Below are 56,048 nucleotides of genomic sequence, written 5' to 3'. Positions count from 1 at the left end.
GTTCGGGTTGATGATGATGGCATCGACGCCATCGGAGATGAAGTTGCGGACATGGGCGACCTGGCCCGGCACGTCCACATTGGCGCTCTGCACGAGCACCTCCACGTCGACGCCCTTTTCCTTCCAGGCGGCGGCGGCGGCCTTCGCCTCGTCGATCATCTGGGTGCGCCATTCGCTGCCGACCCAGCCGTTGGACAGGCCGATCTTGTAGCTCTCGGCATGGGCGGCGGCGAGCGAGGCGGCGAGGGCGGCCGCGGTCGCAAGGGCGATACTGGTGTTTCTGATCATCACTTCCTCCCGAAGCGAAGCGGTGGCCCCGAAGAGCGCCCGGCAGGATGCGCCGGAAGAGCCTTATTGTTGCGGGACGAACCCGGCTTCGCGCACAAAGGCTTCAGAAGACGTAAGACCGACCCTTTTGGGCCGGACGTCCTCTGGCCGGCATCGTAAGGGCGTTCTGCAATCGATTTCAACAGCAATTTTGAGCCGCCCGGTGCGACGGGTTTGCCCGCGCGCGATGCGGGAAGAGGGTGTAAGATGGTGCTGCTAGGATTGCAGGAGCCCCGGCGACATTGAGCCGGCATTGAGCCAGCCCGGTTTGAACAAAAACACAGGGGAGCGTTGGCACTCGTGAAGAGAAAACGCCTGAAATGGAATTTCCTGATCTCAATCGCCTTCGGCGCCATCGCGATCCTGATTTACACTGTTGGCCGGAATCTTCCGATGGCCAAGTATATTTTTAATGTTTCTGGATTTCTTGCCGGCGTTTTCTTGTTTATTTTTACGATATTTCCGATACCGGCGACATTGGCTTTCAATATGTTCAAATCCGGCGAGCGAGAGAGGAAGGCAATGGAAAGGCCTCCTGTGTCTTGGTTCTTGCTTCGAGAGGATGAGTGAGGCGGAGGGTGTTGTCGAGCGACGCGCTCCCTCGTCACTTCGCCGGGGCGGCCGGGTTCTGTCTACCGCCCTTTGTGCCTTTCCCGACAATTGGCGCAATCGACAATGACAATTATTCTCAATCGGACAATGACGGTTTCCGCTAACGCTGGCTGAAAGCGCGGAAAAACAATTCATAACCAAAGAATTGGAGCGGCGCTGCCGGCCTTCGGCAAAGTGGCACGCGGCCTGCTTTGTATCCTTTGAGCCGGGTGCGAGCCCGGACCGCTTTGCCAATGCATCAACGGGGGCAGGTAATCACCAACATGGCGAAAATCGGATTGTTTTTCGGGACCGATACCGGGAATACGCGCAAGATCGCAAAGATGATCAAGAAGGGCTTCGACGATGAGTTGATGGCAAAGCCGCTCAACGTCAATCGCACCGAGGTCGATGATTTCCTGAGCTACGACTATTTGATCCTCGGCACGCCGACCCTCGCCGAGGGGCTGCTGCCGGGCCTCGGCGCGGACTGCCAGGCGGAGAGCTGGGAAGAGTTCCTGCCGCAGATCGAGGACGCCGATTTCACCGGCAAGACGGTCGCCATCTACGGCCTCGGCGACCAGGTCGGATACCCGCACGAATTCGTCAACGCCATCTACTTCCTGCACGAGTTCTTCCAGGACCGCGGGGCAAAGCTCGTCGGCCGCTGGCCGGTCGACGGCTACGAGTACGACATCTCGCTGGCGGAGGATGACGGCGAGTTCCTCGGCCTCGTCCTCGACCAGGACAACCAGGCCGGCCAAACCGACGAGCGGCTTGCCGCCTGGCTGAAGCTGATCGCGGGCGACTTCGGATTGCCTGTCTAGAGATTTCGCTGCAACCCCAAACGGAGATCCGCCATGAGCAAGCCCTGCAAGAACAGATCCCTCGTCAGCAGCGACATCTGCCGGATCAAATACTGCGCCGAATGCGGCGCGGTGCACCTCGACCTCGGCAACATGACCCTGCACCTGACGACCGAGCAGTTCGACCGGCTGGCCGGGGCCTTCGGCGAGGCGGTGGTGCAGAAGCAGGCCATCGACCGGGCCGAGGGCAACCGGCCGGCGCAAACGGCGAGCAATTCCCGGTGCGTCCACTGAAGGGATCGGGCCGTGCGGCCGTCGGAGCGAGCGTGACCCTCGGCAAGGCGATGGCGATCACGCCATCCCCCTTGCAGTCCCAAAGCGCAGTAAGAAGCTTCAGAAACGCCTCACGGCCGGATCGATCCGGAAATCGGGCTTCCTATTTCCGAACGAGGTAGAAAACCTTGTTCTCCAGCCCGTTTTTGCCCTCGAAAATCACCGTTTCATCCTGGATGGTGAATCCCGACTGCTCGATCCATTCGCGCAACAGGACCATGCTGTGCGGCCCGTTCGGCGGCAAGCCTTCGCCGACCGGCTTGCTGTGCGCGTTCAACAGGTTTCGCTCCACGCGAGCGCGGTCTTTGCCCTCGAACGTGCTTTCGTCGATGAATGTCACGCCGAAGATCATCGCCTGCCTGCTGGCGGCGGCAATGTTCTTGAAGGCCATTTCGGCGTTTGGACGGGCCATCCAGTTGAGAAAGCGCATGCACACGCCGACATCGCATTCAAACTCCGGCGGCTGCGGTTTCAATGCATCGCCGGTCGCGAACGTTCCGTCGTGGTAATCGAGTTCCTCAGCGAATTCGCGGGCCCGGTCCAGCATCGCATCCGAAACGTCGATGCCGGTCAGTTTCATTTCCAACGCCTTGTACGCGCTGATAAAGCGTCCGGTCCCGACGGGCAGGTCGAGGACCGAGGCAGTCTTGTGCTTTTCGAGGTATTTCCTGACCGCAGCGTCTTCTTTCCACCACCGTTCGGTCTTCGCGCGCGCCTTGTCGTATTCGGAAACGACCGATCCGTAGTACCGGTCCTCGATTTTCGCAGTCGTCATGCCGAAAAGGCTCCCTTCGGTGGTCAGACATCTGGCCCTTTCGGCCATCAGTTCGAGAAATGCCTGTGCAGTTCTTAGTCGACCATCGAAAGAGGACGAATTTTGCAGCCGAGTCAATATGCGTCTCAGAAGTGGTACGATGCCGAAGCTGAGCGCGACCGTCTTGATGTGCGCGCATCGCTCGACCAGCGCCCGATCGAACATGGGCTCGCCGGCGTCAATGCGCTCCGAATTCACGCCATTCATATATTGGTCGACGATATCGCGCTCTGCCGCCTTAAGTGCGTCGGCCGTCTCGACACTGGTTTTGACGATGAGGGCCGGATAGAGAATTCGCGCAAGATCGTCCCCAACGCGTCCGGCGCAGACCCGCGCCCAATCGAAAGCAACGATGCTGGACCCGTCTTCCGTCCGCCGGATGTTTTCGTCGTTGGCGTCGCCATGACAGATCGTCGGGTACCCTTCGTCGTACATGGCGTTGATGGCATCAGCCTGGCCTTGAAAAGCCTGGAAATCGGGAAGCAGATCCGGACGGGATACGAGCGCCAGCAGGTCTTCAAGATCGCGGGTCGACCGATTCTTGAGGACGTTTCCCACGCCGCTACTGCGGGGAAGCCACCAGTTTTCCTCGCATTGAACCGCATGGTTGAGAAAGGCGGCCGCCTTGCCGAAGGCGAATGCGGCCGTCGACTTGTCTTCGATCCCCAACACCTTCGTGCCGTCGAGGAACTCGATGTCCAGCTCCATGCAATGGCCTTCGACGAGGCGGGCGCCGAACAATTTGGGCACGACAATATTTCTGCGAGGGAGGTTGTCGGCGATGGTCAGGTAGAACAGCGCTTCATTGAGCGTATTCCCAGCCAGGCCATCGGCCTCGCAGTTGATGACCTTTCGCACCGTGCTTCCGTCGCGCGACAGCAGCAGCGACAGGGTGCTGTCGGAGTTCGTTATAAACTGGGGGTGGTTTTCCGTCGGGAACGCTCTCTCACTGACGCCAGCGAACCTTTTCGCCGTTTGCTCACGAATGAAGCCGAGTTTCTGCTCTTTCATAGCCGAAATTCTGTATTTTTATCAGTGAATTACTCCGTCATAAAAAATTCATACACAATTAGCTGGCTCACAGCAAGAGCGAGTCGTTCGCAATCTAGTGCCTCGGGCAAGGAAGAGACCCGGATCCGGAGATGACAGCGCTGTGGGGAAAGGTCTCGTTGGGTCTGGTGCGCGGCCCTGCCAACGGACCCTCGCGCCTGCGGCGGCGGCCGTGCTGACCGGCGATTAACCGCGCGTTTTGCGGCTTTCGCGCCTGCGCGCGCGACCGCGCACGGGACCGCACAGCCGGCGCCGTCCGGACCTCACGGAGCCCATCATCGCACACCGCCGCTGCACGCATGGCGCGAAAACCTGCGGCCCATCAAAAAAAGGGGAGGCCCACCGGTCCGATTATCTCACGAGGCCAGAAACGCGCAGATATCGGTCCCGGGCGGCAGCCCGCGCCGGTCTGCCTCCACGTCGACCCAACTGAGGTCCTTCAGGCCGTGGCCGGTGGCAATCGCGAGGACGCGTTCGTCGCGGCTTATGAGGCCGCGGTCGATGAGGCTCGGAATGGCTGCGACGGGGACGGCCGCGCTCGGCTCCACCAGGATGCCCTCGGTTCTGGCGAGTTTCCGCACGCCTGTGCGGACCGTGTCGTCGTCGATGGCTGAGGCCGCGCCGTTGTGCCGGCGAATCCAGGCGAGCGTGTAGTCGCCGTCGTGCTCATAGCCCTCCAGTGTGTCGTTGAGGGCCGATGCGATGGTCGTCTGGTGGTCCCAGGGCTCGATCGCGCCGCCCGTCTCGAAGGCGCGCACGATCGGCGCGCAGGCGGCGGACTGGACGGCGATGGGCCGCGGAATGCGCGTGATCGCCCCGGACGCCTTGAGTCGCTCATATCCCTTCATGATGCCACCGAGCACCGGGCCGCTGGAGACCGGCAGCAGCACGACGTCGGGGTCGAGCCGCGCCGTCTCGTAGGCGAGCGTCGCATAGGCGTCGACGCCGTAGGGATTGTGATAGCTGGTGGTCAGGTTGACCCAGCCGCGCGTCCGGGCAAGCTCGTCCGCGAGGCGGCAGCAGTCGGACGTCTTGCCGTCGATGGTGACGAGGCGTGCACCCGCCGCTGCGATCTGCCGGAGTTTTGCTTCCGGCGCGCTCGCCGGCACGAAGACGACGAGCGGCAGGCCGGCCCGGGCCGCGTAGGCGGCGCCTGAGGCGCCGGCATTGCCGCTGGAGGAGAGCACGAGGCCGGGCCGGCCATAGTTGAGGGCGAGCGACGTCGCCAGCGCCACCGCCCGATCCTTGAACGATGCGGTCGGCATGATCGAATCGTTCTTGATCCAGAGGTCTTTGAGGCCGAGGTCTGCGGCGAGCCGGGGGGCGGCAAGGAGCGGCGACTGCCCCTCGCCGAGGCTGATACGGTTTTCCGGCCGGCAATGCGGCAGGTGGTTCGCCCAACGCCAGAGGCCGACGGCTTCCGTGACGTCCGGCTCCGGCTCCCGCGGCGCGATGTTGAGGTCGAGGATTTCGCCGCAGGACGGGCAGAGGGACGGGACCTCCGCGATATCCGTGTCCCGCCCGCAGGCCGTGCAGCGCAGAAAGTCCGTCTCCGTCGTCATTGCCGGTCGCTCCCCGTTATCCGCCGAGCACCGCGGGCGGTCGCGGCGCGGCTTCCGCGCATTTGAGGTCCCGGATGACGGTGCTGAAAGCCTCGACCACCGCCTCGCGGATCCGCGCGCCCTTTTCCGCGGTCGCGAAGGAAGGATCGCCGACCGTGCCGGTGCCGTTCGACTTGTCGTACATGGTGCGGAACAGCCCGGCGCCGGCGGTGTGCATCATGTCCTCCTCCGCCCAGGCGAAGGTCGGCGCGCACTGCATGCCGCTGATGGCCTCGTGCCGCACGCTGTCCGGATGCGCCTCCATCATCAGCGAGGTCTCGAATTCGCAGGCATGGTTGACGCCGCCGCGCGCGCTTTCCTGGATCGGGACGAGCGCCGCGTATGCCAGGGTCCACCAGGTGGCCATGACGACCAGGCAATCGCGGTGCGCAGCGCCCATCTTGTCCGTCAGCACGCGCCCGATCGCCTGGTTCCCGCCGTGGCTGTTGAAGATCACGATGCGCGTAAAGCCGTGCGCAATCACCGATTCCAGGAGCTCGGACGCATAGATGAGGAAGGCCTCCGGCGTCACCGTCAGGGTGCCGGCGAAATCCATGTGGTGTTCCGAGCAGGCGACCTTGATCTGCGGCAGGATCAGCATGTCCTCGCCGACGACCGCGTCGGTGGCGGCGAGGAGGTGCTGGCCGATATCGCAGTCGACGGAGAGCGGCAGATGCGGGCCGTGCTGTTCGACGGCAGCGATCGGCAGCACGACGACCGTCCGCCGGTCGATGGCCGAAAAGTCGGTGGTGGCGAGCCGCTCCCAGATCATTGCGGATACCACCAGTGCCCGTTGATGACGACGCCTTCCGCGACAAGCCGCTCGTCGACGGTCAGGATCTCGCCGACGACGTCTTCGAGGTGGTGCTCGCCGGGCTGCAGCGACAGGATGGAGGCATCGCCCGCGGCACCGGTCGCAAGGGTCCCGAGTTCAGGCCGTTTCAGCGCCTCTGCCGGCCTGGCGGTCGCCCGCGCGACGACCTCGTTAAGCGGCATGCCGAGGCCGAGGAATTTCGTCATGGTGGTGAGCTGGTCGTAGGCCGGGCCCTTCAGGCAGAAGGCGTGCACGTCCGAGGAGATGGTGTCGGGCGGGAAGCCGGCGGCGAGCATCGCCCGCGCGGTCTTGTAGGCGAACGAGCCCATGCCGTGGCCGATGTCGAAATAGACGCCGCGCTCGCGCGCCGCCAGGACCTCGTCCTTGACCCGTCCGTCGCCCATCACCGGCGTGTTGGGGAACGGGCGGAAACAATGGGTCAGCACGTCGCCCTTGCGCAGCTTGGCGACCACCGCCTCGTAGGACGGGGGCGGCTCGTCAATGTGGCACATGACGGGCAGTCCGGTCTCGTCGGACAGGCCCAGCGCCACGTCGAGCGGCGCGATGCCCTGCGGGCCGCTGGCGTGGCGGCCGACGCGCACCTTGATGCCGACGATGACGTCGCGGTTGGCCTTGATCACCTCGCGCGCGTGGCCTGGCGCCATCAGCCGGAACTCGTGGCTCTCGCCGACCATGATCTGGGGATCGAAGCCGTAGATGCCGGCGAAGGAGACGTGCAGATAGACCAGGATGCGGGTCTGGCTCGGCTCGATGACGTGCTTGCGGAAGCCGGGGAAATTGCCCGGCCCGGCGCTGCCCGTGTCGACGCAGGTCGTCACCGCACTGGTGCGCGCGAACGCCTCCGCGTCGATGCCGAGCGAGGTGCCGCCCCAATAGACGTGGGTGTGCAGGTCGATAATGCCCGGCGTGACGATCTTGCCGGAAACGTCGCGGACGTCCCGGGCGTCCGATGCCAGGTCGTCTGCGACGGCGGCCACCTTGCCGCCGGAAAAGCCGACATCGGCGATCCGGTCGATCCCCTGCGAGGGGTCGACCACGCGGCCGCCGGTGAGGACGAGATCAAGTGTCATCTGTGTATCCAGAACTGCATGTCGTTGATGGGTGATGCCCCTTGCGGCGCGGCCGGTGCCGGCTATTCGGGCTTGTAGGCGACGGCTTCCACCTCGATCTTGATCTCGGCCATGAGGCGCGATTCCACCGTGGTGCGGGCCGGCGGCTCGCTCGGGAAGTAGCTGCCATAGACCTTGTTGAAGGCGGCGAAGTTGCGCGCGTCTTCCAGCCAGACGGTGGTCTTGACGACGTCGGAAAGCTCCGCGCCGGCAAGCGCCAGCGCCGCCTTGACGTTTTCCATCACCTGCTTCGTCTGCGCCTCGATGCCGCCGGCGACGATGCTGCCGCTGGCATCGGCCGGGACCTGGCCGGACACGAAAACGAAGTCGCCGGCGCGGACGGCGGGCGACAGCGGCACGGCCGCGTTTCCGAACACTTTTTTGGGCATTTCGGGGGTCTCCAAGTGGGGTATGTGGTGCGACAAATGAACGTAAGTTTCTTTCATTTAGGATGCAAGCCCGATAAAAAGCGCGCATTTCAGTCGATCGTCAACAAAAATTCATGTTGTTTTTTTTCATTTTTTCGGTCAAGCTTTTTTGGAACCAGGGGCCATGGCAGAAAAGTCGGGGCAGCAGCGTGACCACGGGCGACATCGTCAATCGATTGCGGATATGTGCCGCCGACGGCAGCAAGGCCGAAAAGCGCCTTGCCGAGATCATCCTCGCCGACATCTCCTACGCCTCACAGGCGCCGATCGCGGATATCGCCCTGCGCGCCGGCGTCAGCGAGCCGACGGTCACCCGCTTCTGCCGCGCCCTCGGCTGCGAGGGGGTGCGTGACTTCAAGTTCCAGCTCGCCCAGGTGCTCGCGATCGGCGGGCTCTATCTGTTTCCCGAGCCCTTGGTGCGCGACGAGCGCGACGCCCGCGTCCTCGACGCCGTCACGGACGGCGCGACGGCGGCAATGCAGCGCGTGCGCGATGTCATCGACATGAGCGTCGTCAATGCGGTGGCGGAAATGGCCGTCAACGCCAAGCATATCTGCGCCTACGGGTCGGGCGGCGTGTCCTCCATGGGCGCGGTGGAGATGCAGAACCGGCTGTTCCGGCTCGGGCTGTCCATCGTCAGCCACACCGACGGGCAGATGCAGCGCATGTCGGCGGCGGTCTGCGACAAGCACTCCCTCGTCTTTGCGATTTCCGCCTCGGGCCAGGCCAATTCGGTGATCGAATCCGTCGGCATCGCCCGCCAATATGGCGCGCGCACGGTCGCCATCACCAGTCCCGAGTCGGACCTGGCGAAGGAGGCGGATGTCGCCCTTCCGTTCATCATCGCCCCGGACACGCAGCTCTTCAAACCGACATCCGGCCGCTACGCGCTGCTGTTCATCATCGACCTGATCGCCATGACGACCGCCGAACTGATCGGCCCGAGCGTGCTGGAAGGGCTGCGCCGGATCCGCATCAGCCTGTCCGGCCTCAACATGAGCGATCCCGGCCGGCCGGTAGGCGACTAGGAGATATCTGACGTGACACTGGACGACATCGAGACGCCGGCTGTCCTGATCTACCGCGACCGCGTGGAGGAAAATCTGCGCCGGGCGCAGGACTATGCCGATGCCCACGGCCTGACGCTTCGGCCGCACATCAAGACCCACAAGCTGCCCAGCCTGGCCGCGCGCCAGGTCGAGCTCGGGGCCTGCGGCATCACCTGCCAGAAGCTCGGCGAGGCCGAGGTCATGGCCGATGCGGGCCTGACGGACATCCTCCTTACCTTCAACATCCTCGGCGCCGCCAAGCTGAAGCGCCTGAAGGCGCTGAACGAGCGCGTCACGCTCGCCGTCGTCGCCGACAGTGCCGAGGCCGTCGCCGGCTATGCCGAGACCTTCGCCGGCGCGGCAAAGCCGCTCACGGTGCTCGTCGAATGCGACACCGGCATGGGCCGCTGCGGCGTCCAGAGCGCGGAAGAGGCCCTGACGCTCGCCCGCCGGATCGATGCGGCCGAGGGCCTGCGTTTCGGCGGCCTGATGACCTATCCGCCCGCCGGCAGGCCGCGTGAGGCTGCGGACTGGCTGGCGAACGCCCGCCGCCTTCTGGAAGACGCCGGCCTCGATGTGCCGGCGGTCACCAGCGGCGGCACACCCGACATCTGGCAGGCCCACGAAGCGGCGACCGCCATCACCGAATACCGGCCCGGCACCTACATCTACATGGACCGCTCCCTCGTCGCGCGCGGTGTCTGCGACTGGGACGCCTGCGCGCTGCGGGTGCTTACCACCGTGGTCTCGGCGCCGACGGCGGACCGGGTCGTCCTCGATGCCGGCTCCAAGACGTTGTCGAGCGACACGCTCGGCCTTAACGGCTTCGGATACCTGCCGGCCTATCCCGAGGCGCGGATCGCCGCCCTCAGCGAGGAGCACGGCGTCGTCGATGTCTCGGCCTGCGGCGCGCGGCCGGCGATCGGCGAGCGCCTCGAGGTCATTCCCAATCACGCCTGCGTGGTCACCAACCTTTTCGACGCCGTGCATGTCGTCGCCGGCGACGGGACCGTGGAACGGGTCCTTGTGGCCGCCCGCGGTCGCGTCGACTGACCTGAAGGACCAAGGGGAGCGCCATGATCAGACAAGCGGCAGCCAAGCTCAGTGACTGGGTCAACCGGGGGGTGGAAGTCGTTCTCATCGCCCTGATGGCGGCCCTCGTCCTCGACGTGTGGATCGGGGTGATCGACCGCTACTACTTCCACTGGCAGTTCAACTGGCCCGAACCGCTCGCCCGCTACCTGATGATTTGGACGGTGATGCTGGCGATCTCCACCGGCATCGTGCGCCGCGAGCATATCGGCCTGACCATGTTCACGGACCTGATGCCGGAGAAGGTGCGGCGCGGCGTGCTGATGCTCTCCGACCTCATCACGCTCATGCTTTTCATCTACCTGTTCTGGTTCGGCGTCGGCTTCGCCCAGTCCGGCCAGACGCGTCAGGCGATGATCTTCGGCATGACGCTCGCACCGGCCTACACGGCCATTCCGGCAGCGGCCGGACTGGCGGCGATCCAGATGGCGCTGGTCATGGTGCGCGACCTCGGGCGCTATCACCTCGACGATAAACTGGAGGCTTGAAGCCAATGATCGTGGCAATCGCCTTCGGCCTTCTGCTCATCATCGGCACGCCGATCGGCTTTTCGATCGGCATCGCCGGTCTCGTCGGCATCGTGCAGATGGGCGGCCCGCAGTTCCTCGCCATGGGGCCGAGCCGGATGTTCAACAGCCTGGACATCTTTCCGTTCCTGGCGATGCCGTTCTTCATCCTCGCCGGCGAGATCATGAACCATGTCGGCATCACCCAGCAGCTGATGCGGTTCGCCCATGTGCTGGTCGGCCATTTCCGCGGCGGGCTGGCCCACGCCAACATGGTCGCCTCGGTGCTGTTCGCCGGCCTGACCGGAGCGGCGACGGCCGATGCTGCCGCCTTCGGCAAGACCCTAGTTCCGGAAATGGTGCGCCAGGGCTACCGGCGCGACTATGCCTGTGCGGTGACCGCCGCCGGCTCCATCATCGGCCCGACGATCCCGCCGTCGGGCATCATGGTCGTCTATGGCTCGCTGATGGGCGTGTCGATCGGCGGCCTGTTCGCCGCCGGCATCCTGCCGGGCCTCGTCATCTGCGCGGTCTGCATGGCGGTGATCGCGCTTGGAGCCAAGCGCAACAAACTGCCGGAGCCGGAGACCCGGGCGACATTCGGCGAATTGATGCGCTCGTTCTTTAAATCACTCGCCGCGCTCATCATGCCCCTGATCATTCTCGGCGGCATCCTCGGCGGGATTGTAACGCCGACCGAGGCGGCCTCCGTCGCGGTCGCCTACGCGCTGGCGCTCGGCGTCTTCGTCTACCGCAACATCTCCTTCAAGGTGCTGTGCCGGCTGCTGCTGCGCACCGCGATCGTCAGCGGCGTCATCTTCGTCATCATCGGCTTTGCCTCCACGCTCGGCTGGTGGATGAGCTTCAACCGCGTGCCCCAGGCCATTGCCGAGGCGATGCTCGCGGTCTCGGAAAACCGCTACATACTCATTCTCCTGATCATCGGCCTGTTGATGCTGATCGGGACCATCATGGACGTGACGGCGATCCTGATCATCCTGGCGCCGGTGCTGTTGCAGATCGCCCTGCAGATCGGCCTGGAGCCGATCCACGCCGGCATCATCTTCATCATCGCGCTCAACATCTCGCTGATGACGCCGCCGGTCGGCGCCTGCCTGTTCGTGCTGTCCTCGGTGACCGGCGAGAAGCTGGAACACATCGCGATGAAACTGTGGCCGTTCCTCGTCGCCGAGGTCGCGGTCCTAATCCTCTTCGCCTTCTGGGAAGACATGGCGCTGCTGATACCGCGTTTGCTCGGCTTCGCATGACGCGGACCCCCAATAAGAAGCCTGATCACCATCGAGCCCGCCAAGGGCCATCAACAGAGAATGGAGTTGTGTAAATGAAGAAGTTCATCGCGAGCGGCCTCGCCGCCGCATTGATGCTCGGGGCAGCGGCCGCGGCCGAGGCAGAAACGCTCAAGCTGGCGCACGACAACAAGGGCGGCGATCCGTTCGACAATCCCGGCCATGCCTGCGCGCAAGTGTTCTCCAGCATCGTCACCAGCGACACCAATGGCGGCATTTCCGTCGAGGTCTATCCGGCCAACCAGCTCGGCTCCCTCACCGAGCAGGTGCAGATGGTGCGTAGCGACGTCATCCAGGCGACCATCGCCTCCACCGGCGCGATCGCGTCCTACTATCCCAAGATCGACATCCTCAACATGCCGTTCGCCTTCACCGACAACGCCGCGACCTACGAGGTCTTCGACGGCGCGTTCGGCAAGGCGCTGAAGGCGGACATCGAAACCGAGCTCGGCGACGTGGTCGTCCTCGGCTATCCCGACACCGGCGGGTTCTTCGCCGTCACCAACTCCAAGAAGCCGATCAAGGACCTGGCCGACTTCAAGGGCATCCGCCTGCGCACCATGACCGTGCCGGCGCACCAGGTCATCATCAATGCGCTCGGCGCCGAGGCCTATCCGCTGGCCTGGGGCGAGGTCTATTCGGCCATGCAGACGGGCGTGATCGACGGCCAGATGAACCCGGTACCGATCATCTCCTTCGCCAATTTCGGCGAGGTGCAAGACTACATGACGCTCACCAACCATCTGTTCTCGCCCTACATCCTGATGGTCTCCAAGACCTTCTGGGACAAGCAGGACGACCACAACAAGGACATCCTGCGCTACGCGGCGCAGTCCTGCGTGGCCGCCTCGCGTGGCCTGTCGCGCATCATCGAGGCGTCCGACCGCGGCGTCGCCGGCCTCAATTCCTCGCTGGAGATCACCGCCCTGACGCCGGAGCAGCGCGCCGAGATGCGCTCCGTGACCCAGCCGGCCTTCGAACAGCACATCGAAAAGACCTTCGGCGACAAGGCCGACGCGCTCCTCGACCTCTTCAAGGAGGAAGTCACCAAGGCCAACGAGTCTGCCTATCTGGAATAGCAGCGCCTGCCGGCCGACCGCGAGCCGACTGGCGAAAACTGGAACCCGGCAGTGGCACTCACTGCCGGGTTTTTTTGTCTGTGATGGCGCCGCGGCAAGGCGGTCGGCATGGCCGGGCAGGGCGGCGAGGGGGGCGGCATGACGATGGGGGGAAAGCTGGCTGGGGCGGCAGGATTCGAACCTGCGAATGGCGGCACCAAAAGCCGCTGCCTTACCACTTGGCCACGCCCCAACGGATCGCGCTGTCGCGATTGCCGGAGCGCCTCTCATAGCGATTTCCGGCACGCCCTGCAACATGGGCCGAGCCCAGCGCGCCGGCAAGCTTTCGCGGTCATTCTGACGCGTTTGTGACGGGTATGGCGGATGCCGGTCATTCGCCCTTGCGGGGCCGCATTTCGATCGTTATAAGACGGCTCCGCAGGCATCGGAGTGTAGCGCAGCCTGGTAGCGCACCTCGTTCGGGACGAGGGGGTCGCAGGTTCAAATCCTGCCACTCCGACCATTTCTCCCCAAAATCATTCCCGTTAAATCACCGGTTTCAATCGCCGGTCGCTCGCGCGCGTCTTTGTCCCCGCGCCGCTTGACGGCACCCGTCCGGCGCGCGAAAGAAGTCCTCTAATCGAAGTCGGGGGACAAGGCGATGACCGGGCCGCATGACGACAGGGCTTTTCTGACCGGACTGTTCGAGGCGGCCGTTGACGCTGCCGACCCGTTCCGGGTGCTGGCGCGCCACCTGCCCAAGCCGCCGAAGGGCCGCACCGTCGTCATCGGTGCCGGCAAGGGCTCGGCGCAGATGGCAAAAGCGCTGGAAGAGGTCTGGGACGGCCCGCTCTCCGGCCTCGTCGTCACCCGCTACGGCTTCGGCGCGCCCTGCGCGTCCATCGAGATCGTCGAGGCGGCCCATCCGGTGCCGGACGAATCGGGCCTTGCCGGCGCCGAACGCCTGCTTCAGACGGTCTCCGGCCTCACCGCCGACGACCTCGTCATCGCCCTGATCAGCGGCGGCGGCTCGGCCCTCCTGCCGGCTCCGCCGGAGGGACTCACCCTTGCCGACGAGATCGGCATCAACCAGGCGCTCCTGCGCTCCGGCGCGCCGATCTCGGCCATGAACGCCATCCGCAAGCAGTTCTCGCGCATCAAGGGCGGCCGGCTCGCCGCGGCCGCAGCGCCGGCCCGGGTCGCGACGCTCATCGTCTCCGACATTCCCGGCGACGTCGCCTCGCTGGTCGCCTCCGGCCCGACCATCCCCGACGGCCTGTCGCGCACCGATGCCATCAATGCCGTCGAGGAATTCGGCATCAGCCTGCCGCCGGCCGCGCTCGACTTCCTGCGCTCCGGCAAGGAGACGGCGCCGCAGCCGAACGATCCGCGCTTTGCCGCCAACAGCCAGGCGATCATCGCCTCCTCGGCGATCTCCCTGGAGGCTGCCGCCGTCAAGGCCCAGCGGGTCGGCATGGAGGCGGTGATCCTGTCCGATGCGATCGAGGGAGAGGCGCGCGAGGCCGGCCGCTTCCACGCCGCGCTCGCCCGCGAGGTGGCCACGAAGGACCGCCCGTTCAGGAAACCGGTGGTGATCCTTTCCGGCGGCGAGACCTCGGTGACGATCGCCGGCGGCGGCAAGGGCGGCCGCAACACGGAGTTCCTGCTCTCCTTCGCCCGCGTCGTCGACGGCCTTGAGGGCATCTCCGCGCTCGCCGCCGACACCGACGGCATCGACGGTTCGGAGGACAATGCCGGCGCCTTTGCCGATGGCGGCACGGCCTCGCGCATGCGCACCCGCGGCCTCGACCCGGTCCGCCTGCTCCTCGACAACGACGCCTGGTCCGCCTTCAACGGCATCGGCGACCTCTTCGTGCCCGGCCCGACCGGCACCAACGTCAACGATTTCCGGGCCATCCTCGTGCGCTGAGGGCCGCCCGCCAACGTTTTCGCCCGTCTATTGCGTCCGGCGCCCGCGCTTGCCGCCGCCGACCACACGGCCTTTTCGGAACCTTGTCATGACCGCTGCCTCCCGCCCGTTCGCGGCCGCCCTTTGGATGCTCGGCGCCATCGCCTCGTTTTCGGCAATGGCCGTCGCTGGCCGGGAGATCTCCGCCGAGCTCGACACTTTCGAATTGATGGCCTACCGCTCGGTGATCGGCCTCGTCATCGTCGTCGCGGCGATCGCCGTCACCGGGCGGTTCGGCGAGGTCAAGACGCAGCGCGCCGGGCTCCATCTCCTGCGCAACATCTTCCACTTCTCGGCCCAGAACCTGTGGTTCTTCGGCATCGCCACCATTCCGCTCGCCCAGCTCGTGGCGCTGGAGTTCACCAACCCGATCTGGGTCGCCGTGCTGGCGCCGTTCATCCTTTTGGAGCCGCTGACGCGCTGGCGGGTGCTGGCCGCCGTCTGCGGTTTCTTCGGCGTCCTGATTATCGCCCGGCCGGGCGTGGTGCCGCTGGAATGGGGCCATGCGGCGGGCCTTGCCTGTGCGCTCGGCTTTGCCCTCAACACCATGCTCACCAAGCGCCTGTCGCGCACCGATACAACGCTCTGCATCCTGTTCTGGATGACGGCGAGCCAGAGCGTGATGGGGTTCGCCTGCGCGCTGCCGGGCGGCATGTCGATGTTCTCGCTCGGCATTGCGCACTGGGTCGTCGTCGTCGGCATCTGCGGGCTCTCCGCCCACTATTGCCTGACGATGGCGCTCTCCTGCGCCCCGGCCTCCGTCGTCGCGCCGATCGAGTTCGCGCGGCTGCCGGTCATCGCCATCCTCGGGCTCCTCATCTATGGCGAGCCGCTGGAGGTCTGGGTGTTCGTCGGCGGCGCCGTCATCGTCGCCGGCAACCTCGTCAACGTCTTTGCCGAGCAGCGCCGGGCGCGCCCCGCCGCTAGCTGAGGTCGTTCTCTGCGGAAATGCGGCTGCGCCGGGCGAGTGTCAGCTCCCGGTGGGCGATGTAGACGTTGGCGGCGACGATGATCATCCCGCCGAGCCAGATCGCGCCCTTCGGCCACTCGTCGAAGACGAGCCAGGCGGCGAGCACGGCGAGCGGCAGGCGCAGGAAGCTGATGCCGGCAACGAAGCTCGCCTCCGCCGTCTTGAACGCCCGCGTCATGCACTGGTGGGTCAGCGTCGTGGTGATGCCGATGGCGATCAGCAGCATCCATTCCGTACCGTTCGGCGTCTGCCAGTTGGCTATGGCGAAGGGGGTCACCAGCGGCATCACGAAGAGGCTGGTGTAGAAGATGATGACGTTCGGATGGTCGCTCTGGGCCAGTTGCCGGATCATCACGCTGCCGGCCGCCATGGTCATCGCCGCCGCGAGCGGCAGCGCGTGGTAGGCCGTGACGGTGGAAAAGCCCGGCTGCAGGATGATGAGCACGCCGACGATGCCGACGGCGACGGCGGAAAGCCGGTGCAGCCGCACCCGCTCGCCGATGAAGAGGGCGGCCAGGATCGTCGTGAAGACCGGCGCGGTGAAGTTCAGCGCCACCGCCTCACCGGTCGGCAGGTGGGCGAGCGCCCCGAACCACATCGACATGGTGAAGAACGCGAACACGGCCCGCGCCATCAGCAGCTTCGGGCGGTGCGGAACGACGCCGAGCGGCCGCGGCCAGAACAGCAGCGGCGCCATCAGGACGACGGAGATGAGGTTGCGGAAAAAGACGATGACGAAGGTGTCGAGCGTCTCGCCGGCGGCGCGGATCAGGACCGCGCTGACGGCGAGCGTGACGGCGGAAGCGCTCATCCAAAGGGTGGCGCGCAGGGTGGGGGAGGAAAGGGGGCCGACCTCGGCCGGAACGGTGGACGTCATTGACCCGTTTTAGGGCCGCAAGGGGCATAAGGGAATGCCCTATGTGAGGTCGTGGAGGAGGGCGTCCCAGGAGGCGACGGTACTGGAATGCCGCCGGTTGCACGCGGCGCGCGAATCGCAAGTAATGGCGCCATTGACGGCAAGCTTTCACCGTTCGTTAACCATTTTTAACGTCAACTGGTGGCGGTTAATTTGAGGCATGGGGGCGATCATGGCCAACGGCAACCTCTACCGCGAAATCCTATTGGAAATGTACCGCGACTATCCGGCCCGCACGCTGCCGATCTGGGTCCGCGACGGCCTGGTCGAGGAAGGGTTTGCCGAGCAAACGGCGCGCGGCGCGGTGCTCCTGACCGCCGACGGCGAGGCCCTGTCCCAGAAGATCGCGGCAGCCGAGGCGGAAAAGAACCGCACCCACTGACCGCTCACGGCGCGGCGCAGAGCCGCGTCCGCGCAGCCGCAAATTCCGCTGTCATCCGGGCGACGATCTCGCCCGCCGGCGCGATCGTCCTGACGGCGCCGATGCCCTGGCCGGCGCCCCAGATCGTCTTCCACGCCTTCGGCCTGTCGCCGCCCGCCGCCTCGCGGCTCGCAAAATCCATGGTCGTCACGTCGCCGTCCGGCAGGTCGTCGGGATCGAAGCCCGCATTGCGCACCGACGGCTTCAGATAGTTGCCGTGCACCCCTGAGAAATAGTTCGAATAGACGATGTCCGGCGAGGCGCTCTCGACGATCATCCGCTTGTAGGCGGGATCGGCCTCGGCTTCCTCGGAGGCGATGAAGGCCGAGCCGATATAGGCAAGGTCGGCGCCCATCGCCTGCGCCGCGAGGACCGCGCCGCCGGTCGCGATGGCGCCGGACAGGAGCAGCGGCCCGTCGAACCAGGCGCGGATCTCCTGGATAAGCGCAAAAGGCGACGTTGTGCCGGCATGACCGCCCGCGCCGGCGGCGACCGCGATCAGCCCGTCGGCCCCCTTCTCGATCGCCTTTCTCGCGAACCGGTCGTTGATGACGTCGTGCAGCACGATGCCGCCATAGGAATGGACCGCCTCGGTGACCTCTTCGCGGGCGCCGAGCGAGGTGATGACGATCGGCACCTTGTGTGCCACGCAGACCTCGAGGTCATGCATCAGCCGGTCATTGGAGCGGTGGACGATCTGGTTGACGGCAAAGGGCGCGGCGGGCGTGTCCGGGTTGGCCTGGTTGTGGGCGTCCAGCGCCTCGGCGATCTCCGTCAGCCAATCGGACAGGAGCTCCTTCGGCCGGGCGTTGAGCGCCGGAAAGGAGCCGACGATGCCGGCCCGGCACTGGGCGATCACCAGCTTCGGCCGCGAGATCAGGAACATCGGCGCGCCGACGGCGGGAAGGGCAAGACCTTGGAGGATTGGGGGCAGGGCCATCGGGTACTCGCAGCGGCTTTGACGGGACGGGCGTCCGGGAACGGGCGCCGACTATAGCCGCCAAAGGCGAAATCCTTGAAGACCTCGCGCGCATTTCCCGCAAGGTTTGCTATGGTCGGGCGACACGACCGCAAAACGCGGCACACAGGAGGGGAAGCACGAGATGCCGGAATGGACGCGGCGCTTCGACCAACGCGCCGGCGAGCACGCCCATGATTCGCGGCTCGACGCGGCTGCCTTTCACCGCAACCGCGATCCGATCCTCGCCGTTGCCCGCAAGGTGCTGCCGCTCGGCGAGCCGGGGCACGTCCTGGAAATCGCCAGCGGCACCGGACAGCATGCCGTCGCCTTCGCCGAGACCTTTCCGGATCTCGTCTGGTGGCCGACAGACGCCGAGCCCGCCCATGTGGAGAGCATCGAGGCCTGGCGCCGCCATTCCGGCCTTGCCAACATCCGGCCCGCACGCGTGCTCGATGCCGCCGCAACGGACTGGACGCTGGAGGGCGACGCCCAGCCGCCGCTCGGCGAGCTTGCGGCGATCGTTGCCATCAACATCACCCACATCGCGCCGTTTGCTGTGACCCTCGGCATCCTGTCGGCCGCGGGGCGCTACCTGAAGCCGGGCGGCGCGCTGCTCTTTTACGGGCCTTTTACGCGCGGCGGGCTCCACACCGCCGACAGCAACGCCCGCTTCGATGCCTCGCTGAAGGCGCAGGACCCGTCCTGGGGCCTGCGCGACATCGCCGAGATCGAGGCGCCGGCGGCGCGCGGCGGCCTGTTCCTTGCCGCCATCCACGAAATGCCGGCCAATAATTTCATTCTGGAATTCGATCGGCCCTGATCATCGATGGGGGGGGGTGGTGGACATCAAACGGGTCGCTCTTCTCGGCACCGGTATCATGGGCGCACCTATGGCCCGCAATATCGCGGCCGCCGGCTTCGAGGTCGCGGTCTGGAACCGCAGCGCGGAAAAAGCCGAGGCGCTGGCCGGTGTCGCCCGCGTGGCGGCAAGCGTCGCCGAGGCAGTCGCCGACGCCGATGCTGTCATCACCATGGTCGCCGACGGCGGCGCCGTCACGGAGCTTTATTTCGGAGACGGGGCGGCGGCTGAGGCGGTGCGGCCGGCAACGTTCTTCATCGACATGTCGTCGATCGTGCCTGCCGTCGCTCGCGACCACGCCGAACGCCTCGGGCAGATGGGCCACGCCCATATCGATGCGCCCGTCTCCGGAGGCGAGGCCGGTGCGATTGCCGCCTCGCTGGTCATCATGGCTGGCGGGACGGAACGGGATTTCGCCCGGGCAAGGCCGCTGTTCGAGGCCATGGGACGGCCGACGCGGGTCGGCGGCCACGGTGCCGGCCAGGCGGCAAAGCTCGTCAACCAGGCGATCGTCGGCGTCACCATCGGCGCGGTATCGGAGGGTCTGCTACTGGCAAGAAAGACGGGCTGCGACCCGGCGGCGGTGCGCGAGGCGCTGATGGGCGGCTTTGCCACCTCGCGCATCCTGGAACTCCACGGGCAGCGCATGCTGGACCGCAACTGGACGCCCGGCGGCGCGGTGCGCATGCAGCTCAAGGATCTGGAAAACGCGGTCGCCGCGGCGAAGGCGGCGGGTCTCGGCCTGCCGCTGACGGAGGCGGCGCGCGACGCCTATCGCGACCTTGCCGAAAGGCCGGGCGGCGGCGACCTCGACCACAGCGCCTATCTTCTCTGGCTTGAGGAGAGGAACGGGCTTTCGCGGTGACGCCGCGTCCTACGCCCGCCGGCTCGCCAGCAGGGGGCCGGCGTTGGCGTCCTGCAGCAGGCGATGGAAGTCCGCGGCCGGCAGCGCCTTGCCGAACAGGAAGCCCTGGCCGACATTGCAGCCGATCTTCTTCAGCCGGGCATATTGCGGCTGCGTCTCGATGCCTTCGGCCGTCACCGACAGCCCGAGGGTCCGGCTCAGCGAGATGATCGCCTTGACGACGCTCATGCTGCGCACGTCCTCAAGGCAGCGGCCGACGAAGCTGTGGTCGATCTTGACCCGGTCGATCGACAGGTTCGCAAGGCGCGACAGGCTGGAATAGCCGGTGCCGAAGTCGTCGAGCGCGATGCGGATGCCGAGCGCCTGCAACTGTTCGATGACGGCAAGCGTCGTCGCCTCGTTGTGGACGAAGACGCTTTCGGTGATTTCCAGCTCCAGCCGTGCGGGCGGAAGGCCGGTCTCGTTGAGGATGGCGAGGATGTTGAGCCCGAGCGAAGGGTCCTCGAACTGCACGGCCGACAGGTTGAAGGACAGGAAGAGCGGCGCATCCCAGGAGACGACGTCGCGGCAGGCCTGCCGGAAAAGATCGTAGGACAGCCCGTCGATGACGCCCATGGACTCCGCGAGCGGGATGAACTCGCCCGGCGGCACGAAGGAGCCGTCGTCCCGCTCCCAGCGCGCCAGGGCCTCGCAGCCGATCACCCGTCCGTCGGAAAGGTCGATCAGCGGCTGGTAGTGCGGCCGGATCCGGCCGCGCCGCATCGCCTCGGCAAGCGCCTTCTCGCCCTCTTCGGTGCGATGGAGCTCCGTCAGGAAGGAGGAATTGAAGACGATCGCGCCGTCGCCGAGCGTCGTCTTCGCCCGGTACATGGCGATGTCGGCGAGCCGGACCAGATCGTCCACATTGTCGGTGTGGCAGGGATAGCCGGCAATGCCGATCGCCGTGCCGACCCGGTAGGGATGGCCGTCGATATAGGCCGGCACGGCGAACGCCTTGAGGACCGCATCGGCGACCTCGGCCGCCTGGTCCCGGTTCTTGCCGGGCAGGAGGGCCATGAACTCGTCGCCGCCATAGCGGGCGACGGTGCCGTTCGGGATCGTCTCGACGAGCCGCTCGGCGACGGTCTCCAGGAGCCGATCGCCGACGTCGTGGCCGCGCAGGTCGTTGATGCGCTTGAAGCCGTTGAGGTCGATCAGCAACAGGGCGAAGGGCCGCCGGTTCGGCGGCTCGCTCAACTCGCGAAACCGCTCTTCCAGGAAACGCCGGTTGGGAAGCCCGGTCAGGGCATCGTGGCACGCCGACCATTTGGCGTCGGCCTCCGCCCTCATCCGGCGCCCATATTCATGTCTGAGGTCGGAGAGCCGCCGGGCCGAGTAGATGAACCCGGCAAGGCCGAGCGCGATGAAGGCGACGACGAGTTCGTCGAGCTCCCAGGCCTCATGGCTTTCGATGAATGCCACGATGGACTCGAAGATATCGAGGCGATGCCCGGCCACCCACAGCCCGACCGCGCCGGCGCCCAGGACAAGGGCGTCGATCACCGCTCGCTGTTTCAGTGCTCTCGTTCCGCGTGGCATTGCTGAAGACTCGGCCCAATTTGTTTGGGCATGTTATGGAATATTAGTTACATGAAGGTTATCTGTTTTTGGTTTACATCTAATAATAAATGCGATTTATTCGCTGAATTCGTGTCTTTTCTACGTTGTAAATCGATAAAATTGTAATTGTTCCGTGTCGGATCGTGCATTTCGGCGCGGTTGTACGCGTTAAACATGCCGTTGCCGGCTCGAAACCCGTCTCGGTGGTGGTGTTTTGCTGTGGAGCGGATGCGGTGATCACCTGTCATACAAAATGCGTATAATGTAAGATACGGATTGAAATTTGATTTCAGAAAAAGTAGGAATGAAAATATTTTCAATTTATTCAACTTCGGAGTAACATTTTGGGTAGGTCCTCCAGGACGGAAGGAACGGCTTCCGACCCTCCGCGTGCCGAACAGTCCGGCGTCGGTGCGGATATCCGCCTGCTACGCAAGAGCCGCAAGGTACCCCTGACCGAACTCGCTGCGGAGCTGAAGCGCTCCGTCGGCTGGCTCAGCCAGGTGGAGCGGGGCCTCGGCAGCGCCTCCATCGCCGATCTGAGGATCATCTCGCGGTTCTTCTCCGTGCCGATCAGCTTCTTCTTCCGCAACGAGGATGCCCCTCCGGAGGAGCGCGGCCTCATCGTGCGCGCCGGCGCCCGCCAGCAGCTCGGCACCTCCGAGACCGGCCTCACCGAGGAGCTGCTGTCGCCGGACCTTTCCGGCGACTTTGAGATGCTGCGCTCGGTCTTCGCGCCCGGCACGGAAAGCGGTCCGCTGCCGGCCCGCCCGACCAATGACGGCGGCATCGTCGTTGCCGGCGAACTGGAACTGAGCATCGGCGAGCGCACCTTCCGGCTCGGCGCCGGCGATAGCTTCCAGTATCGCGACCGTCCGACCCGCTGGCGCAACCCCGGCAAGCGGGAAACGGTCATCTTCTGGGTCTGCTCGCCGCCGGTCTATTGACCCGGCAGGGTCCGCCATCCCAGTCTGGTCTCCCCTTCAAGGAGTCTCCCATGGCCGACCTGCCGCAAAAGGCCCGCGCCGTCATCATCGGGGGCGGCGTCTCCGGCTGCTCGATCGCCTATCACCTGGCAAAGCTCGGCTGGCAGGACGTGGTGCTGCTGGAGCGCAAGAAGCTGACCTCGGGCACGACGTGGCATGCCGCCGGCCTCATCGGCCAGCTCCGCGCCTCGCCGAACCTGACCCGGCTCGCCAAATACTCCGCCGACCTCTACGAGCGCCTGGAAGAAGAGACCGGCATCGCCACCGGCATGCGGCGCAACGGTTCGATCACCGTCGCGCTGACCGAGGAGCGCCGCGAGGAATTGCTGCGCCAGGCGGCCTTCGCCCGCGCCTTCGGGGTCGAGGCCGACGAGATCTCGCCCGAACGCCTCGCCGAACTCTATCCCCACCTCAACGCCGAGGGCGCCACCGCGGCGATCCACCTTCCCGGCGACGGCCAGTGCGATCCCGCCAATGTGGCGATGGCCCTGGCGAAAGGCGCCCGCAACAACGGTGTGAAGGTCTTCGAAGATGTCGCCGTCGCCGAAGTCCTCAGCAACGGCAAACGCGTCGTCGGCGTCACCTGCGAGAAAGACGGCGAACCGCATCACATCGCGGCGGACGTCGTCGTCAACTGCGCGGGCATGTGGGCGCGCGATCTTGCTGCAGGCTCCGGCGTCACCCTGCCGCTGCACGCCTGCGAGCACTTCTATCTGGTCACCGAGTCCATCGACGGCCTGCCGCCGCTTCCGGTGCTGCGCGTGCCGGACGAGCACGCCTACTACAAGGAGGACGCCGGAAAGATGCTGGTCGGCGCCTTCGAGCCGGTCGCCAAGCCCTGGGGCATGGACGGCATCCCGGCCGATTTCTGCTTCGACCAGTTGCCGGAGGACTTCGACCACTTCGAGCCGATCCTCGATATGGCCGTTTCCCGCCTGCCGATGCTCGCCGAGGCCGGCATCCACACATTCTTCAACGGCCCGGAAAGCTTCACGCCCGACGACCGCTACTATCTCGGCGAGGCGCCGGAACTCGCCGGCTATTTCGTCGCCGCCGGCTACAACTCCATCGGCATTGCGTCCTCCGGCGGCGCCGGTATGGCGCTCGCCCACTGGATCGACGACGGCACGCCGCCCTTCGATTTGTGGGACGTCGACATTCGCCGCGCCCAGCCGTTCCAGGCCAATCGCGCCTACCTCAAGGAACGCGTGACAGAGACCCTCGGTCTCCTCTTCGCCGACCACTTCCCCTATCGCCAGCCGGCGACCGCAAGGGGCCTGCGCCGCTCGCCGCTGCACGAGCACCTGAAGGCGCGCGGTGCCGCCTTCGGCGAGATGGCCGGCTGGGAGCGCGCCAACTGGTTCGCTGGGGAGGGCGAGACACCCGAATACCGCTATTCCTGGAAGCGCCAGAACTGGTTCGCCAACAGCGCCCGCGAGCACAGCGCCGTGCGCGAGGCCGCCGGCCTTTTCGACATGACCTCCTTCGGCAAGATCCGGGTGGAGGGCCGCGACGCCTGCCGCTTCCTCGACCGGATCTGTGCCGGCATTATCGACGTGGAACCGGGCCGCATCGTCTACACCCAGATGCTGAACCCGCGCGGCGGGATCGAATGCGACCTGACCGTTACAAGGCTCTCAGAGACTGCCTTCCTCCTCATCGTTCCCGGAGCCACTATCATCCGCGATCTCGCCTGGTTGCGCCGGCACCTTGATGGCGACGCCCATGTGGTGATCACCGACATGACGTCATCGGAGGCCGTGCTGGCGTTGATGGGGCCGAACGCGCGCAAGGTGATGAAGGTCGTCTCGCCGAACGATTTCTCCAACGCGGCCCATCCCTTCGGGACGATGCGGGAGATCGAGATCGGCATGGCGATGGCCCGCGCCCACCGCATCACCTATGTCGGCGAACTCGGCTGGGAGATCTATGTCTCCACCGACCAGGCGGCCCATGTCTTCGAGGTTCTGGAGGAGGCGGGGAGGGCGCACGGCTTGACGCTCTGCGGTATGCATGCCCTCGACAGTTGCCGGCTGGAAAAGGCGTTCCGCCATTTCGGCCACGACATCACCGACGAGGACCATGTGCTGGAAGCTGGCCTCGGCTTCGCCGTGAAGACGGAAAAGGGCGACTTCATCGGCCGCGACGCGGTGCTGAAAAAGCGGGAGGAGGGGCTGTCACGCCGGCTGGTGCAGTTCCGGCTCAAAGATCCCGAGCCGCTCCTCTACCACAACGAGCCGATCCTTCGGGACGGCGTGGTGGTCGGCCACCTGACCTCCGGCGCCTACGGCCACCACCTCGGCGCCGCCATCGGCCTCGGCTACGTGCCGTGCAAGGGCGAGAGCGCCGCCGACGTCCTTGGCTCATCTTACGAGATCGACATCGCCGGCACCCGGGTGGGTGCAGAGGCGTCGTTGAAGCCGCTCTACGACCCGAAGATGGAGCGGGTGAGGGCGTAGACCGCGCCTCCGGACTGGATTGCTTCGCTCCGCTCGCAATGACGATTTTCTAAATTATTTCAACGTCATTGCGAGGAGGCCGTCAGGCCGACGCGGCAATCCATTTGCTGCTCGCTCGGGCGAACGCGCCCTACGCCGCCTCAAAATCCAGCGCGACGCCGTTGATGCAGTGGCGCTTGCCGGTCGGCGGCGGGCCGTCATCAAAAATGTGGCCGAGATGGCCGCCGCAGCGTCGGCAATGGACTTCGGTGCGCGTCATGAACAGGGAGTTGTCCTCCTTCGTGCCAACCGCGCCGTCGATGGCCGCATAAAAGCTTGGCCAGCCGGTTCCGCTGTCGAACTTGGTCTCGGACGAATAGAGCGGCAGCGCGCAGCCGGCACAGACATAGGTGCCTTCGCGCTTTTCCTTGAGAAGGTCGCTGGTGTAGGCGCGCTCCGTATCTTCTTCGCGAAGGACGGCGAATTCCGCCTCGGTCAGCTCCGCGCGCCATTCCTCCGGCGTCTTCGTGATCTCGAAGTTCCCCTCCACACCCTTTTCCTCGGCGAAGGACCCGCCGAGATAGGCAAAACTGCCGGCCGCTGCCGCGACGACGGCGCCGCCGACAATCAGAAACTCGCGGCGTTTCATGAGCAAATACCTCCGTTGAACGTCTTTGGCCTTAAATAGGATGCGTGACCCTCATGTGGAAACGCTGAAGCGCCTCAACACTGAAGCACGTTTCGGTGAGATTGGGAGCCGCGGCCCCGCGCGCCGGCAGAAATCGGGGCGGGGCCGCAGTCCTGGCGCCTTACGAGGCCGGCAGAAGCACGTGGTCGATGACGTGGATGACGCCGTTCGACTGTTCGACGTCGGCGATCGTGACGGTGGCGACATTGCCCTGGCCGTCCTTGATCATGATCTTGCCGTCCTTGGTCATGGCGGTGAACTCGCAGCCGCCCACGGTCTTGACCGGATGCATGCCGCCATCGTCGGCGACCATCTTCTTGATGGCGTCGGACATGGCGTCCGCGGCGACCACATGGCAGGTCAGGATCTTGGTGAGCTGGTCCTTGTTCTCGGGCTTCAGGAGCGTCTCGACGGTGCCGTCCGGCAGCATCTCGAAGGCCTCATCGGTCGGCGCAAAGACGGTGAACGGGCCCTTGCCCTGCAGCGTCTCGACGAGACCGGCGGCCTTGACGGCGGCGACCAGCGTCTCGTGGTCCTTGGAGTTGACCGCGTTCTCCACGATGTTCTTGTTCGCGTACATCGGCGCGCCGCCGACCATCGGGTTGTCGGCGAGCGCGGCACCGGCGGTGAGCGAAAGTGCCAGACCGGCAGCGGCGAAAATCGAGGTGGTCTTGGAAGTCATGTAGTGGCTCCTTGGTTTGACGTCCTCGTTCGTGGGACAGGCCAAGCAACGGAGCGCTTTTCAAAAAAGTTTCGGGGAATACGGAAAAATATCTATGGGGCCGATCACACCCGATCAGATCGGCGTGATCGCCCCGGTGGCAACGACCGGTCCCGTGGGAGCGCCGGTGGGCGAGCCGCCTGCCGGCTCGTCGCTGACGGCGAGCGTCGCGCCGGAAAGCCGTCCGGCAAGCTCGCCGGGGATGGTGAGCCGGCCGGCCGGATCGCGCGGCACCAGGCCGAGCGAGATCGGGGCGTTACCCCCTTCGATCAGCCACAGCTCGAAATCGTGCCCGCCCGCGGGTGCCCCGGTCGTGCGGTGAAGGCGCAGGACGCCCTCTTCGCCGTCATAGAGCGCGACCAGGTGGAACGCCTTGTCCTCGGCGGTGAGTTCGGAAACATAGGTCGGGCCGGCCTCGCGCGGTCCGGGCTGCGTCAGGAACAACGCCGCGACAACCACCAGGGCGGCGAGCGACACGGCGCTGAGGCCCTGCCAGAGGAGAAGGGTTCTTCTGGCAATGCCGGGCTTCTGTGCCGGTGCGCCGAACAGCCGATCCTCGATCCGCGACAGCGTCTCGGCCGGCGGTGCGACCGGCACCACCTCGTCGGCGACCGGCGCGAACCGCTCCTCCCAGGCGCGCAAGTCGGCCTGGAGGTCCGGCTCGTCCTGGAGCCGGCGGGAAAGGGCGGCGCGCTCCTCGGCCGGCAGCACGCCGAGCGCGTATTCGGCAATCGCCGCGTCGTCCTTCCGCCGTTTGTCGTCGCCAGCACTCATCGTTCCAGGCAGTCTCTCAGTTTCATCAGGCTGCGCCTGAGCCGCGTTCGCATGGTGTTGAGCGGCACATCCTGGCGCTCGGCCAGTTCCCGGTAGCTGTCGCCGTCGAGATAGGCGCTGCGCACGGCCTCCGCCGCAGCATGGTCCAGTTCGTCGAGGCAGTCCTCGATCGCCCGGCGGGTCGAGCGGCGTTCCGACACCTGCTCCGGCGTCGGCCCGTCGTCGGCCGCGTCCGGCACGTCGTCGATATCGACCGCTTCCGGCTTCGCCGCCCTGAGGATGTCGATGACATGGTTGCGGGCGACCGCCACCAGCCAGGAAATCGGGCTGTAGCCGGATGGGGCGTATTTCGAAGCGTTGGACCAGATCTTGACATAGACCTCCTGCAGCGCGTCTTCGGCCCGGGCCTTGTCTTTCAGCAAACGGAGGCAAACGCCGAAAAGTTTCGCCGAGGTGTGCACGTAGAGCAGGCGAAAGGCGTCCCGGTCGCCGAGCGCGGTCCGCGAAAGCAGCTCCTCGATGTCTTCAGCCTGGGGCAAATGATCTCCGGCGCCGCCTCGCTCCGGGCTCTTCGCAAACCCGTCCATCGGACCAAGACTATGCCGGTCCGTCGTCGCCGATCAAGGTCGTCTAGGATTGCGCGCTGACCGGCGCCTTCGTGGTCGGCGGTTCCGGATCGATGTCGCTGCGCACGCGCCCGACCGCGGAAAAGCCGAGCCGGTGGACGGCGCGGTTGACGGCGAAGGTCGCCGCCGTCAGGCGTTCGGAGGCCTTGACCCGCCGCTTGGCAATGCTCTTGGCGGTGTGCAGGGTCGCCGGCAGCCAGCCGCTCGCGGTCATGGCGTGCGAGGTCTGCATCATCTCCACATGGATGTCGCACACATCCAGCTTGTAGCCTTCGTCGCCGAGCGAGAAGTCGAAAATCTCCAGCTTCTCCTCGATCGCCGCCTTCATCACCTTGTGAATCAGGATACGGCCCGGCGAATAGCGCGCGCAGGGACCCGGCCCGTAGGCGAGCTGGAAGATGGAGATCGTCTTGCCGTCGACGAGGCCGATCGCCGCCGCGGCCATCTTGCCGCCGACCTCCAGCGCGTAGAACCGGACGAACTCCGGCGCGCTCGTCAGCACATGGGCAAGGAACATGTCGCTGGTGGTGTCGTCGAACGGGTTGAAGGCGCCGCGCTCCAGGATCTGCGCCACCTTCCAGTCAAGGAGTTCGCCGACCGCGCCGTGGATTTCGGTGGCGCCGGAAAGCCTGCGGAAGGCGATCTCGCCGCAGCGCTTGATGCGCTTTTCCTTGTCGCGCAGGCGCCGCCGCGACTTGGTGCTGTGCATGCGCTCGTAGAAGCTCTCCCAGTCGCCGCCGATGCGAAGCGCATAGGCCTTGGAGGTGAAGGGCCGGGCATCATAGCGCGCGAAGGGGTTGTCGAAGTCGCCGAGGTTTAGCGGCTGCCGCTCAAGCAGCAGATAATCGGCGCCGTCGGCGATCTCCGCGACGGTTCGCCAGATCGCCGCGACGTCGCCATCCGTCAGCGCTTCGGCCAGTTCCGGGGCGATCAGCGGCATGGCGTAGTCGCACCAGTCGCCGGCGAGCCAGGTGAGGCGCCGTGCGCCGAGTTCCCGGTCGACGGCGAGCGGCAACAGGATTCGCGGATTGTCGCCCTCAAAGCCTACGAGGATCAGCGGCTCGGTGCCGTCGCGCCGCCCGAAGGTCTCCATCCAGCTGTTCAGCCATTCGAAGCGCTGGTAGGGCGTGCGGATCGCGCGCTTCTGGAAGTCGCACCAGAGCGCGGCGCAGTCGGCGAGCGAATGATACGCCGTCCAGCTCAAGGTGCTGCGGGCAAGCGTCGTCTGGTGCATCGTCCACGGATCCTGGCGCAGGCGGAGCGCGCCGACGGTTGAAGGTGGACCTTTATACGGTGGCTGCCGTGAAAGTCCGGTTAATTTGCCGCAATTTTCGGCAGTGGCGGTAACGGGCGGTTGACCGAGGCGGCGCGGAACGGCGGATTTCAGCGCGCGACATTGTTGGCAACGGTGAGGCCGGCAAAGGCGTCGCCGCCGCCGTCCACGAGGTCGTCGCTCGCCCGATCGGCCCAGCGAAAGCCGATGATGGCGCCGTCCGCGGTCTCTTCCAGAATGTTGTTGGCAACGACCGCCGGCCCGACCCCGTCGACGACGGAAACGGCGATGCCGACCTTGGCATTGCGCACGATATTGCCGGTCGCTGTGACATTGCGCATGTGCGGGCCCCAGCCCAGCGCCAGGCCAAAGAGCGGCACGTTCTCCACCACATTGTTTGCGATGGTGGTGTCGCCCTCAGCAGCAATCCCGCTGCCGAAGCCCGGCGGCTCGGACGTGTAGGGGCCGATGGTCGACATGTTGCGCACGAGGTTGCCGGAGACGGTGGCGAGCCGGCCGCCCTCGCGGAAATTGACGACGGAGATGCCGTTGGCGCCGCCGTCGACGATGTTGTCGGAGATGACGGCGCCCTCGAAGGCGAATTCCGAATAGATCGCCGTCTCGCCGGACTTCAGGCAGCTATTGGCGGTGATCTGGACGTTCGAGCCGGCATTGGAGCGGATCGCGGAAAACGCGCAATTGGCCACCCGGTTGTTGGCGACCATCACATTGTGGGCGCGAAAGACGTTGATGCCGTTGCCATTCTGGCCGGTGCCGCCGTCCCGGGCGTAGATTTCTTCGACGCGGTTGCCGGTGACGAGCGTGCCGTCGTCGCCCTCGGTCCAGCGATGGACGAGGATGCCGCCATTGGCGCAGTTGGTAACGACGTTGTCGCGGATCGCAAGGCCCTTGGCCTCCATGGTCTGGATCGCGGCCTGGCCGGCGCCGGAGACCGTGGAGCGCTCGATGCGCCCGCCGCAGCGATGCAGCGAGATGCCGTTCATGGCGCTGCCGGAAATCGAGCAGTTGGCGATCGTCACCCGCTCCACGTCGATGAAGTGGACGAGGCCCGGCGCGTAGTCTTCCAGCAGCCGGTTGGAGCCGTCGATGACGATGCCCTCCAGGGACAGCCGCTCGGCCTTCTCGCCGAGGAGGAAATGCCCGCCGCCCTGGTAGACGAGCTGCGTCTCGTCGGGAATGCCGACGATCTGCGCGCCGTCCGGTAGGGTGAGGTTGGAGACCTGGTAGCGGCCCGGCGGGATGAACAGCGGCCGGTGCTCGCGCGTCGCCTGGTCGATCGCCATCTGCAGGATGCGGCTCTGGTCGTCGACGGCGCCGGGTCGTGCGCCGAAATGGGACGCATCGAGCGAGCCGCGCAGTTCGGCGACTTCGATGTTGGCCCGCGCCGGCGCGGCGGGGGCAAGGGCAGCGGCGGCAAATCCGCCGCCGGCAGTCAGAAACGATCGGCGGTCCAGCATGAAGCGTCCTGCAAACGGGCTCTGTGTCTGCAAGGACCTCAGCAAGCCCCGTGCCTGCGCTCCCGTTTCGTTTTGAAACGCAAAGGTGAACGGAGGGAATCCTGAGCCGGATCACCGTTTCGGCGTCGATAAGCCGCAGAAAAACCAAGTGTTTCCGCGCATGAACCGCATCGAAAACAGCGCCGCAGCACCCATATGAGGATGAAGAAAAGAAAAAACGTGGAGGGAGAGATGATCTCGCTGGAAGACTGCATCGCCCTCAGCGGTCTCGACGAAGACGAGATCCTGGCGATTGCCGAACACGAACACATCCCGGAAATCGCCGCCGCCGCCCTCGGCAACTACCTGATGCACAGGGACCGCGGGGTGGAGGCGGTGCGCAACATGATCGCCGACGACATCCGCGACGCCCTTGCCCGCGGCGACGACCGCCACGCCTGGCACCTGGTCATGGCGCTGCGCCACTTCCTCAGCGAGAACGCGGTGGTGCTGGAGGATCCGATCCTGTCGGGGCGGTAGGGTCAGGTGTTTGACGGGACACAGCGATAGGGCTTCGTCGTCATCGCGAGGAGGCCGTACGGCCGACGCGGCGATCCAGAGCCGCTTGCTCGGAGCGCGTAGCGCTGGATTGCCACGCTCGCTTCGCTCACTGGCAATGACGGCGGCGGTTTTTTCTACTTCCTTCGCCACATGTTCAGCCGTCACCCCAGGCGCAGACCCGGGGCCTATTGCCCCTGTCAACGCGGTATGGCGGTTGCAGGCCGGACCGGGCATGAGCGCGCATCGATGGCGCGAAAGGCTCCGCGGCGGGCTACTGTGTGGAGAGGGGCAATGGGTCCCGGGTCTCCGCTTCGCTCCGCCCGGGATGACGGGTGAGTGAGGTGCGACGTTCATCGAGCCCGGAGGGCCCGCAAGGCCGACGCGGCGATCCAGGTCCGCTTGCCCGGAGCGCGTAGCGCTGGATTGCCACGCTCGCTTCGCTCACTGGCAATGACGGCGGCGGTTTTTCCACTCGCTTCGCCACATGTTCAGTCGTCACCCCGGGCGCAGACCCGGGGCCTATTGCCCCTGTCAACGCGGTATGGCGGTTGCAGGCCGGACCGGGCATGAGCGCGCATCGATGGCGCGAAAGGCTCCGCGGCGGGCCGCTGTGTGGAGAGGGGCAATGGGTCCCGGGTCTCCGCTTCGCTCCGCCCGGGATGACGGCTGAGTGAGGTGCGACGTTCATCGAGCCCGCAGGGCTCGCAAGGCCGACCGGCCGCCCGAGCGAATGCGAGGCCCCGTCGGAGGCCAGTGAGCGTTAGCGAACGCCCGGCCGCGAGACATAGAAACCGAGCCCGCAGGGCTCGCAAGGCCGACCGGCCGCCGGCGCTTATGCGCCGCCACCGCGGAGCCGCGAGCGATAGCGAGCCTGGCGTGAGCGAAAACAAACCCCGTGAGCGAAAACCTAAAGCTTCATCAGGCCGCTGATCTCATCCACCGCAAAGCTCGCCGAGACCTTTCCCTCGCGCACCGCCTTTTCCAGCTCCGGCAGCCGCTCCGCGGTTGCCGGATTGTTTTTCAGCGAGGCCATCATGCGGTCTTCCAGCATCGACCACATCCAGCTCACCTGCTGGGTCCGGCGCCGGTCCTGGAAGGTGCCGAGCCTCGTCATCTTTTCCCGGTGGGTTTCGATCTGCTGCCACAGGCCGTCGAGATTTTCGTTGGCACGCCCGGAGACGGTGATCACCGGCGGCGTCCAGTTCGGGTCGCGCGGGGCGAGGATGTTGAGGGCTGCCCGGTAGTCGGCGGCGGCCGCCTCCGCCCGTTTCCTGCCCTCGCCGTCGGCCTTGTTGACGGCGATCATGTCGGCGATTTCGAGAATCCCCTTCTTGATGCCCTGGAGTTCGTCGCCGGCCCCCGGCAGCATCAGGACGAGGAAGAAGTCGACCATTTCGGAAACCGCCGTCTCCGACTGGCCGATGCCGACGGTCTCCACCAGCACCACGTCGAAGCCTGCGGCTTCGCAAAGGAGCATCGATTCCCGCGTCTTGGCGGCGACGCCGCCGAGCGTGCCGGCGGAGGGGGAGGGGCGGATGAAGGCGTCGGGGTCGACCGCGAGCCGGGCCATCCGCGTCTTGTCGCCGAGGATCGAGCCGCCGCTGCGGGTGGAGGAGGGATCGACCGCGAGCACCGCCACCTTGCGGCCGGCGGCCGTCAGATTGGCGCCGAGCATGTCGATGGTGGTCGACTTGCCGACGCCCGGAACGCCGGTGATGCCGACCCGGAACGCCTTGCCGGTGTCCGGCAGCACGGCCTGCAGCAGCGCATGGGCGCGCTGCTGGTGGTCCTGGCGGCGCGATTCCACGAGCGTGATGGCGCGGGCGAGCGCGGCCCGGTCGCCGGCGCGCAGCCGCTCGGCCATGGCGTCGATATCGGTGCCGTCCATCGGCTTTGCGGGCGCGGGGTCGGCCATGGGAACCTTTGCTAGCTGGTCGGGGTCCACACGAAGCGCTGCAGGACGGCATCGCCGATCTTGCCCTCCGGCGGCATGCGGTCGAACGGGCCGCGATAGCCGGGAAGGGCAAAGACGAGGGTGACGTTCTTTGCGCCCTTCGACGGGCACACCGCCATGCCGCGCCAGAGGTTGCGGCCGACCCGGCAGCTCGACCGGCTCATGCCGGCCTGGCGGAAGGTCATGCCGACCTGTTCGCCCGCGGGCCCGGCAACGACGCCGCTGGCGGCATGGATTTCGGAGACCTTGCCGCCCGAGCCCTTGAAGAGCTGCAGCACCTGCTGGCCGTCATGGAGCGCAACGAGCGTGTTGGCGACGCCGTTCTCGCGCGCGGTCTCTGCGGTCGCGGTCTCGAAGCCGGGCAGTTTTGCCTGCAGTTCCCGGCTCGAATAGGCGGGATCGGTGCCGAGCGGGCCGGCGGTCGTTGCCGTGAACTGCATGATCGGCGTCGGCAGCGGCGTGTCGTAGCCGGCGCCGGTATAGGGGTTGGTTTCCGAAAAGGCGTTGTCCGGAACGTCGCCGCCGATCGGGCCGATGCCTTCCGGCGGGGTGGCGCCGCTGCAGGCGGCAAGGCCGAGGGCGAAGGAAAGGGAAAGGATGAACCGGCCGCGGACGCGAACCATCTGGCAAAGACTCCTGACTGCTGCGGCACCGGCCGCAAGGCCCCCGAAGGCCCGGACGCCTAGTCGGATAGGCGAGATCGGCGCCAAGGGCAAGCGCCGGCATCGTTGTCGCGGCGCCCCGGTGCGGTGTGCGCTGGCCCGGCGAAGGCGAAATCCTACCCGCGGCGGCCGACAGCACTCAAATGACTATGCTGCTAACAAATTGACAACATTGTGATATCGGCGAGGTCGGGGGTTGCCACGGCGCGTTTTTCCGGGGCACGCTTGGAGCCGCTTTTGTGGCAAAGGGAGTGTCCGATGGGCCAAACCGATCTGGAACGCCAGCTAAAGGGCTACGGGCTGACGACCGCCCACATCCTCTACCGGATGCCGGACTACCCGGCGCTGCTGCAGAGCTATGTCTGGCAGGACTACGACCTGGCGCCGGACTTTCCGGAGATGCACGGCTTCCTGGAGTTCTGGCGCACCAGCCTGGAAGGCGCGCTGCATTCGGTGCGCTATGCCCACAAGCGCCTGATCGCGCCGGGAAGCTGGCACTGCGTCGACGGCCAGATCGTGTTGAATTGAAGACCCCCACCTGGTCTGCGCCAGGCCGTCGCAGCGGGCCCGGCGTAACCGGAACGTCATCGACCTGACACGGCTCCGTTACCGGGCTCTGGTTTCATCCCGCCGCCCTATAGATGCCATTCAGGCCCCACCGCCATTTCAGGGATACCCCGATGACCACGACCTGGAAGACCCTCCTGATGACCGCCGCCGCGGCGACATTTGCGTCCGCTGCGATTGCCCAGCCGGTCGAACTCGGCCCGCGCCCCTTTTTCCTCATCGATCAGATGACGGACGGCGCGCTGAAGGACAAGCTCGCCGCCTGCGCCGACAAGGAGATGGCCCCGAGCGCCTTTTCCATCGGCCACCGCGGCGCGGCGATGATGTTCCCGGAGCACACCCGCGAGTCCTACATCGCGGCGGCCCGCATGGGCGCCGGCATCGTCGAATGCGACGTGACCTTTACGAAGGACAAGGAGCTCGTCTGCCGCCACGCCCAGAACGACCTGCACACCACCACCAACATCCTCGGCACAGACCTTGCCGCCAACTGCACCAAGGCGTTTTCGCCGGCCGAGGGCGAGACCGAGGCGAGCGCCGAATGCCGCACCAGCGACATCACGCTCGCCGAGTTCAAGAGCCTGAAGGGCAAGATGGACGCCGCCGACAAGACCGCGACAACGGTGGACGCCTATATGGACGGCACCGCCAACTGGCGCACCGACCTTTATGCGGAATCCGCCGGCACCGTCATGACCCACGCGGAATCGATCGCGCTCTTCAAGGAACTCGGCGTCAAGTTCACCCCGGAGCTGAAGTCGCCCGCCGTCGAGATGCCGTTTGACGGCTTTTCCCAGGAAGACTACGCCCAGAAGATGATCGACGAGTACAAGGCGGCCGGCGTCGACCCGTCCGACGTCTTTGCCCAGTCCTTCAACCTCGACGACGTCCTCTACTGGATCAAGGCCGAGCCGGAGTTCGGCAAGCAGGCCGTCTATCTGGTCGAATGGGGCGACGGCTTCGACGAGCAGGATTCCAAGACCTGGAAGGAAGACTTCAAGGCTCTGAAGGCTGAGGGCGTCAACTACCTCGCCCCGTCCATGAACATGCTGGTCACCGCCGACGGCGACAAAATCGCCGCCTCCGCCTACGCCAAGGCGGCCAAGGACGCCGGCCTCAAGATCATCACCTGGACCCTTGAGCGCTCCGGCCCCCTGAAGACCGGCGGCGGCTGGTACTACACCCCGATCAACGACATCACCAAGTCCGACGGCCGCATCTACGAGCTGCTCAACGTCCTTTCTGAGGACGTCGGCATCGAAGGCATCTTCTCCGACTGGCCGGCGACGGTGACGTACTACGCCAATTGCATGGGGAAGTAGGGGCGGGCGGTCCTTCATTTTGCGGATCGATACGACGGCGGGCGGCGCGAAAGCGCTGCCCGTCTTGCGCTTTTATCGCATACGTTTCTGTCGGGCCGAAGTGGCGTACGAGCGCTCTCTTCGACGAGATCACGACAGCGGAATCGCATTGATGAGACTTACCGGTATCGTGAGATGTCACCGCTCCGGTAGGCAGGTCAAACGCCAAGGTACAACTGAAATTGGTTCAAAGTATGCGTGTGCTTTTCTTTTCGATGAAACAATTCTCCAATTGAAAAGAGGTATAAAAAATATTCCATACTAGATGTCAATTTTAACGTTATCGTTCTTTCTCTGGTCTCCACCGAACAAGCTATCAACAAGCATAGCAAGTGAAACGCCAAGAGCGGACTCAATAGATGCGATCCAACTTGTCAACTCATCTGGTGTTTTTATACTCTGAATCCCAAATAGTAAAAACGTTAACAAGCAAGCGATTACGTAAGATCCAAGAATAATTCTAGTAATCCAAACCATTTGTGGGGTAATAATTTTGCCAGACGATAGATCAAATTGTCCGGAAATAGTATCTTTTATGATAATTGACAAAAATAAGCCAAATAGTGGAATAGTGGCCGACATGACGTCAAAAGCGCTGCGTTCGCCGAATCCATATTTCGCTTGGAATATTATGGCGATGAAAAATATTACAACGTGCGACAGCACAATTGTAATACTAGCTTCGAGCTTAAATTTGTTCCGGTGCATTTTCATGGGATGAACACCGGATCGTTGATTTCCTTCGTCAACACCCCAATCAGGCGATCTCGAAAATCAAGAAATCTGGGATCATTCGTTAGTTCTTTTTCAAATTTTTCATCAACGGGAAATGAATCGAAACCCCAATTAGTGACACGTGTTTCGGGTAGATTCAGTACCAACACGTACTCTTGGAAATTCTTTTGAGCGATAAAAAGTTGGATCCTTAACTTCCACCATTCTGCCGCCTCGGCTACGCTAAAATTTCTCCTTTTTTCTAAGGCCACACGCCGCCCCTTAACATTCCAAAAAATAGAATTATTTCGAACAAAGGGGTCGGAAATATCATAATTTGAAGAGCTGGGGTAGTATGTGCCCAATGCAGATCCGAACACCTCAATAGCTCGCCCAAAGTTGAGTGAATTTGAATCCCTCAAAAAAGTTTGACCATTAACAAAAAACGATATCGCATCAGCTCCAGCTCCTCCACCCAATCTCCTAGCAGCATAAACTTCTGGAAATTTGCGTAAGGACATGGTCACGTGTGGTTCATGCAGTGGAACAGCATTTACATGTATGCAAATAAATTCATCTTTTAGGCTTTTCGCAGCTTTTGCAGCTTCAGGGTTAGTTTCATCGTAAAAATCTTGTTCATCTTCTATTCCAAGTGTTTTTGCAATCCGTTCGTATATTTGGGATCCATATGATGATATATAACAAAAAAGTCTGTCGTCATCGGTAGAAAATTTGACACTCAAATACTGTAATCCCGACTTTTTTAAACGCGCAAGGAAATGATCGATCTCATCTTTTCTTACAATAACGCCAATTCCTTCAGCTTCACATCCGCCATCTCCACAGTAGTATGCACCATGCAATTCTTTGGAGGAATAAATATATCCATCTTCAAGATCTGAATTTTCCACTTGCGCAATTAGCTCTTTATCCCATACGCCGAAAGGTGGAGATTCGAATTTGTTGGCAAAAATATTTCTGAATTCTCGGTTTCGCTTAATGTACGCGGATTGTTGCTCGGAGCCGTCTGGTGTTCGAACATAACCCTCCCAAATAATAAGCTCCTTGGTAATTCGTTTCGTCAGTGCCCCACGATAAATAACTTTTCGCTTCTCATTTTCCTCAAAATAGTCATTCCCACCTATTTTTTCTAGGACGGCTATATCAATCTTGCCTTGCTCATAATTGTGCCCTTCAATGCGCAATCGGCCATAGGGGTCTCCTCCGCAAACCAATTTGTTATCATAAAAAATCAAATAAATAGGTTTGAAGATCGATCCAATGCTTGCCCGATAAGTGCATCGATCCAATTCCTGCAGGCACTCATTGGACGAAGACGGATCGTCGTTGGCCGGACTGAGTGTGGTGTTGCAGGAAAAATCTGCCGAATGCGAGAAATTCAGACTGCCGAGGTAACACCAAACCAAAATTGTGATTGTTAAGGTCACTCTCATGGCGGATACCCCTAAAGATAGAGAGATGTGAAGATAACAACCGATATACGAATTCTAGTTCCTTTCATAGAGCCTTGGCCCGAGATTCGGCAGAAGATGTCGGGGTTCGGAGATAGTAGTATTCGTTTCTGTTCGGGTTTTTGACCGGGATTGGGTGTCGCAGTACATCCCGTCTACCCGTTTCAGATCTCGTCATCGATCGCGCCGTTGCTTCCCCACTCCAGTGCAGTGTGGTCTAGGAACAAGCCTTAGGAGCGGAGACGACCGCGGCCAAGAACTAAGGTAATTCATGATGCCGCCCGCCGCATGGGATGGGGCCGCGGCAACGAACCCTTAAGCCTTATACCCCATCCGCACGCCGCCCCAGTGCCGGCCGGCGATGTGCACCGGCGCGGAGATATCCTTCATCAGCACGAACTTGCCGCCGCCCATGTCGCGGCGGTAGGTCTGGAGGAGGAATTTCTTGGTGTTCTGGCCGGCGGCAAGGCCCACCCGGTCGTTGAAGATGCGGCGGTTGCGGCAGTTGGCGGCGTTCCAGACGGGGTCGTCGCCCTGGGGCTTTGAGAACTTCTTGTTGTGGGTCGGCAGGTAGCCGTTGATGTCGATGGCGGCGCAAAAGACGATGTTCTTGTCCCGCTCCAGGATGGCTTCCTGCAGGTCCGGCAGGAGCCGGTCGGTGAGGGGGGTGAACTTCGCCATCACCTGCTGAGGGTCGGTGCCCGGGATCGGCTCGTAGGAATAGTCGAAGAGCTCGGCCTCGCGGATCTGGCCGCCCACGATCGCCTCCTCGAAGCGGCGGGTGACCTCGTCGGCCATCTCCAGGATGATCTTCACGAACTTGGTGTCGCCGGTCTCGATGCCGCTGGTGGCGGCGAGGCCGACCATCTTGTCGGTGGAATAGAGCGCGCCGAACATCTCGCCGGCGCAGGTGCCGAGCTGCGAGACATTGGCATCGAGCGCGGCATGCATGGCATCGATCCGCTCGCCGAAATGGGAGAGCCGCTCCTCGTTGCCGGCAACGCTTTCCTCGATCGCCCGCGACGAGACCTCGATCTCCTCGATGGACCGCTCGATCTCGGCCATGGAGGCGTCGAGCGACCCTGCGCTCTCATTGACCTCGCCGGTATATTCGATCGCCTGGTTGCCGAGCAGCACGAGCTTGTCGGCCTCGCTGTCGAGTTCCGAAAGGGTCGAGGCGATCTGCTCGGTCGCCGAACTGGTCTCACCGGCGAGCGCCTTGACCTCCGAGGCGACGACGGCAAAGCCCTTGCCGGCCTCTCCGGCGCGCGCGGCCTCGATGGTGGCGTTGAGGGCAAGGAGGTTGGTCTGGCGGGCGATGGCGTCGATGGCGTCGGCCACCTCGCGCACGCTGCCGAGCGCCGACTGCAGGCCCTGGAGCTGTTCGTTGATGTTGCCGACGGCGCCGATCAGGCCCTCGATCCGCGACAGCGCCGTCTCAAGCGTCTGGCGCGAGCCGCGGACGGCCTCGCCGGCGGTTGCCGTCGCCGAGACCGTTTCGCCGCAGGACTGCGAGATGGATTCGTTGGTGGCGCGCACCTCGCTGGAGGCGGCCGAAAGCTCGTCGAAGGTGTCGGCGAGCTGGTGCGCCGATGAGCTGCTGTCTTCCACGACGCCGGTGGCATCGGCAATGGTAAGGCCGAGCGCGCCGAGGTCCCGGGCGATCTCCGACAGCGCCTTGCGCATCTCGTTGACCGCATCGGTCTCGGCCAGCGCGGCAACCGCCTCGGCGGCCTCCATCTCGTCGGCCGCCTCGGGCGCAGGGGTGTCGGGGATCCGCTGTTTCAGCAGCTTCAGCATCAGGTACGCACCTTCCCATGACTAACTTGATTGGGTCTGTAGTCTTTCGCGGGATCGTCGCCGATGAAGATTAAGGTTTGGTGTGTCCGCGCGTTGAATTCGCGCCCGAGCGCTTACTTTTCCGAGTGGAGCGATCGTTCTGTTCGCGGAAATGCCATCGGGCGCGCTTTCCCCGGCGGCCCAATGCTAAAAAGGACTCTGCAATAGCGCCGTAATACCGGTGCCGCGCGGGCAGCGCCGGTATTCCGGGTCGGGTCGGTCGGACGGCGCGGGAAGGGCCTACTCGGCCGCTTCCTTCTCGTAGCCGAGATTGACGTTGATCTTGTGGATGAGGTCGCTGGCGGCCTCCGCGATCACCGTGCCCGGCGGGAAGATGGCCGCCGCCCCGGCGGCGTAGAGCGCCTCGTAGTCCTGCGGCGGCACAACGCCGCCGACGACGATGAGGATGTCGGGCCGGCCGGCCTCGGCAAGGGCATCGCGCAGCGCCGGGACGAGGGTCAGGTGGCCGGCGGCGAGCGAGGAGACGCCGACCGCGTGGACGTCGTTCTCCACCGCCTGGCGCGCCGCCTCTTCCGGCGTTGCGAACAGCGGGCCGATATCGACGTCGAAGCCGAGGTCGGCGAACGCCGAGGCGATCACCTTCTGGCCGCGGTCGTGGCCGTCCTGGCCCATCTTGGCAACGAGGATGCGCGGCCGGCGGCCGTCATTGGCCTCGAACGCCTCGACCAGCTTCTGCACCGTGTTGACTGCGTCCGACATGGTTCCGACTTCCCGCTTGTAGACGCCCGAGATCGCCTTGATCTCCGCCGTGTGGCGGCCGTAGACCTTCTCAAGCGCCTGGGTGATCTCGCCGACGGTGGCCTTGGCCCGCGCCGCCTTGACCGAAAGGTCGAGGAGGTTGCCGTCGCCGCGCTCCGCCGCCGTTGTCAGGTCCGAGAGGGCTGCTGCGAGCGCCTTGTCGTCGCGTTCCGCGCGCAGCCGCTCAAGCTTCTCGATCTGCGCTCCGCGCACGGCGGAATTGTCGACCTTCAGGACCTCGATCTCGTCCTCGGTGTCGGGCTTGTAGCGGTTGACGCCGACGACGATCTGGTTGCCGGAGTCGATCCGCGCCTGGGTCTTGGCCGCGGCCTCCTCGATGCGCAGCTTCGGCAGGCCCTTCTCGATGGCCTTCGCCATGCCGCCGAGCTCTTCCACCTCGTTGATGTGGGCGAGCGCGCGCATGGCGAGGTCGTGGGTCAGCCGCTCCACATAGTAGGAGCCGCCCCAGGGGTCGATGACCCGGTTGTTGCCGGTCTCCTGGGCAAGGAAGAGCTGGGTGTTGCGGGCGATGCGGGCGGAAAAGTCCGTCGGCAGGGCCAGCGCCTCGTCGAGCGAGTTGGTGTGCAGCGACTGCGTATGCCCTTGGGTCGCCGCCATCGCCTCAACGGCCGTGCGCACGGCGTTGTTGTAGACGTCCTGGGCAGTCAGCGACCAGCCGGAGGTCTGGGAGTGGGTCCTGAGCGACAGCGAGCGCGGGTCCTTCGGGTCGAACGCCTCGCGCATGAGCTTGGCCCACAGCAGGCGGGCGGCGCGCATCTTGGCGACTTCCATGAAGAAGTTCATGCCGATCGCCCAGAAGAAGGAGAGCCGCGGCGCGAACTTGTCGATGTCGAGCCCGGCGGCGACGCCGGCCCGGGCGTATTCGATGCCGTCGGCGAGCGTATAGGCAAGCTCCAGATCCGCCGTCGCTCCCGCCTCCTGCATGTGGTAGCCGGAGATCGAGATCGAATTGTACTTCGGCATGTTCTGGGAGGTGTAAGCGAAGATGTCGGAGATGATCCGCATGGAGGGCAGCGGCGGGTAGATATAGGTGTTGCGGACCATGAACTCCTTGAGGATGTCGTTCTGGATCGTGCCGGAGAGTTTTTCGGGCGCAACGCCCTGTTCTTCCGCGGCAACGATATAGAGCGCCATCACCGGCAGCACAGCGCCGTTCATGGTCATCGACACGCTCATATGGTCGAGCGGGATGCCGGAAAACAGCGTGCGCATGTCGTAGATGGAATCGATCGCGACGCCCGCCATGCCGACGTCGCCGGCGACCCGCGGGTGGTCGGAATCGTAGCCGCGGTGGGTGGCAAGGTCGAAGGCGACCGAAAGGCCCTTCTGGCCGGCGGCAAGGTTGCGCCGGTAGAAGGCGTTGGAGTCCTCGGCCGTCGAAAAGCCCGCATATTGCCGGATCGTCCAGGGCCGCTGGACATACATGGTCGGATAGGGCCCGCGCAGGAACGGCGGCAGCCCCGGCCAGGTATCGGCGAACGAGATGTCGGCGACGTCGTCCGGGCCGTAGACTGGCTTGACCGGGATTTCCTCCGGCGTCTGCCAGGGATCGGGCCCGGCGCCGGCCGGCGCGGCGGCGAAGGAGAACGGCACAGCGGAAAAATCGGGAATTCGGCTCATGGCATTTCTGTCGCCGTTTGCGGCGGTCTCCAGTCCGGTGGGGTGTCGTGGTCGGGGTGCTGGAACGAGGCGATCCGGCGCTTCTGGGCGGCCGGAAGGGACGTCTCCTCGCCGGGCAGGGCGTGAAGGCCGGCGAACCAGGAAAGCCGGCCCTCGATGCCGTACTGGTTTGCAGGCGGCGCCTCTTCAGGTGCGTCGAGGCTGCCGATGGTGACGTCGATCCAGTCGCTGTTGACGTAGTGGAAGGTCAGCGGCGTGCCGCAGTCGCGGCAGAAATGGCGCTCCGCGATGGTCGAGGAGCGGAACGCGCCGGGCGAGCCGCGGGTCCACTGGAAGTCGCCCTTTCGGACAGGCGCCAGCGGTGCGAACGGCCCGCCGACCGCCTTCTGGCACATCCGGCAATGGCAGATATGCACGTCCTCGGGCGGCGCGTAGAGCGCATAGCGGACCGCGCCGCACTGGCAGCCGCCGGTCAGCACCGGGGTCCTGTCCTCGCTCATTGCGCCGTGCCTTTCGCATCGAACGCCCGGTAGGCGTCCTCAAGCTCCTGAACGATATCTGAGCCGGCATAGACGAAGCTGTCGATGCCGGCATTGGTCAGCGCATCTTCCATGCCTTTCGCCTTGCCGGCAAGGCAGACCCGCGTGGCGCCGGCAAACTTCAGCGCGTCGGCCGCGGCGGGCCCGAGTTCGGCATAGAGCTCGTCGGAGGAGGCGATGCAGGCGATCGCCGCGCCGCTCTCCTTGAACGCGGTCTCGATATCGGCCGGGTCGTCGAAGCCGTCATTGACGGTGGTCTCAAAACCGCCTGCCTCAAAGACGTTCTTCACCCAGCTCGAGCGCGTCGTGAAGTCGGCGATCTTGCCGAGATTGGCGAGGAACACCTTCGGCCGCGACCCGGTCTTTGCTTCGATGGCGTCGCCGCGGTCGCGCAGCGCCTCGAACGGTTCGGCCAGCCGCATCGGCTTCAGCGCCTCGATCTTCAGCGCGGAATCCTCGCCGGAGACGGGCAGCGGCCGGGCCGGCACCGCCAGCACCCTGACCTTCTTTTCCGACACGTTGGGGAATTCGCTGGTGCCGGTGATCGGCCGCTTGCGGCTCTCGATCGCCTTTTGGCGCAGCGAATTCGCCTCCCGGACCTGCTTCTGCGGCAGGCCGGCCGTCAGCGCTGCGACGATGCCGCCGGCCGCCTCGATCTCCTGGAACAGCGCCCAGGCCTTCGTCGCGAGTTCGGCCGTCAGCGTCTCCACATAGCCGGAGCCGGCGCCCGGGTCCGTCACCTTGTAGAGGTTGGATTCGTCGAGGAGCACGTTCTGGGTGTTGCGCGCCACCCGGCGGGCAAAGCCGTCGGCAAGGCCGAGGGTCGCGGTGAAGGGCAGCACCGTGACGCTGTCGGCGCCGCCGACGCCGGCGGCAAAGGTGGCAACGGTGGAGCGCAGCATGTTCACCCAGGGATCGCGTTCCGTCATCATCCGCCAGGAGGTCTCGGCATGGACCCGCATCGGCACCGCATCGAGGCCGCAGGCCGTCGTCACACTCCGCCAGAGCGCCCTCAGGGCGCGCAGCTTGGCGATGCCGAGGAACTGGTCGGCGTCGACGGCAACCGTGAAGCCGATCTCGCCGGCGGCATCGGCAAGGTCGACGCCGGAGGCCTCCAGCATCTTCAGATAGGCAACGCCGGTGGCGATGACCGCGGCAAGCTCAAGGGCCTCGGTGGCGCCGGCGTTGTGATAGGGCCGCCCGTCGGCAGTAAGGAACGGGCCCGCGAAGCCCGCCTCGCGCAGCCTGGAAATGGTGTTGGCCGTATGGGTCTGCAGGGCGTCCCACGGCTCCGGCAAGCCGCCGCTGACGGCAAGGGCGCCGACCGGATCGAGGCCGAAATCGACGTCGAGTTCGCCCGGTGCGACACCGAGCTTTGCCGCCGCCTCGGCCATCGCCGGGGCCAGCCGCGCGCCGTGCGGGCCGGGCGAGAGCTTCAGGCGGATGCCGTGCAGGTAGACGTCCTTGAAGACGGCGGCGAGGTCGTCGGCGCCAAGGGCGGTGAGCCCGTAGCCATAGGCGTTGGGGCTTCCTGCCGCGACCAGTTCCAGGGCGTCGGCGCCACCGGCGAGATCGGCCAGCGCCAGGCCGTTGGCGTCGGCCGCATCGGGGTGGTCGATGCGCTGCATGACCTTCCAGCGGGCGCCGGCCGGCCGGGCCGCCTGTGCGGTGCCGTCGGCAATACGCCGGTAGAGCGGATCGATGGCGATGCCGTCCTCGGTCCTTGAGGAAAGCCGGTCCGGCGAGGCGCCCTTCAGCGCCTTTTCGACCGCGGCCCGCCATGCCTCCTCGCTGAGGTCTGCGGTCGGCTGGAACAGGTCGGGCGCGAATGAGGTCATGGAAACCAATTCCTTCTCAGCGGCCCCCGTCAAACGGGGCTCTCAACTCCAACGGACGGCGCGGTTCGGCCTTGCGAAGTTCTTAGGAGAAGCGGCAAGACCCCGCAAGTTAGGCAAAAGGCGGGCGGGCAACGTTACGATCCGCAAACCACGTTCCGGCTCGGTCGCTTTTTTTGCCATTTTTCAATGACTATCAACTTTGAGGAAGTGGCATATACGCAATCTGACTGACAGAATGTCGATATTGAAGCAACTTGCCGGCGAAAAGGGGCCGCTTCTGCAAGGAAGTGTGCCGGCTAAAAATGACACTGGACGATATCAACCATCGGGTGGCGTCCATCCGTGACGCGACCGATCCAGCCACCGTGTTCGATGCCTTGGGCGATGCGGTCCGCGCGCTTGGAGGATCGCGGATGTTCCTGACCGGGCTGCCGATGCCCGGGCGAACCCTGGAAATGCTGATCCTTTATTCCGATTGGCCCGGCCTTACCGAGCCGGCGATGCCGCTTCCCCAGGTGCGCCCGGACGACCCGGCACTGGAGCTGGCGCTGATCGCCCACTGGCCCTTCGTCATCGCCCCCGAGCTTGCCTGTTACGAGGAGCTGAAAGGGAGCCGCTTCTGTCAGGCGGAATCTCCCGAAGGTGCTGTAATCGTTGTTCCTTTCCAGTCCCATAATCCCTATCAGGGAGTCCTCATCGTGGGCGGTCTCGACCACCGTCCGGGCGGTCCGGAACTTGGCGCCGTGAACGACCTGGCGATGGCCGCCTTTAGCCGGCTTCTGGGCATGGACGAAATGATGGCGGAGCGGGCCGGCGGCCTGTCGCCGCGGGAACGGCGCGTGGTGGAGCTGACCGCCTTCGGCAAGACCGCCAGCGAGATCGCCGAGATGCTGCAGATCTCGCACCGCACGGTGCATGCCCACCTGCAGAATGCGTCCGGCAAGCTGGACGCCCGCAACAAGACCCAGACCGTGGTCGAGGCGATCCGCTACGGCCAGATTTCGCTCGCCGCGTCGCTGGTCAAGACGCCTCCGAGAACCGGCTTCCAGTACAGCTAGTCCGTCCTGCGGACATGCCACGCGACATCGGGTGCGGCGATGATTACCGCCCCCATGGGTCAATTATGCATACTTTTGGTTGTAGACGCCGTATGCGGGAGGCCGACTCGGCCTCGCTCCAGGCGGGAATCGGCAAAAAAATCGGCGCCGGATAGCGCCGGCCACAGGTCCGGCCGGGAGCGCACGCGCAAGGCGGCCGCACACCGGCAGGGGGGACCGCGGCGCAGTCCCCGCCCAATCAGCCGGTCGCTGTCGGAAATGAGACGGTTCAGTACGTCATCATCGGATCGAGGGTCTTTGCTTCCTCGATCCATTTGGTGACGTTCTTTTCGCTCGGCAGCAGGCGCACGAGCTTCTTCGTTGCATTCACCTCGGCCATCTTGGCGGTGAGGTTGGCGGCGTTGCGGTGCTTCAGTTCCTTCACCGTGTCGACGCCGGCCGCTTCCAGGAGTTCGGAATATTCTTCCGCAACGCCCTTGATGCGCATGAGGTCGGCCATGTTGGCCCATTTCAGGATCAGGGTCTCGTCGATGCCGCTGTCCTCGGCGAGCTGCTTGCGGCCTTTCGGATCCTTGGCGCGATCGAGCAGCTTGCCGGTGGTGCGGATGCCCACCGCCTTCAGCTTCTCAGCGTATTTCGGACCGATTCCCTCAATATCCAGAATTGGATAGGACGACATTGACCTTCTACCTCCACGCTGCTGTATCACCCCGCCACCGCGGCGGGACCCCCGGGAACGAACCGTCTTGCGTTCGACTGTGTCCGTTCAATGTCTTTCGTTCTCGTGCACGCCCATGTCGCACAGCCGGTAGCGGGCCCGGGACGGCGTGCCTTAAATCGCGATCTGGCTGAGGCCAGGGATCGACGAGATCGCCGCGTCGACCTGTTGCGGATCGGTCTTTTCCTTGGCGAAGTCGACGATCTCGTGGGCGGTTCCCTTGACCTGGTCGATGTCGAGCCCGGCGCTGGTGAGCTGGTTCAGCGCGGCCATCGCCCCCATGGCGCCGCCGAGGCCGCCGAGCATGTTGCCGAGCCCCCCGAAAAGCCCGCTTTTCTGCTCCTCTTCCGGCGCCTGGTCGGCAAGGAATTCCCGCGAGCCCGGAATGGCGTTGATCAGCGGCGCCACCTTTTCGGTGTCTCCGTCTTTCTCGATGAATCTGAGGATGATGGCGACGGCCTGGCGGGCCGTTGCCTCGTCGATGCCGACTTTTGCGACGATGCGAGCGATCAGCTCGTCCATTGGCGGGCGCTCCTTGTCCGGCGAGTGGCCGACACTGTGACACCAGCAAACCGTCAAAAACAAGCGCAGCGGCGCGTTTTTGGCGGTGCCGTGTTACTGAAGTCACGTATACAATCCGGTTTCCATATTCCTTGTTCCATTTCGGGATCGTCGGTTTTGTTGTCGCCCGGCGAACGGGCTCCTATAAGGGACGATCCCCACCGGAGACCTGCCAATGCTCAGCGACACCGCGGTCTATCTCGGAACCAGCGTCAAGCCGGAATACATCGCGCTTCGATACGCCAACCGCCACGGCCTCGTCACCGGCGCCACCGGCACCGGCAAGACCGTTTCCCTGCAGATCCTCGCCGAAGGGTTCTGCGCGGCCGGCGTGCCGGTGTTTTGCGCCGACATCAAGGGCGACCTCTCCGGCATCGCGGTCGCCGGGACCGAAAAGGATTTCCTGAAGAAGCGCGCCGAGACCATCGGCTTTGCCGACTATCGCTATGAGGCGTTCCCCACGGTGTTCTGGGACCTCTTCGGCGAAAAGGGCCATCCGATCCGCACCACGGTGTCGGAGATGGGGCCGCTGCTGCTGTCGCGCCTCCTGGAACTCACCGACGTGCAGGAGGGCGTCCTCAACATCGCCTTCGCGCTCGCCGACGACGAGCGGCTGCTGCTGCTCGACCTGAAGGATCTGCGCTCGCTGCTGACCCATCTCGACGAGCGCCGCAAGGAGATTTCCGTCCGCTACGGCCACGTCTCGACCGCCTCGCTCGGCGCCATCCAGCGCCGGCTCTTGGTGCTGGAAGAGCAGGGCGGCGAGGCCTTCTTCGGCGAGCCGGCGCTCAGCATCGCCGACCTCATGCGCACCGACGGGACGGGCCGGGGCACGATCAACGTGCTTGCGGCCGACCGGCTGATGGCGAGCCCGCGGCTCTATGCGACCTTTCTTCTCTGGCTGTTGTCGGAGCTGTTCGAGGAACTGCCGGAGGTCGGCGACCCGGCAAAGCCGAAGCTCGTCTTCTTCTTCGACGAGGCGCACCTGCTCTTCGACGAGGCGCCGAAGGCGCTCCTCGACAAGGTCGAGCAGGTGGTGCGATTGATCCGCTCCAAGGGCGTCGGCGTCTTTTTCGTCACCCAGAACCCGCTCGACGTGCCCGACGAGGTGCTCGGCCAGCTCGGCAACCGGGTCCAGCACGCCCTTCGCGCCTATACCCCGCGCGACCAGCGCGCTGTGCGCGCCGCGGCGGAAACCTTCCGGCCCAATCCCGACCTCGACACGGAGCGGGTCATCACCGAACTCGGCGTCGGCGAGGCGCTAGTCTCGACGCTTGAGGAAAAGGGTGTGCCCTCCGTCGTCCAGCAGACGCTGATCCGCCCGCCGTCCTCCCGGCTCGGACCGCTCACCGACGCCGAGCGCGAAGAGCTGATCGCAAGGAGCCCGCTCCTTGGCCGCTACGACGAGGCCATCGACCGCAACTCGGCCTATGAGGTCCTGCAGAAAAAGGCCGAGGAAAAGGCGCGCCAGGAGGAGGAGCAGCGGCGCGAGGAGGAGGATGCCAAGGAACTGGAGCGCATCCGCCGGGAATACGGCTCGGCAAAGCGCACCCGTTCCAGCCGGTCCCGCCGCACATCGCGCAGCGACTCCCTGACCGAGATGGCCGTCAAATCGGTCGTCGACGGCGTGACCGACGCGCTTCGAAAACGCGTCGACCGCTTGCCGGACACGATCGGCCGCGACATCTTCCGCGGTATCCTCGGCAGCCTGAAGCGCGGCTTCTGACGCCGCGCCCTGGCGCCCACTATTTCCCTCGCGCCGGCCCTTTTCCGCCGGCCGCATGATTCCGGAGCCCCGTTTCCATGTCCCTCAACGCCGTTCTTTCCCGCATCGATGCCAATCTCAATGACAGCCTGGACCGGCTGTTCGAGCTGATCCGGATCAAGTCGATCTCCACCGATGCGGCCTATGACGCCGACTGCCGGGCCGCCGCCGACTGGTGCGCCGCCGAGCTGAGCGCCATCGGCATCGCCGCCGAGCCGCGCAAGACCATCGGCAAGCCGATGGTCGTCGGCCATCGCAAGGACGACGGCGCCAAGGGCCCGCACGTCCTCTTCTACGGCCATTATGACGTCCAGCCGGTCGACCCCGTGGAGCTGTGGAACACCGATCCCTTCGAACCGCAGCTCGTCGCCCGCGACGACGGCTCCCGGATGATCGTTGCCCGCGGCTCTGCCGACGACAAGGGCCAGCTCATGACCTTCGTCGAGGCCGCCCGCGCCTGGATCGAGGAGACCGGATCGCTGCCGATCCCGGTCACCGTGATGCTGGAAGGCGAGGAGGAGTCCGGCAGCAAGTCCGTCGCGCCGTTCCTTGCCGAGAACACGGAGGAACTGAAGGCCGACCTCGCGCTCATTTGCGATACCTCCATGTGGGACCGCGAAACGCCGGCGATCTCTACCATGCTGCGCGGCCTCACCAGCGACGAGGTGACGATCAAGGCGGCCAATATGGACCTCCATTCCGGCATGTTCGGCTCGGCCGCCCGCAACCCGATCCATGTGCTCACGAAAATCCTCGCCGGCCTCCACGACGACAACGGCCGGGTGACCCTGCCGGGCTTTTACGAGGGTGTCCCGGAGCTTCCCGACGACATCAGCGCGATGTGGGACGATCTCGGCTTCGACGGTGCGGCCTTTTTGAAGGAGATCGGCCTGTCGGTCCCGGCCGGCGAGAAGGATCGCAGCGTGCTGGAGCAGATCTGGTCGCGGCCGACCTGCGAGGTCAACGGCATCACCGGCGGCTACACCGGCGATGGCTTCAAGACGGTGATCCCGGCCGAGGCCTCGGCCAAGGTCTCGTTCCGCCTCGTCGGCGACCAGGACCCGCAGGCGATCCGCGCCGCCTTCCGCAAATATGTCGAGGAGAATCTGCCCGAGGACTGCTCGGCCGAATTCCACGCCCACGGCTCCGGCGCTGCGGTGACCATCCCCTTCGACGATCCGTTCCTTGCCAAGGGCAAGAAGGCACTGGAGGAGGAATGGGCGAAGCCGGCAGCGCTCATCGCCATGGGCGGCTCGATCCCGATCGCCACCGACTTCCAGAAGACGCTCGGCATGCAGTCGCTGATGATCGGCTTCGGCCTCGACGACGACCGCATCCACTCGCCGAACGAGAAATACGAGCTGACGAGCTTCCACAAGGGCATCCGCTCCTGGGCCCGCCTCATCGGCGAGCTTGCCGAGACGGCCTGACGCAGAAGGGAACTCAGCCGACGTGGGGCAGGCCCGACAGGTCCTGCAAGACGGCGGCCGGCGGCAGGTCGGAATATTCGTCCGGCACGCCGGCCCGGTTGATCCACACGGTCCGGAACCCGAAGGCGGTGGCACCGGCAACGTCCCAGCGGTTTGACGACTGGAACGACACGGCCTCCGGAAACACCCGGAACTGTGTCGTCACCATGTCGTAGACCCGCGGGTCGGTCTTGTAGGCGCGGATCTCGTCGATGGAGAGGACGGCGTCCAGATAGTCGGCGATGCAGGCCGAGCGAACGGCGGAGTCCAGCATCTCCGGCGAGCCGTTGGAAAGGATCGCCAGCCGGCAGCCGGCCTCCTTCAGGCCCTTCAGCACCTCAGGCACTTCCGGGTAGGCGTCGAGCTCGCGATAGGCATCGAGCAGCATCGGCTTGACGGACGTGTCGGCGCTCGGCACGGCCCGGAACGCGTAGTCGAGCGCCTGCTCCGTCAAGCTCCAGAAGTCCTGGTAGCGGCCCATCAGCGAGCGCACCCAGGAATATTCGAGCTGCTTGGCGCGCCAGATCTCCGACAGCTTCTGGCCGTCGGGCCCGACCGCCTCGGCGTGCCGGCGCACCGCCGCATGGACGTCGAAGAGCGTGCCGTAGGCATCGAAGACAAAGACGGAATGCGACATGGCGGACGGTCCTGCGGTTGGGCTGTGGCGCGCGTTCGTAACGGGCGCCAAGGGAACCGGGCCGCGCCGCCGCCGTCAAGCGTCTTTCGGCGGCGGCAGTTGCAACATTCCGGCATCGTCCATCGGGAAGTCGGGCACGAAGGCGATCTCCAGGAAATGCCCGCCGGGAATCCGGACGTAGGACGAATAGCCGCCCCAGAACACCTTCTGCGGTGGTTTGACCGGGCGCGCGCCGGCCGAAACCGCGCGGGCATAGGCCGCATCGACCTCCGCCTCGCTGCGCCCGTTCCAGGCGATGGTGACGCCGTCGCGCCCGGCCGGGCCGATGTCCGCGCCCACATCCTCGGCAAGGGCGGTGCGGCCGAAAAGCGCCAGAACGGTGCCGGGAAGGCCAAAGAAGACGATTTCCGGGCTCTCGAATCCCGAGGGTTTCCAGCCGAGCCCGTCGGCGAAGAACCGCTTCGTCTCGGCAATGTCGTCGACGCCGAGCGTGATCAGGTTGAGACGCTGTTCCATGTTCTCCTCCACCCGCCCGGCAATGGTTACCGCGACCGAACAGACAAGAACATAACAGGAACAAATTCGCAAGCCGCGACCAAATGCTTTTTTGTCGCCGCGGGTGTTGACGGCATCCCCGCCGCGTCGTTCGATCACACGGGGTTTATCGGAGGAGACGACATGGCGGATTGGTCGCAGACCTGGACCTGGATCGACGGCGGCTGGATCGAGGGCAACCCGCCCATCATCGGGCCGCGCACCCACGCCGCCTGGCTCGGCTCGACCGTCTTTGACGGCGCGCGGGTGTTCGAGGGCGTTGCGCCCGATCTCGACCTGCATTGCGCCCGCCTCAACGACTCCGCCGTCGCCCTCGGCCTGAAGCCGGTCATGGAGGTCGGCGAGATGGTGGAGCTGACCCTTGAGGGGGCCGAGAAATTCGCCCCCGAGGCCGCGATCTATGTGCGCCCGACCTATTGGGCCGAGCGCGGCGGGGCTTTCGTCGTCGCCGCCGATCCGGACTCGACGCGCTTCTGCCTCTGCCTTTTCGAGGTGCCGATGCCGCCGGAGGGCAAGACCACGACGGTGACGAAAACGAGCTTCCGCCGCCCGACCATCGAGACCATGCCGGTCAACGCCAAGGCCGCCTGCCTCTACCCCAACAATGCCCGCATGCTGAACGAGGCCCACGCCAAGGGCTTCGACAACGCGCTGGCGCTCGACATGCTCGGCAATGTCGCGGAACTTGCCACCGCCAACGTCTTCATGGTCAAGGACGGCGTCGCGCTGACCCCGGTGCCGAACGGCACCTTCCTCAATGGCATCACCCGGCAGCGCATCATCGCCCTCCTCAGGGGTGCCGGTGTCACCGTCGCCGAGACGACGCTGACCTATGACGATTTCCTCGGCGCGGATGAAATCTTCTCAACAGGGAACATTTCCAAGGTCGTGCCCGTTTCGCGTATCGATGAGAGGGAATTGCAGCCCGGACCGATCGCCAAGATGGCCCGCGACCTCTACTGGGAATTCGCCCACGCGGGCGGATGAACCGGAGGCGGCGGGCCGGCCGCGGCGAGGGGCAAAAACTCCGTGGTAATCCGATCCGGAGATTGCCTTAGGCCCTGATGCGACCTATTTACACAGGTGTCCCTTTCAAGCCGGCGTCCCGCCGGCATTTGACTTCTTTACACGCATTCAAGGAGGCCCAAATGGCTTTTGAACTGGCCGATCTGCCTTACGCATACGATGCGCTGGCGCCGTATATGTCCGCCGAGACGCTCGAATATCACCACGACAAGCACCACCAGACCTATGTCACCAAGGGCAACGACCTGGTGAAGGGTACCGAATTCGAAGGCAAGAGCATCGAAGAGGTCGTCAAGGGCTCCTTCGGCAAGGATGCCGGCATCTTCAACAACGTCGCCCAGCACTACAACCACACCCATTTCTGGAAGTGGATGAAGGCCGGCGGCGGCGGCAAGAGCCTGCCGGAGAAGCTCGCCAAGGCGATTGAGTCCGACCTCGGCGGCTACGACAAGTTCCGCGAGGACTTCATTGCCGCGGGCGCGGCGCAGTTCGGCTCCGGCTGGGCCTGGGTCGCCGTCAAGGACGGCAAGCTTGAGATCATGAAGACGCCGAACGGCGAGAACCCGCTGGTGCATGGCGGCACGCCGATCCTCGGCGTCGATGTCTGGGAGCATTCCTACTACATCGACTACCGCAACAAGCGCCCGGACTACCTCGCCGCCTTCGTCGACAGCCTCATCAACTGGGAATATGTCGAGGAACTCTACGAGGCCGCGAGCTAGAGCGTATTCCCGAAAAGTGGAAACCGGTTTTCGGATAAGAGTACGCATCAAAACAACCAGCTAGAGCGTTTCGGGCGATTCCATAATCGCATGAAATGCTCTAAGCCTCGGCGAGCGATTTCTTTCGAGACGAAAAACGGCGGAGCGATCCGCCGTTTTTTTGTGCCTGAGTGTTCAGAAAAAGAGCGCGATCAGTCGCGATAGCCGGGCGTGCAGCTCTGCACCCGGATGACGCCGTTGACCTCGCCCTGCCAGATGGCGAGCCAGGCGCGGCATTCGGTGTGGCTGGCAAAGCAGGCGACGTCGGAAAGCTGCCGCGCCGGCTCGTCGGCGAGCGTTCCGGCAAAGCGCCCGGTCCAGACCCGGTCGGCGCCGTATTTCGGCACCGCGATGCGGCAGTCATAGGCGGTGCCATAGGCATAGGGCGGCGCCTCGAAGGGCTGCAGCGGAATATCGCCGTCGAAGGAAAACAGCCCGAAGGCAAGGCCGAAGCCGGCAAGGACGGTGTGAATCATGGGCGCCTCTTGGAGTTTGGCCAAGGGTAGCGTGGATCGGACCCCGACGGAACCACGCCCCGGTGGCGGTTTTGCGGCGGCGCGGGTCCGCGATCGGATCGACAGCTATTGCGTTCGGCCCCGTCCGGGTGCCAAAGATCGGCCATGAGTGAAGCGATGCAACCGGGCGACGACTGGGTCGCCGCCTTTCCGGCCCTGGCGCGCCTCGACGCGCCGGCCCGGGCCGCCCTTCTGGCTGCCGGCCAGCGCATGACGCTGCCGCCGGGGGCGGAAGTCTTCGCGCCCGGCGATCCCTGCCGCGCCTGGCTGCTGGTGGAATCGGGCTCCGTGCGCGTCCAGATGACGTCCGATACCGGCCGCGAGGTAGTGCTCTACCGGGTCGGCCCGACCGAGAACTGCATCCTGACGACCGCCTGCCTGCTCGGCGAGGAGCTCTATTCGGCAACCGGTATCGTCGAGACGGAAACGGTCGGCATCGCCGTCGGCGTCGGCGCCTTTCGGCGCCTGCTGGAGGAGTCCGCCGGCTTCCGCGACCTCGTCTTTGCCGGCTTCGGCCGCCGCTTCACTGACATCCTGATGCGTCTCGAGGACGTCGCCTTCCACCGCCTCGACATCCGCCTTGCCCGCCTGCTGTTGGAGCGAGGCGGCAGCGGGGCCTTCGATGCGACGCACCAGGACATCGCCGTGGAGCTCGGCTCGGTCCGCGAAGTGGTCAGCCGCCAGCTCAAGGCCTTCGAGCGCGACGGGCTCATCCGCCTCGACCGCGGCCGCATCGAAATCCGCGACCGGGCCGGCCTCCAGCGGATTGCCGCAGCCGGCTGATTTCGGTCCGACGAATCCCCATTTCTCCGTTCGGTGACAAAGTCACGGAAGCCGACCGTGCGTTGCGCTAACGTGGCCTCAGCGTTTCACCGGCCGCGCGTTACCGCGGCCACAACAACGGAGACTTTCCATGGGTTCCCTCATCAATATGGGTTCTGTCGACCGCGTCCTGCGCCTCATCGTCGGCGTGCTGCTGGTGCTCTTTGCCCTTTACGGCCCGGCGGACATCGCCTGGAAGTGGGTCGGCTGGATCGGCGTCGTGCCGATCGTCACCGCCATCATCGGCTGGTGCCCGGCCTACACCCTGTTCGGTCTGCGCACCAAGAAGAGCGCTTAAGTCTCTACGGACGAGCGCCCTTCGCGCGTAACCGGGGGAAGGGCCGGCGGTGCCATCCGCGGGCAAGTCGCCGGTCCTTTCTCAACGGATCCCGGCTAAAGCGCTTTCCCAAAAAGTTGACAGACTTTTTGGATAAGAAATCGCGTCAAAACAAAGACCTAAAGCATGTTGCGTGTTTCAGGAAAAACGCAACATGCTTTAGGCCGTGTCCTGGAAGTCGGAGAGATTGCGAAAGCGCTCTTCGACTTTTGCCATTTTTTCCGCCTTTTTCGATGCCCGCCGGCGTTCGCGGTTGAGCCGCCAGGCCTTGCCCATGGCGCGCCGGCGCCGCCGTTCCGCGATCCGCAGCCGCAGCCAGCGCCGCTTCAGGGCCGTCGCGCCGCGGCCGAGATCGACCATCTCCGCCTGATAGGTCTCGCCGAGCGCGGTGCGGAAATCGGTGATCCCGTCCTTGGCCACCTCCAGGAAGTGGCGCACGATCGACATCCACAGCGGACTGACGAGGAGCGAGATGGCGATCACCGTGACGGAGAACCGGTAGCCGTCCACATTGATGACCCCGCTCGAAGCGCCGATGGCGGCGAGCACGAAGGAGAACTCGCCGATCTGCGCCATCATCAGCCCGGCCGGGAACGCCCGCTCCCAAGGCTCTCCCACGGCATGCAGCAGCAGGACGTTGACCAGCGACTTGGCGATCAGGATGCCGAGGACGAACAACAGGATCGGCCAGAGATTGGCCCAGACGTAGTTGAGGTCGATCAGAAGCCCGATCGACAGGAAAAACACCACCACCAGCACGCTCTGGATCGGATGGGTGACGGCGATCGCCTCGGAACGCAGGGTCGAGTTGGCCACCAGCAGTCCGGCAACGAAGGCGCCGAACGCCGCCGACATGCCGAACAGGGCCGAGATCGCACCGGCGGCAAAGCAGAGCGCGATGGCGGCGACCGCCACCACGTCGCTGCGCCCCTGCACCGCCCTGGAAAAGGGCAGGGTGATTTTCTTGCGCCGGGACAGGAAGCGCAGCACCAGCACCAGAACCCCGAGCGCCAGAGCGAGCTTGATCGCCACCCCGAGATAGTCGGGGTCCGCGCCGCCGCCCATGGAGCCGATGAGGATGATCATCGGCACCACGGCAATGTCCTGGGCGATCAGCACGCCGACGGTGATGCGCCCGGTCATGGAGCGCATCTCGCCGAAGGATTCCAGCATGGTGATGGTGACCGCCGTCGAGGAGATCGAGACGATGAAGCCGAGCAGGAGGCTCTGCTGCAGCGGCCAGCCGAACACCGCGCCGAAGCCGAAGGTGATGCCGAGCGACACCGCGATCTGGCCGACGACGGTCAGCACCGCCGGCCTCAGCACCAGCATGAACGCCCGAAGGCTGAGCTCCATGCCGATGAGGAAGAGGAGCAGCACGACGCCGAGTTCGGCAAGCACCAGAACCGATTCTGTCGCCCGGACGAGCCCGAGCCCGGTCGGGCCGAGGACGACGCCGCCGAGGATATAGCCGACGATCGGCGGTTG

The 56,048-nt window shown here is 64.8% G+C and carries 54 protein-coding genes and 2 tRNA genes (2 of these 56 only partly in view); 26 read left to right on the top strand and 30 right to left on the bottom strand.

Going from position 1 to position 56,048, the window contains the following annotated elements; translation table 11 throughout:
• Positions 1–288, bottom strand: partial view of an ABC transporter substrate-binding protein gene (locus tag M2319_RS11555; RefSeq protein WP_264601604.1) — the 5' end (the start) only. Its footprint begins 738 nt before the window's first position; 288 of the gene's 1,026 nt are visible here — the first part of the coding sequence; its start codon is at positions 286–288; its stop codon lies beyond the left edge, outside the window.
• A 339-nt stretch (positions 289–627) separates the two neighbouring features.
• Between M2319_RS11555 and M2319_RS11550 the strand changes: the two genes are divergently transcribed.
• The 3 genes from M2319_RS11550 (at position 628) to M2319_RS11540 (ending at position 2,018) form a co-directional block, all read left to right on the top strand.
• A complete protein-coding gene (locus tag M2319_RS11550; RefSeq protein WP_264601603.1) occupies positions 628–897 on the top strand; it encodes a hypothetical protein in 270 nt (89 codons plus the stop codon).
• A gap of 305 nt (positions 898–1,202) precedes the next feature.
• A complete protein-coding gene (locus tag M2319_RS11545; RefSeq protein ID WP_264601602.1) occupies positions 1,203–1,745 on the top strand; it encodes a flavodoxin in 543 nt (180 codons plus the stop codon).
• A 33-nt stretch (positions 1,746–1,778) separates the two neighbouring features.
• Complete coding sequence (locus tag M2319_RS11540; protein WP_264601601.1) at positions 1,779–2,018, top strand: hypothetical protein; 240 nt, start codon at positions 1,779–1,781, stop codon at positions 2,016–2,018.
• 142 nt (positions 2,019–2,160) lie between these two features.
• Here M2319_RS11540 and M2319_RS11535 read toward each other — a convergent pair whose 3' ends face one another.
• The 5 genes from M2319_RS11535 to M2319_RS11515 form a co-directional block, all read right to left on the bottom strand.
• On the bottom strand, positions 2,161–3,882 hold the full coding sequence (locus M2319_RS11535) for a methyltransferase domain-containing protein (RefSeq protein ID WP_264601600.1): 1,722 nt from the start codon (positions 3,880–3,882) through the stop codon (positions 2,161–2,163).
• 395 nt (positions 3,883–4,277) lie between these two features.
• Positions 4,278–5,483, bottom strand: a complete 1,206-nt coding sequence (locus M2319_RS11530; RefSeq protein WP_264601599.1) for a pyridoxal-phosphate dependent enzyme — start codon at positions 5,481–5,483, stop codon at positions 4,278–4,280.
• A 16-nt stretch (positions 5,484–5,499) separates the two neighbouring features.
• Positions 5,500–6,294, bottom strand: coding sequence for a creatininase family protein (locus M2319_RS11525; protein WP_264601598.1), 795 nt, complete (start codon positions 6,292–6,294; stop codon positions 5,500–5,502).
• Positions 6,291–7,427 carry an amidohydrolase/deacetylase family metallohydrolase gene (locus M2319_RS11520; RefSeq protein ID WP_264601597.1) on the bottom strand — a complete coding sequence of 379 codons (1,137 nt, stop codon included), beginning with the start codon at positions 7,425–7,427 and terminating at the stop codon, positions 6,291–6,293. The genes M2319_RS11525 and M2319_RS11520 overlap by 4 nt, the downstream gene beginning before the upstream one ends.
• A 62-nt stretch (positions 7,428–7,489) precedes the next feature.
• On the bottom strand, positions 7,490–7,855 hold the full coding sequence (locus M2319_RS11515) for a RidA family protein (protein WP_264601596.1): 366 nt from the start codon (positions 7,853–7,855) through the stop codon (positions 7,490–7,492).
• 188 nt (positions 7,856–8,043) lie between these two features.
• Here M2319_RS11515 and M2319_RS11510 point away from each other — a divergent pair, with 188 nt between their 5' ends.
• The 5 genes from M2319_RS11510 (at position 8,044) to M2319_RS11490 (ending at position 12,927) form a co-directional block, all read left to right on the top strand.
• Positions 8,044–8,922 carry a MurR/RpiR family transcriptional regulator gene (locus tag M2319_RS11510; RefSeq protein WP_264601595.1) on the top strand — a complete coding sequence of 293 codons (879 nt, stop codon included), beginning with the start codon at positions 8,044–8,046 and terminating at the stop codon, positions 8,920–8,922.
• Positions 8,923–8,934: 12 nt separating this feature from the next.
• Entirely contained in the window at positions 8,935–9,996 is a 1,062-nt protein-coding gene (locus M2319_RS11505; RefSeq protein ID WP_264601594.1) for a D-TA family PLP-dependent enzyme, read from the top strand.
• A gap of 23 nt (positions 9,997–10,019) precedes the next feature.
• A complete protein-coding gene (locus M2319_RS11500; protein ID WP_264601593.1) occupies positions 10,020–10,523 on the top strand; it encodes a TRAP transporter small permease in 504 nt (167 codons plus the stop codon).
• Between the two features lie 5 nt (positions 10,524–10,528).
• A complete protein-coding gene (locus M2319_RS11495; RefSeq protein WP_264601592.1) occupies positions 10,529–11,809 on the top strand; it encodes a TRAP transporter large permease in 1,281 nt (426 codons plus the stop codon).
• Between the two features lie 74 nt (positions 11,810–11,883).
• Entirely contained in the window at positions 11,884–12,927 is a 1,044-nt protein-coding gene (locus tag M2319_RS11490; RefSeq protein WP_264601591.1) for a TRAP transporter substrate-binding protein, read from the top strand.
• Between the two features lie 157 nt (positions 12,928–13,084).
• Here M2319_RS11490 and M2319_RS11485 read toward each other — a convergent pair.
• A tRNA-Gln gene (locus tag M2319_RS11485) sits at positions 13,085–13,159 on the bottom strand.
• Positions 13,160–13,352: 193 nt separating this feature from the next.
• Between M2319_RS11485 and M2319_RS11480 the strand changes: the two genes are divergently transcribed.
• From M2319_RS11480 to M2319_RS11470, 3 genes are all read left to right on the top strand, one after another.
• Positions 13,353–13,429 (top strand) — tRNA-Pro (locus M2319_RS11480).
• Between the two features lie 138 nt (positions 13,430–13,567).
• Positions 13,568–14,836 carry a glycerate kinase type-2 family protein gene (locus tag M2319_RS11475; protein ID WP_264601590.1) on the top strand — a complete coding sequence of 423 codons (1,269 nt, stop codon included), beginning with the start codon at positions 13,568–13,570 and terminating at the stop codon, positions 14,834–14,836.
• Positions 14,837–14,924: 88 nt separating this feature from the next.
• Entirely contained in the window at positions 14,925–15,806 is an 882-nt protein-coding gene (locus tag M2319_RS11470; protein WP_264601589.1) for a DMT family transporter, read from the top strand.
• Here the strand turns inward: M2319_RS11470 and M2319_RS11465 are convergent.
• Positions 15,799–16,722 (bottom strand): DMT family transporter, encoded by a 924-nt coding sequence (locus M2319_RS11465; RefSeq protein WP_264601588.1) that lies wholly within the window; start codon positions 16,720–16,722, stop codon positions 15,799–15,801. The genes M2319_RS11470 and M2319_RS11465 overlap by 8 nt on opposite strands.
• A gap of 211 nt (positions 16,723–16,933) precedes the next feature.
• Between M2319_RS11465 and M2319_RS11460 the strand changes: the two genes are divergently transcribed.
• Positions 16,934–17,143, top strand: coding sequence for a hypothetical protein (locus M2319_RS11460; RefSeq protein WP_264601587.1), 210 nt, complete (start codon positions 16,934–16,936; stop codon positions 17,141–17,143).
• Between the two features lie 4 nt (positions 17,144–17,147).
• Here M2319_RS11460 and M2319_RS11455 read toward each other — a convergent pair whose 3' ends face one another.
• On the bottom strand, positions 17,148–18,122 hold the full coding sequence (locus tag M2319_RS11455; RefSeq protein WP_264601586.1) for an NAD(P)H-dependent flavin oxidoreductase: 975 nt from the start codon (positions 18,120–18,122) through the stop codon (positions 17,148–17,150).
• Between the two features lie 163 nt (positions 18,123–18,285).
• Between M2319_RS11455 and M2319_RS11450 the strand changes: the two genes are divergently transcribed.
• Together M2319_RS11450 and M2319_RS11445 are read left to right on the top strand one after the other, a co-directional pair.
• The gene (locus M2319_RS11450; RefSeq protein ID WP_264601585.1) at positions 18,286–18,963 is read left to right on the top strand and encodes a class I SAM-dependent methyltransferase; all 678 of its coding nucleotides are present in this window, start codon (positions 18,286–18,288) and stop codon (positions 18,961–18,963) included.
• A 19-nt stretch (positions 18,964–18,982) separates the two neighbouring features.
• On the top strand, positions 18,983–19,867 hold the full coding sequence (locus M2319_RS11445; RefSeq protein WP_264601584.1) for an NAD(P)-dependent oxidoreductase: 885 nt from the start codon (positions 18,983–18,985) through the stop codon (positions 19,865–19,867).
• Between the two features lie 9 nt (positions 19,868–19,876).
• Here the strand turns inward: M2319_RS11445 and M2319_RS11440 are convergent, their stop codons facing one another.
• The gene (locus tag M2319_RS11440) at positions 19,877–21,409 is read right to left on the bottom strand and encodes a putative bifunctional diguanylate cyclase/phosphodiesterase (protein ID WP_264601583.1); all 1,533 of its coding nucleotides are present in this window, start codon (positions 21,407–21,409) and stop codon (positions 19,877–19,879) included.
• Between the two features lie 401 nt (positions 21,410–21,810).
• Here M2319_RS11440 and M2319_RS11435 point away from each other — a divergent pair, with 401 nt between their 5' ends.
• Both M2319_RS11435 and M2319_RS11430 read left to right on the top strand, forming a co-directional pair.
• Positions 21,811–22,413: a helix-turn-helix domain-containing protein gene (locus M2319_RS11435; protein ID WP_264601582.1), complete on the top strand. Its 603-nt coding sequence runs from the start codon at positions 21,811–21,813 to the stop codon at positions 22,411–22,413.
• A gap of 50 nt (positions 22,414–22,463) precedes the next feature.
• Complete coding sequence (locus M2319_RS11430) at positions 22,464–24,911, top strand: GcvT family protein (RefSeq protein ID WP_264601581.1); 2,448 nt, start codon at positions 22,464–22,466, stop codon at positions 24,909–24,911.
• 130 nt (positions 24,912–25,041) lie between these two features.
• Here M2319_RS11430 and msrB read toward each other — a convergent pair whose 3' ends face one another.
• The 6 genes from msrB to M2319_RS11400 all read right to left on the bottom strand — a co-directional run bounded on the left by msrB (position 25,042) and on the right by M2319_RS11400 (position 30,450).
• Complete coding sequence (gene msrB, locus M2319_RS11425; protein WP_264601580.1) at positions 25,042–25,539, bottom strand: peptide-methionine (R)-S-oxide reductase MsrB; 498 nt, start codon at positions 25,537–25,539, stop codon at positions 25,042–25,044.
• Between the two features lie 160 nt (positions 25,540–25,699).
• On the bottom strand, positions 25,700–26,260 hold the full coding sequence (locus M2319_RS11420) for a fasciclin domain-containing protein (protein ID WP_264601579.1): 561 nt from the start codon (positions 26,258–26,260) through the stop codon (positions 25,700–25,702).
• Positions 26,261–26,374: 114 nt separating this feature from the next.
• Positions 26,375–27,073, bottom strand: a complete 699-nt coding sequence (locus tag M2319_RS11415; protein WP_264601578.1) for an anti-sigma factor — start codon at positions 27,071–27,073, stop codon at positions 26,375–26,377.
• Positions 27,070–27,612, bottom strand: a complete 543-nt coding sequence (locus M2319_RS11410; protein WP_264601577.1) for a sigma-70 family RNA polymerase sigma factor — start codon at positions 27,610–27,612, stop codon at positions 27,070–27,072. Before M2319_RS11410 ends, M2319_RS11415 begins: the two co-directional genes overlap by 4 nt.
• Before the next feature lie 91 nt (positions 27,613–27,703).
• Complete coding sequence (locus M2319_RS11405) at positions 27,704–28,933, bottom strand: GNAT family N-acetyltransferase (RefSeq protein ID WP_264601576.1); 1,230 nt, start codon at positions 28,931–28,933, stop codon at positions 27,704–27,706.
• Positions 28,934–29,082: 149 nt separating this feature from the next.
• Entirely contained in the window at positions 29,083–30,450 is a 1,368-nt protein-coding gene (locus M2319_RS11400; protein ID WP_264601575.1) for a TIGR03808 family TAT-translocated repetitive protein, read from the bottom strand.
• A gap of 231 nt (positions 30,451–30,681) precedes the next feature.
• On the opposite strand from M2319_RS11400, the gene M2319_RS11395 reads away from it, so the two are divergent.
• The gene (locus M2319_RS11395) at positions 30,682–30,969 is read left to right on the top strand and encodes a hypothetical protein (RefSeq protein ID WP_264601574.1); all 288 of its coding nucleotides are present in this window, start codon (positions 30,682–30,684) and stop codon (positions 30,967–30,969) included.
• A gap of 928 nt (positions 30,970–31,897) precedes the next feature.
• Here M2319_RS11395 and meaB read toward each other — a convergent pair.
• Together meaB and M2319_RS11385 are read right to left on the bottom strand one after the other, a co-directional pair.
• On the bottom strand, positions 31,898–32,905 hold the full coding sequence (meaB, locus tag M2319_RS11390) for a methylmalonyl Co-A mutase-associated GTPase MeaB (RefSeq protein WP_264601573.1): 1,008 nt from the start codon (positions 32,903–32,905) through the stop codon (positions 31,898–31,900).
• 11 nt (positions 32,906–32,916) lie between these two features.
• Positions 32,917–33,567, bottom strand: a complete 651-nt coding sequence (locus M2319_RS11385; RefSeq protein WP_264601572.1) for a DUF1131 family protein — start codon at positions 33,565–33,567, stop codon at positions 32,917–32,919.
• A gap of 297 nt (positions 33,568–33,864) precedes the next feature.
• Here M2319_RS11385 and M2319_RS11380 point away from each other — a divergent pair, with 297 nt between their 5' ends.
• Both M2319_RS11380 and M2319_RS11375 read left to right on the top strand, forming a co-directional pair.
• Positions 33,865–34,134: an usg protein gene (locus M2319_RS11380; RefSeq protein ID WP_264601571.1), complete on the top strand. Its 270-nt coding sequence runs from the start codon at positions 33,865–33,867 to the stop codon at positions 34,132–34,134.
• Between the two features lie 152 nt (positions 34,135–34,286).
• On the top strand, positions 34,287–35,495 hold the full coding sequence (locus M2319_RS11375) for a glycerophosphodiester phosphodiesterase family protein (protein ID WP_264601570.1): 1,209 nt from the start codon (positions 34,287–34,289) through the stop codon (positions 35,493–35,495).
• A 300-nt stretch (positions 35,496–35,795) separates the two neighbouring features.
• Here M2319_RS11375 and M2319_RS11370 read toward each other — a convergent pair whose 3' ends face one another.
• From M2319_RS11370 to M2319_RS11345, 6 genes are all read right to left on the bottom strand, one after another.
• Positions 35,796–36,248, bottom strand: a complete 453-nt coding sequence (locus M2319_RS11370) for a hypothetical protein (protein ID WP_264601569.1) — start codon at positions 36,246–36,248, stop codon at positions 35,796–35,798.
• Positions 36,245–37,702: a hypothetical protein gene (locus M2319_RS11365; RefSeq protein ID WP_264601568.1), complete on the bottom strand. Its 1,458-nt coding sequence runs from the start codon at positions 37,700–37,702 to the stop codon at positions 36,245–36,247. Before M2319_RS11365 ends, M2319_RS11370 begins: the two co-directional genes overlap by 4 nt.
• A gap of 333 nt (positions 37,703–38,035) precedes the next feature.
• Entirely contained in the window at positions 38,036–39,520 is a 1,485-nt protein-coding gene (locus tag M2319_RS11360; RefSeq protein ID WP_264601567.1) for a methyl-accepting chemotaxis protein, read from the bottom strand.
• Positions 39,521–39,799: 279 nt separating this feature from the next.
• Complete coding sequence (gene scpA, locus M2319_RS11355) at positions 39,800–41,959, bottom strand: methylmalonyl-CoA mutase (protein WP_264601566.1); 2,160 nt, start codon at positions 41,957–41,959, stop codon at positions 39,800–39,802.
• Positions 41,956–42,459, bottom strand: a complete 504-nt coding sequence (locus tag M2319_RS11350; RefSeq protein ID WP_264601565.1) for a GFA family protein — start codon at positions 42,457–42,459, stop codon at positions 41,956–41,958. Before M2319_RS11350 ends, scpA begins: the two co-directional genes overlap by 4 nt.
• Positions 42,456–44,336: a methylmalonyl-CoA mutase subunit beta gene (locus M2319_RS11345; RefSeq protein ID WP_264601564.1), complete on the bottom strand. Its 1,881-nt coding sequence runs from the start codon at positions 44,334–44,336 to the stop codon at positions 42,456–42,458. The genes M2319_RS11350 and M2319_RS11345 overlap by 4 nt, the downstream gene beginning before the upstream one ends.
• A gap of 302 nt (positions 44,337–44,638) precedes the next feature.
• Here M2319_RS11345 and M2319_RS11340 point away from each other — a divergent pair, with 302 nt between their 5' ends.
• A complete protein-coding gene (locus M2319_RS11340) occupies positions 44,639–45,394 on the top strand; it encodes a response regulator transcription factor (protein ID WP_264601563.1) in 756 nt (251 codons plus the stop codon).
• Between the two features lie 268 nt (positions 45,395–45,662).
• Here the strand turns inward: M2319_RS11340 and M2319_RS11335 are convergent, their stop codons facing one another.
• Positions 45,663–46,073 carry a DUF4332 domain-containing protein gene (locus M2319_RS11335; protein ID WP_264601562.1) on the bottom strand — a complete coding sequence of 137 codons (411 nt, stop codon included), beginning with the start codon at positions 46,071–46,073 and terminating at the stop codon, positions 45,663–45,665.
• Between the two features lie 153 nt (positions 46,074–46,226).
• Positions 46,227–46,634 (bottom strand): DUF2267 domain-containing protein, encoded by a 408-nt coding sequence (locus tag M2319_RS11330; protein ID WP_264601561.1) that lies wholly within the window; start codon positions 46,632–46,634, stop codon positions 46,227–46,229.
• Between the two features lie 214 nt (positions 46,635–46,848).
• On the opposite strand from M2319_RS11330, the gene M2319_RS11325 reads away from it, so the two are divergent.
• Both M2319_RS11325 and M2319_RS11320 read left to right on the top strand, forming a co-directional pair.
• Complete coding sequence (locus M2319_RS11325) at positions 46,849–48,399, top strand: DUF853 domain-containing protein (RefSeq protein WP_264601560.1); 1,551 nt, start codon at positions 46,849–46,851, stop codon at positions 48,397–48,399.
• Between the two features lie 77 nt (positions 48,400–48,476).
• Positions 48,477–49,868 (top strand): M20/M25/M40 family metallo-hydrolase, encoded by a 1,392-nt coding sequence (locus tag M2319_RS11320; protein WP_264601559.1) that lies wholly within the window; start codon positions 48,477–48,479, stop codon positions 49,866–49,868.
• Between the two features lie 13 nt (positions 49,869–49,881).
• Here M2319_RS11320 and M2319_RS11315 read toward each other — a convergent pair whose 3' ends face one another.
• On the bottom strand, positions 49,882–50,544 hold the full coding sequence (locus M2319_RS11315; RefSeq protein WP_264601558.1) for a haloacid dehalogenase type II: 663 nt from the start codon (positions 50,542–50,544) through the stop codon (positions 49,882–49,884).
• Positions 50,545–50,619: 75 nt separating this feature from the next.
• On the bottom strand, positions 50,620–51,060 hold the full coding sequence (locus M2319_RS11310; RefSeq protein WP_264601557.1) for a VOC family protein: 441 nt from the start codon (positions 51,058–51,060) through the stop codon (positions 50,620–50,622).
• Between the two features lie 162 nt (positions 51,061–51,222).
• Between M2319_RS11310 and M2319_RS11305 the strand changes: the two genes are divergently transcribed.
• Together M2319_RS11305 and M2319_RS11300 are read left to right on the top strand one after the other, a co-directional pair.
• Complete coding sequence (locus tag M2319_RS11305; RefSeq protein WP_264601556.1) at positions 51,223–52,086, top strand: branched-chain amino acid aminotransferase; 864 nt, start codon at positions 51,223–51,225, stop codon at positions 52,084–52,086.
• 161 nt (positions 52,087–52,247) lie between these two features.
• Positions 52,248–52,847, top strand: a complete 600-nt coding sequence (locus M2319_RS11300; protein ID WP_264601555.1) for a superoxide dismutase — start codon at positions 52,248–52,250, stop codon at positions 52,845–52,847.
• Between the two features lie 191 nt (positions 52,848–53,038).
• Here the strand turns inward: M2319_RS11300 and M2319_RS11295 are convergent, their stop codons facing one another.
• Positions 53,039–53,362 carry a hypothetical protein gene (locus M2319_RS11295; protein WP_264601554.1) on the bottom strand — a complete coding sequence of 108 codons (324 nt, stop codon included), beginning with the start codon at positions 53,360–53,362 and terminating at the stop codon, positions 53,039–53,041.
• Between the two features lie 144 nt (positions 53,363–53,506).
• On the opposite strand from M2319_RS11295, the gene M2319_RS11290 reads away from it, so the two are divergent.
• Complete coding sequence (locus M2319_RS11290; RefSeq protein ID WP_264601553.1) at positions 53,507–54,184, top strand: Crp/Fnr family transcriptional regulator; 678 nt, start codon at positions 53,507–53,509, stop codon at positions 54,182–54,184.
• A 130-nt stretch (positions 54,185–54,314) separates the two neighbouring features.
• Entirely contained in the window at positions 54,315–54,521 is a 207-nt protein-coding gene (locus M2319_RS11285) for a YgaP family membrane protein (RefSeq protein WP_264601552.1), read from the top strand.
• A gap of 198 nt (positions 54,522–54,719) precedes the next feature.
• Here the strand turns inward: M2319_RS11285 and M2319_RS11280 are convergent, their stop codons facing one another.
• Positions 54,720–56,048: the 3' portion of a cation:proton antiporter gene (locus tag M2319_RS11280; RefSeq protein ID WP_264601551.1), read on the bottom strand. It continues 87 nt past the right edge of the window; 1,329 of the gene's 1,416 nt are visible here — the last part of the coding sequence; the start codon falls outside the window, past its right edge; it ends in the stop codon at positions 54,720–54,722.

This window comes from Rhodobium gokarnense (assembly GCF_025961475.1).
GTDB classification, from domain to species: Bacteria; Pseudomonadota; Alphaproteobacteria; order Rhizobiales; family Rhodobiaceae; genus Rhodobium; species Rhodobium gokarnense.
This window is presented reverse-complemented; position numbering and strand designations above follow the sequence as displayed.

Coding starts and splice junctions, on each gene's coding strand:
- M2319_RS11535 (WP_264601600.1), bottom strand. CDS start 3,882: ATGAAAGAGCAGAAACTCGGCTTCATTCGTGAGCAAACGGCGAAAAGG.
- M2319_RS11325 (WP_264601560.1), top strand. CDS start 46,849: ATGCTCAGCGACACCGCGGTCTATCTCGGAACCAGCGTCAAGCCGGAA.
- M2319_RS11295 (WP_264601554.1), bottom strand. CDS start 53,362: ATGATTCACACCGTCCTTGCCGGCTTCGGCCTTGCCTTCGGGCTGTTT.
- M2319_RS11430 (WP_264601581.1), top strand. CDS start 22,464: ATGGCCGACCTGCCGCAAAAGGCCCGCGCCGTCATCATCGGGGGCGGC.
- M2319_RS11455 (WP_264601586.1), bottom strand. CDS start 18,122: ATGGCCCTGCCCCCAATCCTCCAAGGTCTTGCCCTTCCCGCCGTCGGC.
- M2319_RS11300 (WP_264601555.1), top strand. CDS start 52,248: ATGGCTTTTGAACTGGCCGATCTGCCTTACGCATACGATGCGCTGGCG.
- M2319_RS11515 (WP_264601596.1), bottom strand. CDS start 7,855: ATGCCCAAAAAAGTGTTCGGAAACGCGGCCGTGCCGCTGTCGCCCGCC.
- M2319_RS11315 (WP_264601558.1), bottom strand. CDS start 50,544: ATGTCGCATTCCGTCTTTGTCTTCGATGCCTACGGCACGCTCTTCGAC.
- M2319_RS11310 (WP_264601557.1), bottom strand. CDS start 51,060: ATGGAACAGCGTCTCAACCTGATCACGCTCGGCGTCGACGACATTGCC.
- M2319_RS11415 (WP_264601578.1), bottom strand. CDS start 27,073: ATGAGTGCTGGCGACGACAAACGGCGGAAGGACGACGCGGCGATTGCC.
- M2319_RS11385 (WP_264601572.1), bottom strand. CDS start 33,567: ATGGTTCGCGTCCGCGGCCGGTTCATCCTTTCCCTTTCCTTCGCCCTC.
- M2319_RS11525 (WP_264601598.1), bottom strand. CDS start 6,294: ATGATCTGGGAGCGGCTCGCCACCACCGACTTTTCGGCCATCGACCGG.
- M2319_RS11420 (WP_264601579.1), bottom strand. CDS start 26,260: ATGACTTCCAAGACCACCTCGATTTTCGCCGCTGCCGGTCTGGCACTT.
- meaB (WP_264601573.1), bottom strand. CDS start 32,905: ATGGCCGACCCCGCGCCCGCAAAGCCGATGGACGGCACCGATATCGAC.
- M2319_RS11395 (WP_264601574.1), top strand. CDS start 30,682: ATGATCTCGCTGGAAGACTGCATCGCCCTCAGCGGTCTCGACGAAGAC.
- M2319_RS11285 (WP_264601552.1), top strand. CDS start 54,315: ATGGGTTCCCTCATCAATATGGGTTCTGTCGACCGCGTCCTGCGCCTC.
- M2319_RS11470 (WP_264601589.1), top strand. CDS start 14,925: ATGACCGCTGCCTCCCGCCCGTTCGCGGCCGCCCTTTGGATGCTCGGC.
- M2319_RS11475 (WP_264601590.1), top strand. CDS start 13,568: ATGACCGGGCCGCATGACGACAGGGCTTTTCTGACCGGACTGTTCGAG.
- M2319_RS11350 (WP_264601565.1), bottom strand. CDS start 42,459: ATGAGCGAGGACAGGACCCCGGTGCTGACCGGCGGCTGCCAGTGCGGC.
- M2319_RS11540 (WP_264601601.1), top strand. CDS start 1,779: ATGAGCAAGCCCTGCAAGAACAGATCCCTCGTCAGCAGCGACATCTGC.
- M2319_RS11380 (WP_264601571.1), top strand. CDS start 33,865: ATGGGCCAAACCGATCTGGAACGCCAGCTAAAGGGCTACGGGCTGACG.
- M2319_RS11490 (WP_264601591.1), top strand. CDS start 11,884: ATGAAGAAGTTCATCGCGAGCGGCCTCGCCGCCGCATTGATGCTCGGG.
- M2319_RS11530 (WP_264601599.1), bottom strand. CDS start 5,483: ATGACGACGGAGACGGACTTTCTGCGCTGCACGGCCTGCGGGCGGGAC.
- M2319_RS11290 (WP_264601553.1), top strand. CDS start 53,507: ATGAGTGAAGCGATGCAACCGGGCGACGACTGGGTCGCCGCCTTTCCG.
- M2319_RS11545 (WP_264601602.1), top strand. CDS start 1,203: ATGGCGAAAATCGGATTGTTTTTCGGGACCGATACCGGGAATACGCGC.
- M2319_RS11520 (WP_264601597.1), bottom strand. CDS start 7,427: ATGACACTTGATCTCGTCCTCACCGGCGGCCGCGTGGTCGACCCCTCG.
- M2319_RS11495 (WP_264601592.1), top strand. CDS start 10,529: ATGATCGTGGCAATCGCCTTCGGCCTTCTGCTCATCATCGGCACGCCG.
- M2319_RS11365 (WP_264601568.1), bottom strand. CDS start 37,702: ATGAGAGTGACCTTAACAATCACAATTTTGGTTTGGTGTTACCTCGGC.
- M2319_RS11345 (WP_264601564.1), bottom strand. CDS start 44,336: ATGACCTCATTCGCGCCCGACCTGTTCCAGCCGACCGCAGACCTCAGC.
- M2319_RS11450 (WP_264601585.1), top strand. CDS start 18,286: ATGCCGGAATGGACGCGGCGCTTCGACCAACGCGCCGGCGAGCACGCC.
- M2319_RS11320 (WP_264601559.1), top strand. CDS start 48,477: ATGTCCCTCAACGCCGTTCTTTCCCGCATCGATGCCAATCTCAATGAC.
- M2319_RS11360 (WP_264601567.1), bottom strand. CDS start 39,520: ATGCTGAAGCTGCTGAAACAGCGGATCCCCGACACCCCTGCGCCCGAG.
- M2319_RS11500 (WP_264601593.1), top strand. CDS start 10,020: ATGATCAGACAAGCGGCAGCCAAGCTCAGTGACTGGGTCAACCGGGGG.
- M2319_RS11330 (WP_264601561.1), bottom strand. CDS start 46,634: ATGGACGAGCTGATCGCTCGCATCGTCGCAAAAGTCGGCATCGACGAG.
- M2319_RS11465 (WP_264601588.1), bottom strand. CDS start 16,722: ATGACGTCCACCGTTCCGGCCGAGGTCGGCCCCCTTTCCTCCCCCACC.
- M2319_RS11375 (WP_264601570.1), top strand. CDS start 34,287: ATGACCACGACCTGGAAGACCCTCCTGATGACCGCCGCCGCGGCGACA.
- M2319_RS11335 (WP_264601562.1), bottom strand. CDS start 46,073: ATGTCGTCCTATCCAATTCTGGATATTGAGGGAATCGGTCCGAAATAC.
- msrB (WP_264601580.1), bottom strand. CDS start 25,539: ATGAAACGCCGCGAGTTTCTGATTGTCGGCGGCGCCGTCGTCGCGGCA.
- scpA (WP_264601566.1), bottom strand. CDS start 41,959: ATGAGCCGAATTCCCGATTTTTCCGCTGTGCCGTTCTCCTTCGCCGCC.
- M2319_RS11400 (WP_264601575.1), bottom strand. CDS start 30,450: ATGCTGGACCGCCGATCGTTTCTGACTGCCGGCGGCGGATTTGCCGCC.
- M2319_RS11340 (WP_264601563.1), top strand. CDS start 44,639: ATGACACTGGACGATATCAACCATCGGGTGGCGTCCATCCGTGACGCG.
- M2319_RS11460 (WP_264601587.1), top strand. CDS start 16,934: ATGGCCAACGGCAACCTCTACCGCGAAATCCTATTGGAAATGTACCGC.
- M2319_RS11305 (WP_264601556.1), top strand. CDS start 51,223: ATGGCGGATTGGTCGCAGACCTGGACCTGGATCGACGGCGGCTGGATC.
- M2319_RS11405 (WP_264601576.1), bottom strand. CDS start 28,933: ATGCACCAGACGACGCTTGCCCGCAGCACCTTGAGCTGGACGGCGTAT.
- M2319_RS11370 (WP_264601569.1), bottom strand. CDS start 36,248: ATGAAAATGCACCGGAACAAATTTAAGCTCGAAGCTAGTATTACAATT.